The organism is Paraburkholderia gardini, from assembly GCF_907164545.1.
Classification (GTDB): domain Bacteria; phylum Pseudomonadota; class Gammaproteobacteria; order Burkholderiales; family Burkholderiaceae; genus Paraburkholderia; species Paraburkholderia gardini.
The window spans coordinates 1-45,500 of record NZ_CAJQZB010000046.1 but is presented as its reverse complement, the minus strand read 5'-3'; the positions used below and the strand labels follow the sequence as shown (position 1 = coordinate 45,500).

At 62.7% G+C, this 45,500-nt stretch carries 46 protein-coding genes; 29 read left to right on the top strand and 17 right to left on the bottom strand.

Annotation, left to right across the window (positions count from 1 at the left end):
* The first annotated feature begins 194 nt into the window (after positions 1–194).
* The 5 genes from LPA37_RS24710 to LPA37_RS24690 all read left to right on the top strand — a co-directional run bounded on the left by LPA37_RS24710 (position 195) and on the right by LPA37_RS24690 (position 4,902).
* Positions 195–1,133, top strand: coding sequence for an ABC transporter permease (locus LPA37_RS24710; protein WP_228982735.1), 939 nt, complete (start codon positions 195–197; stop codon positions 1,131–1,133).
* The gene (locus LPA37_RS24705; protein ID WP_228982737.1) at positions 1,130–1,939 is read left to right on the top strand and encodes an ABC transporter permease; all 810 of its coding nucleotides are present in this window, start codon (positions 1,130–1,132) and stop codon (positions 1,937–1,939) included. The genes LPA37_RS24710 and LPA37_RS24705 overlap by 4 nt, the downstream gene beginning before the upstream one ends.
* An 18-nt stretch (positions 1,940–1,957) precedes the next feature.
* On the top strand, positions 1,958–3,025 hold the full coding sequence (locus LPA37_RS24700; RefSeq protein ID WP_229013960.1) for an ABC transporter ATP-binding protein: 1,068 nt from the start codon (positions 1,958–1,960) through the stop codon (positions 3,023–3,025).
* Between the two features lie 92 nt (positions 3,026–3,117).
* A complete protein-coding gene (locus LPA37_RS24695; protein WP_228982741.1) occupies positions 3,118–4,335 on the top strand; it encodes a sensor histidine kinase in 1,218 nt (405 codons plus the stop codon).
* Positions 4,336–4,497: 162 nt separating this feature from the next.
* Positions 4,498–4,902, top strand: a complete 405-nt coding sequence (locus tag LPA37_RS24690; RefSeq protein ID WP_229013959.1) for a transposase — start codon at positions 4,498–4,500, stop codon at positions 4,900–4,902.
* Positions 4,903–5,034: 132 nt separating this feature from the next.
* Here LPA37_RS24690 and LPA37_RS24685 read toward each other — a convergent pair whose 3' ends face one another.
* From LPA37_RS24685 to LPA37_RS24660, 6 genes are all read right to left on the bottom strand, one after another.
* Entirely contained in the window at positions 5,035–5,643 is a 609-nt protein-coding gene (locus LPA37_RS24685) for a copper-binding protein (RefSeq protein WP_228982747.1), read from the bottom strand.
* A gap of 107 nt (positions 5,644–5,750) precedes the next feature.
* A complete protein-coding gene (locus LPA37_RS24680) occupies positions 5,751–6,734 on the bottom strand; it encodes a SphA family protein (RefSeq protein WP_229013958.1) in 984 nt (327 codons plus the stop codon).
* A gap of 261 nt (positions 6,735–6,995) precedes the next feature.
* On the bottom strand, positions 6,996–8,336 hold the full coding sequence (locus LPA37_RS24675; protein WP_229013957.1) for a DUF1254 domain-containing protein: 1,341 nt from the start codon (positions 8,334–8,336) through the stop codon (positions 6,996–6,998).
* A gap of 124 nt (positions 8,337–8,460) precedes the next feature.
* Positions 8,461–9,222 carry a hypothetical protein gene (locus LPA37_RS24670; protein ID WP_228982754.1) on the bottom strand — a complete coding sequence of 254 codons (762 nt, stop codon included), beginning with the start codon at positions 9,220–9,222 and terminating at the stop codon, positions 8,461–8,463.
* Between the two features lie 579 nt (positions 9,223–9,801).
* A complete protein-coding gene (locus tag LPA37_RS24665; protein ID WP_228982755.1) occupies positions 9,802–9,930 on the bottom strand; it encodes an MFS transporter small subunit in 129 nt (42 codons plus the stop codon).
* Positions 9,931–9,940: 10 nt separating this feature from the next.
* Positions 9,941–11,338 (bottom strand): L-lactate MFS transporter, encoded by a 1,398-nt coding sequence (locus LPA37_RS24660; protein WP_228982756.1) that lies wholly within the window; start codon positions 11,336–11,338, stop codon positions 9,941–9,943.
* Between the two features lie 350 nt (positions 11,339–11,688).
* On the opposite strand from LPA37_RS24660, the gene LPA37_RS27845 reads away from it, so the two are divergent.
* The 6 genes from LPA37_RS27845 (at position 11,689) to LPA37_RS24625 (ending at position 17,850) form a co-directional block, all read left to right on the top strand.
* On the top strand, positions 11,689–13,254 hold the full coding sequence (locus tag LPA37_RS27845; protein WP_324251779.1) for a methyl-accepting chemotaxis protein: 1,566 nt from the start codon (positions 11,689–11,691) through the stop codon (positions 13,252–13,254).
* A gap of 309 nt (positions 13,255–13,563) precedes the next feature.
* Positions 13,564–13,779, top strand: coding sequence for a hypothetical protein (locus LPA37_RS24645; protein ID WP_228982757.1), 216 nt, complete (start codon positions 13,564–13,566; stop codon positions 13,777–13,779).
* Entirely contained in the window at positions 13,757–14,500 is a 744-nt protein-coding gene (locus LPA37_RS24640; protein ID WP_228982759.1) for a GntR family transcriptional regulator, read from the top strand. Before LPA37_RS24645 ends, LPA37_RS24640 begins: the two co-directional genes overlap by 23 nt.
* 440 nt (positions 14,501–14,940) lie before the next feature.
* Entirely contained in the window at positions 14,941–16,188 is a 1,248-nt protein-coding gene (frc, locus tag LPA37_RS24635) for a formyl-CoA transferase (protein WP_228982762.1), read from the top strand.
* 49 nt (positions 16,189–16,237) lie between these two features.
* A complete protein-coding gene (locus tag LPA37_RS24630; RefSeq protein WP_228982764.1) occupies positions 16,238–17,056 on the top strand; it encodes a fumarylacetoacetate hydrolase family protein in 819 nt (272 codons plus the stop codon).
* Between the two features lie 41 nt (positions 17,057–17,097).
* The gene (locus LPA37_RS24625; protein WP_228982765.1) at positions 17,098–17,850 is read left to right on the top strand and encodes an NAD(P)(+) transhydrogenase (Re/Si-specific) subunit beta; all 753 of its coding nucleotides are present in this window, start codon (positions 17,098–17,100) and stop codon (positions 17,848–17,850) included.
* Positions 17,851–17,908: 58 nt separating this feature from the next.
* Here the strand turns inward: LPA37_RS24625 and LPA37_RS24620 are convergent, their stop codons facing one another.
* Complete coding sequence (locus LPA37_RS24620; protein ID WP_229013962.1) at positions 17,909–18,217, bottom strand: HAD family hydrolase; 309 nt, start codon at positions 18,215–18,217, stop codon at positions 17,909–17,911.
* Between the two features lie 99 nt (positions 18,218–18,316).
* Complete coding sequence (locus LPA37_RS24615) at positions 18,317–19,264, bottom strand: LysR family transcriptional regulator (RefSeq protein WP_228982766.1); 948 nt, start codon at positions 19,262–19,264, stop codon at positions 18,317–18,319.
* Positions 19,265–19,622: 358 nt separating this feature from the next.
* On the opposite strand from LPA37_RS24615, the gene oxlT reads away from it, so the two are divergent.
* Genes oxlT through LPA37_RS24600 form a run of 3 tightly spaced genes read left to right on the top strand, consistent with a single transcriptional unit; the run spans position 19,623 to position 23,475 of the window.
* On the top strand, positions 19,623–20,951 hold the full coding sequence (gene oxlT, locus LPA37_RS24610) for an oxalate/formate MFS antiporter (protein WP_229013956.1): 1,329 nt from the start codon (positions 19,623–19,625) through the stop codon (positions 20,949–20,951).
* An 18-nt stretch (positions 20,952–20,969) separates the two neighbouring features.
* Positions 20,970–21,959: a LysR family transcriptional regulator gene (locus LPA37_RS24605; RefSeq protein WP_228982768.1), complete on the top strand. Its 990-nt coding sequence runs from the start codon at positions 20,970–20,972 to the stop codon at positions 21,957–21,959.
* 58 nt (positions 21,960–22,017) lie between these two features.
* On the top strand, positions 22,018–23,475 hold the full coding sequence (locus tag LPA37_RS24600; RefSeq protein WP_229013955.1) for an aldehyde dehydrogenase family protein: 1,458 nt from the start codon (positions 22,018–22,020) through the stop codon (positions 23,473–23,475).
* A 110-nt stretch (positions 23,476–23,585) separates the two neighbouring features.
* On the opposite strand, the gene LPA37_RS24595 is transcribed toward LPA37_RS24600, so the two are convergent.
* The 3 genes from LPA37_RS24595 to LPA37_RS24585 form a co-directional block, all read right to left on the bottom strand.
* On the bottom strand, positions 23,586–24,563 hold the full coding sequence (locus tag LPA37_RS24595) for a 2-dehydropantoate 2-reductase (RefSeq protein WP_229013954.1): 978 nt from the start codon (positions 24,561–24,563) through the stop codon (positions 23,586–23,588).
* 235 nt (positions 24,564–24,798) lie between these two features.
* Positions 24,799–25,419 carry a LysE family translocator gene (locus LPA37_RS24590; protein ID WP_229013953.1) on the bottom strand — a complete coding sequence of 207 codons (621 nt, stop codon included), beginning with the start codon at positions 25,417–25,419 and terminating at the stop codon, positions 24,799–24,801.
* Between the two features lie 133 nt (positions 25,420–25,552).
* Entirely contained in the window at positions 25,553–26,101 is a 549-nt protein-coding gene (locus tag LPA37_RS24585) for a hypothetical protein (protein ID WP_229013952.1), read from the bottom strand.
* 477 nt (positions 26,102–26,578) lie between these two features.
* Here LPA37_RS24585 and LPA37_RS24580 point away from each other — a divergent pair, with 477 nt between their 5' ends.
* A complete protein-coding gene (locus LPA37_RS24580) occupies positions 26,579–28,009 on the top strand; it encodes a DUF2252 domain-containing protein (RefSeq protein ID WP_228982777.1) in 1,431 nt (476 codons plus the stop codon).
* Between the two features lie 102 nt (positions 28,010–28,111).
* A complete protein-coding gene (locus tag LPA37_RS24575; protein ID WP_228982780.1) occupies positions 28,112–28,363 on the top strand; it encodes a GlsB/YeaQ/YmgE family stress response membrane protein in 252 nt (83 codons plus the stop codon).
* Between the two features lie 80 nt (positions 28,364–28,443).
* Here the strand turns inward: LPA37_RS24575 and LPA37_RS24570 are convergent, their stop codons facing one another.
* Positions 28,444–29,304, bottom strand: a complete 861-nt coding sequence (locus tag LPA37_RS24570) for a polysaccharide deacetylase family protein (protein WP_228982782.1) — start codon at positions 29,302–29,304, stop codon at positions 28,444–28,446.
* A gap of 376 nt (positions 29,305–29,680) precedes the next feature.
* On the opposite strand from LPA37_RS24570, the gene LPA37_RS24565 reads away from it, so the two are divergent.
* From LPA37_RS24565 to LPA37_RS24535, 7 genes are all read left to right on the top strand, one after another.
* Complete coding sequence (locus LPA37_RS24565) at positions 29,681–31,135, top strand: esterase-like activity of phytase family protein (protein WP_229013961.1); 1,455 nt, start codon at positions 29,681–29,683, stop codon at positions 31,133–31,135.
* Positions 31,136–31,356: 221 nt separating this feature from the next.
* Entirely contained in the window at positions 31,357–32,112 is a 756-nt protein-coding gene (locus LPA37_RS24560) for an SDR family oxidoreductase (protein WP_228982891.1), read from the top strand.
* A 109-nt stretch (positions 32,113–32,221) separates the two neighbouring features.
* Positions 32,222–32,458: an oxidoreductase-like domain-containing protein gene (locus LPA37_RS24555; RefSeq protein WP_229013951.1), complete on the top strand. Its 237-nt coding sequence runs from the start codon at positions 32,222–32,224 to the stop codon at positions 32,456–32,458.
* Complete coding sequence (locus LPA37_RS24550) at positions 32,455–33,330, top strand: NAD-dependent protein deacetylase (RefSeq protein ID WP_229013950.1); 876 nt, start codon at positions 32,455–32,457, stop codon at positions 33,328–33,330. Before LPA37_RS24555 ends, LPA37_RS24550 begins: the two co-directional genes overlap by 4 nt.
* A gap of 25 nt (positions 33,331–33,355) precedes the next feature.
* Positions 33,356–33,970 (top strand): DUF938 domain-containing protein, encoded by a 615-nt coding sequence (locus LPA37_RS24545; RefSeq protein WP_229013949.1) that lies wholly within the window; start codon positions 33,356–33,358, stop codon positions 33,968–33,970.
* 126 nt (positions 33,971–34,096) lie between these two features.
* Complete coding sequence (gene gndA, locus LPA37_RS24540) at positions 34,097–35,506, top strand: NADP-dependent phosphogluconate dehydrogenase (protein WP_228982791.1); 1,410 nt, start codon at positions 34,097–34,099, stop codon at positions 35,504–35,506.
* 255 nt (positions 35,507–35,761) lie between these two features.
* Positions 35,762–36,076: a DUF4148 domain-containing protein gene (locus LPA37_RS24535; protein WP_228982794.1), complete on the top strand. Its 315-nt coding sequence runs from the start codon at positions 35,762–35,764 to the stop codon at positions 36,074–36,076.
* Positions 36,077–36,196: 120 nt separating this feature from the next.
* Here the strand turns inward: LPA37_RS24535 and LPA37_RS24530 are convergent, their stop codons facing one another.
* Positions 36,197–36,517 carry a hypothetical protein gene (locus tag LPA37_RS24530; protein ID WP_228875993.1) on the bottom strand — a complete coding sequence of 107 codons (321 nt, stop codon included), beginning with the start codon at positions 36,515–36,517 and terminating at the stop codon, positions 36,197–36,199.
* 306 nt (positions 36,518–36,823) lie between these two features.
* On the opposite strand from LPA37_RS24530, the gene LPA37_RS24525 reads away from it, so the two are divergent.
* The 3 genes from LPA37_RS24525 to ltaE all read left to right on the top strand — a co-directional run bounded on the left by LPA37_RS24525 (position 36,824) and on the right by ltaE (position 39,060).
* A complete protein-coding gene (locus tag LPA37_RS24525) occupies positions 36,824–37,135 on the top strand; it encodes a cupin domain-containing protein (protein ID WP_229013948.1) in 312 nt (103 codons plus the stop codon).
* A 28-nt stretch (positions 37,136–37,163) separates the two neighbouring features.
* The gene (locus tag LPA37_RS24520) at positions 37,164–37,901 is read left to right on the top strand and encodes a peptidoglycan DD-metalloendopeptidase family protein (RefSeq protein ID WP_229013947.1); all 738 of its coding nucleotides are present in this window, start codon (positions 37,164–37,166) and stop codon (positions 37,899–37,901) included.
* 154 nt (positions 37,902–38,055) lie between these two features.
* Positions 38,056–39,060 carry a low-specificity L-threonine aldolase gene (gene ltaE, locus LPA37_RS24515; protein WP_229013946.1) on the top strand — a complete coding sequence of 335 codons (1,005 nt, stop codon included), beginning with the start codon at positions 38,056–38,058 and terminating at the stop codon, positions 39,058–39,060.
* A 308-nt stretch (positions 39,061–39,368) separates the two neighbouring features.
* Here ltaE and LPA37_RS24510 read toward each other — a convergent pair whose 3' ends face one another.
* Complete coding sequence (locus LPA37_RS24510; protein ID WP_228982803.1) at positions 39,369–39,596, bottom strand: hypothetical protein; 228 nt, start codon at positions 39,594–39,596, stop codon at positions 39,369–39,371.
* A gap of 313 nt (positions 39,597–39,909) precedes the next feature.
* Between LPA37_RS24510 and LPA37_RS24505 the strand changes: the two genes are divergently transcribed.
* Positions 39,910–42,363 (top strand): glycogen/starch/alpha-glucan phosphorylase, encoded by a 2,454-nt coding sequence (locus LPA37_RS24505; protein WP_228982804.1) that lies wholly within the window; start codon positions 39,910–39,912, stop codon positions 42,361–42,363.
* Between the two features lie 106 nt (positions 42,364–42,469).
* On the opposite strand, the gene LPA37_RS24500 is transcribed toward LPA37_RS24505, so the two are convergent.
* Both LPA37_RS24500 and LPA37_RS24495 read right to left on the bottom strand, forming a co-directional pair.
* Positions 42,470–43,531 carry a hypothetical protein gene (locus tag LPA37_RS24500; protein WP_229013945.1) on the bottom strand — a complete coding sequence of 354 codons (1,062 nt, stop codon included), beginning with the start codon at positions 43,529–43,531 and terminating at the stop codon, positions 42,470–42,472.
* Between the two features lie 120 nt (positions 43,532–43,651).
* A complete protein-coding gene (locus LPA37_RS24495) occupies positions 43,652–44,089 on the bottom strand; it encodes a DUF6232 family protein (RefSeq protein WP_229013944.1) in 438 nt (145 codons plus the stop codon).
* A gap of 131 nt (positions 44,090–44,220) precedes the next feature.
* Here LPA37_RS24495 and LPA37_RS24490 point away from each other — a divergent pair, with 131 nt between their 5' ends.
* Both LPA37_RS24490 and LPA37_RS24485 read left to right on the top strand, forming a co-directional pair.
* Positions 44,221–44,448, top strand: coding sequence for a toxin HicA (locus tag LPA37_RS24490; RefSeq protein ID WP_229013943.1), 228 nt, complete (start codon positions 44,221–44,223; stop codon positions 44,446–44,448).
* A gap of 112 nt (positions 44,449–44,560) precedes the next feature.
* Complete coding sequence (locus LPA37_RS24485) at positions 44,561–44,800, top strand: type II toxin-antitoxin system HicB family antitoxin (RefSeq protein WP_228982881.1); 240 nt, start codon at positions 44,561–44,563, stop codon at positions 44,798–44,800.
* Between the two features lie 191 nt (positions 44,801–44,991).
* On the opposite strand, the gene LPA37_RS24480 is transcribed toward LPA37_RS24485, so the two are convergent.
* The coding region (locus tag LPA37_RS24480; protein WP_229013942.1) for a porin at positions 44,992–45,500 on the bottom strand (509 nt) is incomplete at its 5' end.

The following is a 45,500-nucleotide window of genomic DNA, read 5'->3' as shown; positions in this document are numbered from 1 at the left end:
CCGGCGCACGCCCGTATTAACAGGGCCGACCGGCGATGAACCCGGCGGGCGGCGCGCGGGGCGCGCCGCCCATGCCGCGTCCGGGCTTCACGGCGCCGGTTGCGGCCGCAACCATCGCCGCCATCGCCGGCACGGCTACAGCCGCTACCTTCGCAATCCGTGTCCGGTCTCTTTGCCTGAGGGTTTTCTGACCTATGAGCAGTCCACCGAATGCAGGCGCTGTGCCGCCGGAGTTGCAGGCGCCTCTTGCATTGACGCCGACGCCGCCAGCAAAGGGCGCGGGCCAGTCCGCATCGTTATGGACCTGGATCGGCGTGTTGCCGTTCTTCGTCTTCGCGCTACTGTTCCTGATTTTGCCGACAGCCATTCTGGTGGTCGGTGCGTTTCAGGATCCGCAGGGTCATTTCACGCTCGCCAACTTTCGCGACCTCTTCTCGGAGGGCGTGATCGACGCGTACTGGATCAGCTTCAAGGTCAGCGCCGCATCGGCGTTCGGCGGCGCGCTCATCGGTTCGCTCCTTGCTTGGGCGGCAGTGCAGGGCCAGTTACCCGGCTGGATTCGCCCGACGCTGATGACGTTTTCCGGCGTCGCGTCGAACTTCGCCGGCGTGCCGCTGGCGTTTGCGTTCATCTGCACGCTGGGGCGCGTGGGGCTCGTCACGGTCCTGCTCAAGAAATACACGGGCCTGAATCTCTATTCGACGGGCTTCAGCATTCTGAGCTTCACCGGTTTGACGCTGACGTACCTGTATTTCCAGATTCCGTTGATGGTGCTGATCATCACGCCCGCGCTCGACGGTCTGAAGCGCGAATGGCGTGAAGCCTGTGATTGTCTTGGCGGCACCGCGTTCCAGTACTGGCGTTACGTCGCGTTGCCGGTATTGTGGCCGAGCGTGCTGGGCGCCGCGTTGCTGCTGTTTGCGAATGCATTCGGCGCAGTGGCGACCGCGTATGCGCTCACCGGCAGTTCGCTGAATATCGTGACGATCCTGCTGTACGCGCAGATTCGCGGTGACGTATTGCACAATCCGAATCTCGGTTACGCGCTCGCGCTTGGCATGATCCTGGTGACAGGCATCTCGAATGGCGGTTATATCTGGCTGCGTGCACGCGCTGAAAGGGGGCGTCGATGAATTCCCGGTCACGTGCGGGGGCGTGGGTTGCCATCGTCGTCGGTTCGCTGTATTTCCTGATTCCGCTGATCGCGACGTTCGAGTTCAGCCTGCGCATGAAGCGCGGTGTGTACAGCTTCGAAGCGTACAGGGTGGTGCTTGGCGATGCGCATTTTCAGGCGTCGTTTGGGTATTCGATCCTGATGGCGTTGCTGACGATCGTCGTCGGCATCCTGCTGGTGGTGCCGACGGCGTACTGGGTGCAGTTGCGTCTGCCGAAGCTGCGGCCGGTCGTCGAATTCATCACGCTGCTGCCGCTCGTGATTCCGGCGATCGTGATCGTCTTCGGCTATCTGCGCATGTACAACAGCAGTTCGATTTTGCCGCTGACCGGTAACGAACGCGCTACCGACCTGCTGCTTGTATTCGGATACGTGACGCTTTCGCTGCCGTATATGTACCGCGCGGTCGATGCCGGTTTGAGCGCGATCGACGTGCGCTCGCTGACCGAAGCCGCCGAATGTCTCGGCGCGAGCTGGCCGACGATCCTCTTCAAGGTGATCTTTCCGAATATCCGCTCCGGCATCCTGTCGGGCGCGTTCCTGACGTTTGCCGTGGTGATCGGCGAATTCACGATTGCGAGCCTGCTCGACCGGCCGGCGTTTGGCCCCTACCTGCAGTTGATCGGCGCGAATCGCGCATATGAACCTTCGGCGCTCGCGATCATCGCGTTCGCGATTACGTGGGCGTCGATGGGTCTGATCCAGGTGTTCGGCTCGGCCCGCAGAACGAGTCGTGCTCCTGCGCTCGCCGCACAGAAACCCTGATGAATGAAGGCGTCCGCCATGGCATTCCTTGAAATAGAAAACCTGCACAAGACCTTTGGATCGAACACCGCGCTGCATCGCTTCGACATGAAGATCGAGCGTGGCGAATTCGTCACGTTCCTCGGGCCGTCGGGTTGCGGCAAGACGACGGTGCTGCGCATGATCGCGGGCTTCGAAAGTCCGACGCGCGGCACGATCCGCCTCGATGGACGCGACGTCACGCATCTGCGCACACGTCAGCGCAAGGTCGGCATGGTGTTCCAGTCGTATGCGCTGTTTCCGAACATGACGGTGGCGGCCAACATCGGTTTTGGGCTGCGTGTCGCCGGGCGGCCGGACGCGGAAATCCGCAAGCGTGTCGATGAAATGCTGGCGCTGATCAAGCTGCCGGATCTCGGCGACCGTTACCCGTGGCAGATGTCAGGCGGACAGCAGCAGCGTGTCGCGCTGGCGCGCGCGCTTGCCGGCAAGCCGCAGGTGCTGCTGCTCGATGAACCGCTGTCGGCACTCGATGCGAAGATCCGTATTTCGCTGCGTCAGGACATTCGCATGCTGCAGCGTGAACTCGGCATCACGTCGATTTTCGTGACGCACGATCAGGAAGAAGCATTGTCGATCTCCGACAGGATCGTCGTGATGAACGAGGGGCGCGTCGAACAGGTCGGCACACCGTCGGAAATCTATAACTATCCGCGCACGCGTTTTGTGGCTTCGTTTGTCGGCACACTCAACATCCTGACGGGACATGTGGTGGACCCCTCCACGGGCAGGATGGCCGTCGAAGGACAGGAGCTGATCACGACCCAGACGCTTGCGCCGGACGACGCTGGCAGGAAGCGCATGCTTGCCTTGCGGCCGGAAGCGATCGTGCTGGAAGCGCCAGCGCCTGGCCGCAATACGCTGGCCGCAACGGTCGAGGACGTCAGTTTCCTGGGGGCTGTCGTGCGGATTCGCGCGCGCGTGCAGGAAGCGGTCATTTCGCTCGATATCTTCAACGACCCGAATCGCAGCCTGCCGGAGCGCGGCCAGCCAGTTGCGCTGGGTTTTTCCCACGAAAATCTGCTGGTGCTCCAAGAGGGCGCCTGATTTCGGGGTGGGCCGCTACTGCGCGCTTTCCTGCCGTTTTCTGTGTTCAAATGGAACCGCCGCCGTTGTCCACAGCCGGAGGTTCCCGTTTTATGTCTGCCCCGCAAGCAGGACCGTTGTGCGCCTTTGTCGCCATGCTTCGTGTAGAGCAGGCCAGTCTGACCGAGCGCTGGATGAAGGCGGTGTTCCGCGACGACGTTCTGAACGACAGCGACAAGCTCACTTACGAGCAGCTCGCCGACCATCTGCCGAATGTTTTCGACGAAATCGGCGTCGCGCTGGAAAACGAGGACCTCGACAAGGTCGAGCCCGCCATCGAGCGTAACGCGCGCCTGCACGGCAAGATGCGCTGGCGTCAGGGCTACCGGGTCGACGAACTGGTGCGCGAGCTCGAACTGTTCCGTCAGGTGCTGACGGGCGCGGTCATGCAGTTCGCCGAGGCCCATCCCGAGTTCACGCGGCGCAGCGAGGAACGCGCGCGCTACTATATCGACGAGGCACTCAGCTTCGTCACGCTGACGTCGATTCGCGAAGTCATGACCGAGCGCGACCGCAAGATCGACGAATACACTGGCCGGCTCGAACGCGCCAACCATGAGCTGCAACTGAAGCAGCATCTTGTCAGCGACCTGTATGAATCGCGCATGCAGATCACACGCAGCGTCGTGCACGATCTGCGTAACTTCCTGAACGTGTTTTCGATGGCGCTGCAACTGGCTGCCCGCACGCCGTCCAAGACGGAAACCGCGCTCGCGCTCGCCAACCGTCAGGCGGCCGACATGAAAGCGCTGGTCGACGAACTCGTCGAGTATGCGGTCGTGCTGCGCGACGCGGATACGGTCGCGATCGAGGTGTTTTCACTGCGTGAGCTGTTCGACGAACTGGTCGCGTCGTGCCGGCCTCCGGTCGAGGCGAAAGGCTTGCGGTTCGCGACGTCCTTCGACGGGCAGCTGGCGGTCGTGTCGTCGAACCGCCTCAAGCTGAAGCAGATCGCACTGAATCTGCTGACTAACGCCGCGAAGTACACGAAGACCGGCCAGATCGGCCTGACGATGACCGGAGACGGCGACGATCACTGGCGGCTGCGTGTGTCGGATACGGGTGTCGGTATCGGCCAGCACGATCGCGAACGCGTCTTCGAGGAGTTCGAGCGCATTGCGGGCGACGACGTGCCGGGCGTCGGGCTTGGCCTCGCGATCGTCAAGGAGCTGTGCCGCGTGCTGGATGGCGAGATTCACTTCGATTCGCGCGAAGGTCTCGGCACGACGTTCGAGATCCGCTTTCCCATGGTGTTAAAACTGAAGGATTGAACCGGCGGGCGTGCGTCGGGCGACGCCGGGCGCGCGCGAATGTTCGCTGGACCGCACATCGCGGGGTGGAATGCGTGCCAGAGCACAGTCACCGTATCTATCAGATGTCATGCTGGTGAAGCTACCAGTCTTGTGACCGAACTGTTCAGATACGGAGTTCAGATGGCACTGCATCGCGACCTCACCGATGCGCAATGGAGTAGCGTGGAAGGACTCTTTATCGCGTTTCGCGCCCGCAAGGATCCGCGCGGGCGGCCCACGCGCAACACGCGCATGGTACTGAACGGCGTGCTATGGGTGCTCACGAGCGGTGCCGCATGGGCCGCGCTGCCCACGCGCTACCCGGACTACCGCACGTGCCATCGGCGCTTCAAGGGATGGTTCGATTCAGGCGTTCTGCAGCGTGCGATGCACGACCTGTACGGCGAGACCGGCGACGCGATGTGCGAAGCCGTCATTGCGCGCATGCATCGTCCGCAGCCTGGGGATCGGGGCGCGTCGGGCGGTACACCGGCTTCGGGGCGCGGGCGGGATCGTGCACGACCCATGGCTCGCGCGGTCGATTGATCATCGCCGCGGGATTGTCGCCATCGACACGGGCAATGCGCCCAAACCGGCAAACAGATCCAGCAGGGGCGCGTGAGCCGCGCCCCTTTCCACGTGGTTCACTGTCCGGCGACGAAACGCCGGACCTCGCACTTACTTTACCGCGTTGCCTTCACGCGTGACTTCGGCTGCGGTAGCCGACACGAACACCGCGTGTACCGTATCGCCGACCTTCAGCTTGTCGATCGAAACGTCCGGCGCCACTTCGAGCGTTTGCGTGCGATTCGGGCCGCGCAGCGTCACGAGACGCTTCTTGCGGTCGATCTTCTGCACGGTGGCCAGCACTTCGACGCGGCGTGCCGATGCCACGACGCCTTCCGAAGCCGGTATCGCCGCGGTCGTCTCGACGCGTTCACGGATACCGCTCGCCTGCGTCTTGTCGACAGCCAGCAGGATCGCGTTTTTGTACGCGATGTCGACCTTGTCGCCGAGTTGCAGCTTCTTCACGTCACCGACCTGCGGGTCGACGTCGACCACCGCCGCGTTGCCGCGCGGCCCGCGCAGCGTGACGCTGTTCGTCACGGTGTCGATGCCGATGACGGTCGCCTGAACGTGTACGAGTGCGGCGCCGCCGATGGCTTTCTGTCCATCGGTCGAACCGGCGTTCTGTGCGAATGCCGGCCAGGACAGCGCCACCGACAACAGCATGGCTGCCTTGATCGCCGTCGTGCGTTTCAGGCCGGTTTTCAGGGGTGACTTCATGACTGCTCCTTTTGCGTTACTGCGTTGTGTTGCGAGAGATACGTAACGTGCGGGCCCGGGTGCGGTGTGCGGCAGTCCGCCGTGAAAACCATCTGCACCCGTAACGCCTACTGGAACGTGGCACTGACGGAAAGCAGGACCGCGTTGCCCTTCGGGCGTGCCTGCACTTCGAATTCATTGACCCAGCGCAGCGACGCCGAGACCGGCGTCTTGTCGATTGCGCCGGACCACGTCACGATCGGGCCGATACCGAGTGAATGGCCGCGCGCGCCGTCCGTCTGACTGGCGAGGCCGCCGGTGTCGTCGCCGAGCTGCTGGATCCAGCCGCCGACCACGCCGACGCCCCAGCCGCCCTTGAAGCGCTTGAGCGCGAGCAGGTCGAGCACGCTGAGCGGTGCGTTGTGATAGTTGGTGGCACTGTTGGTTGTGTAGAACTCGACGCCGTAGTTCGCCGACAACTCGATTTCCTGCGCGGGGAAGAGCTTCGTGTACGAGATGGTTGGCGTGAACGTCCACGTGTTCTGGCCCGCGTTCGCAAGACGGTTCGGGTTGTAGGCGCCCGTCGGCGCGTAGATCTGGACGCTTAACGCGACGTGATCGGTCTTCGTCAGGTGATAGCCCGCCACGACCGGCGTGAAGAAGATATCGGCAAACTGGGTGGCATGGTCGTCAGGCAGGATTCCGTGAAACGACGACGCATTCGTGTACTGCACCGGCACGCCGAACGACGAAGCGAAATTCCATCCGCCCGCGGTGATGCCCCACGTCTTGACCGCATTCGCGATGCTGTACACGATCTGGTAGTTCAGACCGGCTGTGATCGTGCCCGCAACCGGCAGCGTCTTGCTCGCGCCGAGCGAGCCCTGGTAGTAGATCGTCGAGAGCGACACGATCCAGTCCGAGGTGGGCGGCACCACGCCGGCGTATGGCATCACCTGCATGCCGGTGATCGGCCGGCCGACACCGCCTTCCGTTGCGTGAGCCTGCTGCGCGAAGCTCAGGCCCGCGATCCCCACAGCCAGCGTGACGTTAATGCCGGCGCGTCGTGCTTCGTGCATCGGGCGTCCGAAGTATCGAATGATATTTTTCATCCTGGCTTTACTCCCTGTAACTTTTCCGTGTTCGCATCGTGACTGAACTGTATCGCCGCGATCCTGCATGTGAGCCCTTCGCGGAAGAAACTCCGGACGGACGGTATTTCACCTGCGAGGAACGCCATCGTGTATGCGTTCGCGCCGTTTGGTGGCTCGCCCGATGCATCGTCGTCCAGATAAAAATAGCGTGTTTCGTTCGTCATGTTGATGAAAATATTCGACTGGGCCGTGCTCATGCGCCGCGCCGTCCATCTGACATCAGCCTTTTTTCGGCTCGGGAAATTTCCAGCCGCCATCGAACACGGCCTGCCCGGGGCCGTAAATGCGCATGATCACGGTGTAAGGGCCCTGCGGCGCGGGCAGCCAGTTCGCCTCTTTCGCTGCACCGGGAGAAGTGTGCTGGACGTAGATGTCGAGCGAGCCGTCGGCGTTGTATTTCAGGCCCTGGGTGCGGTCGCCAATCGAATACCGACTGATCGGATTGGGTACAAGATGGCGCGCCGGCAGGTCGTACATCGTCATTGACCAGAAGAACTTCGCCGGCGGCAGATCCGTTTTGTCGAAGTGAATCACATACGGCTGCGACCCGACCAGCTGCTGATGGTCGCCGTCCTGACGCGTGCCGACGTAGACGGCCTCTTCCTTCGTGTTGCCGTAGATTCCCATCGCCGCCGCGACGGCCCGCTTCATGTAGTCGCCCTTGAGCGCTTCGCGGGTGCCGAAGATATCGAACGAGCTGGTGGTGTGGTTCACGGCGTCCGCAAGCGCCGCCTTGCCATCGGCGACGCCGCCTTCGATCGCCGCGCGCGTGCCGGGCGGCAACGCCGCCGCGTTGAACGGCTTGCCCGGCGCGATGCCGATCTTCGCGAAGCGCTCAAGCAGTTCCGTTTCGGACGGCGCCGGCGGCTGCGTGAACGTCAGCAGGAAATTCAGGTACGCGATGAAATCGATCGATGTCGCCTTCGCTTCATCCCATTTCGGGAAGTCCGGCCGTGGCACGGCTGGCGGCGGCGCGGTGTGTTCGAATGCCGACAGCGGCGTCAGTTTGTAGCCTTTCTGGACGGCCTGCACGTTCTTCACATCGCCCGGGCCGTTGAGCGCGGTGCGCCCGAGTGCCAGGACGATATCGGTTTCCGGGCGCAATACCTGGTCGATCCCCCTGGGCGTTTCGCCTTTCCAGTCGGGACCGGCGAGCAGGTAATGACCCGCGCCGTTGCCGGTGGTGCGCGATCCGATATAGGCGAAGTTGTATGTGAAGAGATCGACCCACTGGAACACGTAGTAGCGGTTGTCCGGCACCTCGGGCACGGTTAGCACCCACGGCTCACGACGCAGGTCGAGCCACGCCCACGAATAGGGCGTGTCGTTGTTCGGCGTGACGATTTCCCTGTTCTCGGGACCGTAGGGCTGCGAGTAATTCCGGAACCGGCCGAAACCGCCCACGTACGACTTCGACGTCGGATCGACGGCCTGCTGGTACAGCGTCTTGTAGTTGAAGAGCATGGGGTACGCGTAGATGAACGCGTCCTTCGCGATGGCGCGCGCTTCGTCCGGCGAGACGGCGTTCTGCACCTGGGCGATTGCGGCGCCGCCGATCATGAGACTGGCTCCGAGCGCTGCGGCATGCATGAAATTCGACAGTTTCCTCACATCGATCACCTTGTCTGAAACGGTTTGCTGGCCGGGTGACGCGCTCGCGCTGCGCCACCCATATGCGTCGCACTTACTTGCCAAACGTCATGTTCAGCCCGGCGAAAATCGTAAACTGCGGCACGCCCGCACCTGAATGGGCGATGGAGTACTGCGGTTCGATGAAGGCGTTATAGATGGTGGATCCGCCTTTCCATGCCTTGCCGGCACCGAGGCCAACCGGGATGTAATAGCTGCCGTGCTGGAGGTCGAACGTCCATGTGCCGGTCGAGCGGATATACCAGCCGCCCGGCAGGTTGAAAATGCCGAAGGGCTGCGCGGTGAGCGACTGCGTGGTCGGCCGGCTGCTCTGGCCGGCGAACGAGTGTTGCCACTGGACCAGCGCGCCGAGCAGCCGCGCTTTCGTCGCGCTCACGGCGACCGCGGCGAGACCCGCCTGCCATTTGCCCGTGCCGAGGCTTGGGTCGGTTGCGGTGGGCATGGTGACGAGTGGTCCGACGCCGACCTGGAACTCACCCTGACTCAGCAGAAGGATATCGAACAGGTTGATGTCGCCGAGGCCGGTGTTGTAGCCGCCGCTCGGGTCAGGGCGCGTGCTGATGGGCACCGTGCCGCGGAAAATCTGTGGCACGCCGATCAGCCCCGGGCCTACCGGCACCGTGGGACGTAGCAGCAGATCGTTGGTATGAGCGCTCCCGCCAAACACGCTCGGCGTGTAGAAATTCTGGACGTTGAACGAGGCAGCGAGATTGAGCGGGTTGTTACTCTTGTTGGCGTCTTCCGCGGTCTGCGCGTGTGCGCCCTGAGCGATAAACAAGATTGAAAGTAGCGACACCCGGAAAAACCGGCGAGCAAGGTTCATGTTTTATATAGAAAATACGGACGCGCCGAACGCAGCTACCCATTTGCTTTCGCAAACCAGATTAAACAATACGCATATCAACTGGAGCGATAATCGGCCGCACAAGGACCGATTCCGCTGAGGTCGTGGCAGAATAAAATCTTTCAGTAACTGAAATGACTGTCTGCAGACCGGCTTTGCGGTCAGCCGGTTATGAAGGTGTAGGTAGAACCGTTCTCACGCACATATAGAGAGCCTCCTTGAGGGGTAGACAGTACCTGATGCGGCGAAAAAAATGGGTTCGCATGTCCCGACGGTTCGCAGATATTAGCAAACGTTCAAATACGTTACACGCATAATTTGTAACACGGCCGAAAATTTTAACGATCGAGAGGATTATTCCGACTTAGGTACCTTGAGTCAAGGCGATGATTGCACTGGCTTGATATTTCTCAGTGGACGTGAAGACGATGGGGTATTTAAGATTTTTCCAGCAGAACCGAATCGAAAATTCAAAATAAAAAAGCCGGGCATCAAGCCCGGCTTACTGTAAATAACTTAAAAGAAACGTATCTAGCTGAAGAGCTTCATTGCCTGAATCAGCGTGTTCACAACGCCCCACGCCAGGGGAATCAGCACATAGGCCCAGAAGACCACCAGTTTGCCTTTGCTGGTCGGGTGCACGGTGTTCGATGCGGTCATGTCGGTCTCCTTACTGGCCGGCGAGCTGTGTTTCGCTCATATGATGTTTGTCGTTCACGCGCTTGACGAGCAGGTTGCAGACAAAGCCCACTATCAGCAGCACGGTCATGATGTGCACGGTCATCGTGTACGCATCGGCCTTGGCCACGCCATGCGCAACCTGATAGGCGCGGATGTAGTTGACCAGCACCGGGCCCGCCACGCCAGCCGCCGCCCACGCTGTCAGCAGACGGCCGTGAATGCCGCCGACGAACGCGGTGCCGAACATGTCCGCGAGATACGCGGGAACCGTCGAGAAGCCGCCGCCATACATCGAGATAATCAGGCAGAACGCCAGCACGAAGAGCGCGATGTTGCCCGACGCGGCGAAGCCTGGCACCGAGTAGTACAGCACGGCGCCGAACACGAAGAAGACGTAGTACGTATTCTTGCGACCGATGAAGTCCGACGCCGACGCCCACACGAAACGGCCGCCCATGTTGAAGAGCGAGAGCAGCCCGACGAAGCCGGCAGCGGCGCCCGCTGTCACGGTGTTCTTGAAGCTCTCCTGGATCATCACCGAAGCCTGGCCGAGAATGCCGATGCCAGCCGTCACGTTCAGGAACAGCACCAGCCAGATCAGATAGAACTGCGGCGTCTTCAGCGCCTGATCGATGTGCACGTGGTTGCGCGTGATCATCTGGTGCGACGTTTCCGGCGGTGTCCAGCCGGCCGGCTTCCAGTCGTGCGCCGGAATGCGGATCGCAAGGGCACCGATCGTCATCGAGATGAAGTATGCGATGCCGAGCACCACGAACGTTTCGGCGACGCCGATGCTCGTTGCGCTCTTGAAGTGGTTCATCAGCGCCACCGACAGCGGCGCTGCGATCATCGCGCCGCCACCGAAGCCCATGATGGCGAGACCGGTCGCCATGCCGCGGCGGTCCGGGAACCAGCGGATCAGCGTCGAAACCGGCGACACATAACCGAGCCCAAGCCCGATGCCGCCAATCACGCCGTAGCCGAGATAGAGCAGCACGATCTGATGCAGCCACACGCCCACGGCAGAGATGATGAAACCGCCGCCGAAGCAGCATGCCGCCGTGATCATCGTGCGACGCGGCCCGACACGTTCGAGCCACTTGCCGGCGAATGCGGCGGACAGGCCGAGGAACACGATGGCGAGCGAGAAGATCCAGCCAAGGGTCGTGAGCGTCCAGTCGTCCGGTGCGGATTGCGTGATGCCGATCACTTTCGTGAGCGGGCCGTTGAAGACGGAGAACGCGTAGGCCTGGCCGATACACAGATGCACGGCGAGCGCGGCGGGTGGAACCATCCAGCGGGAAAAGCCTGGCTTTGCGACGGTAGCCTGTTTGGAAAAGAAGCCGGACGAGCCCGGGCTCTCCGGGTGGTCGGTCATGCTGCTCATGGTCGGTCTCCGTTAAGGGGTAACTGATTGATACTTATCGGCTCTGTTGCGCTTTTTCTTTAGCGCCGGTCTTCGAGTCCTGTGCGTTGCGCGCTCCACAATATGAGGAGCGGCCCGGGTTGGCAATATGAGACGCGAATGCATAACGGGTTTGCCCGAAGGAACCCACAGATGAATCGAAACCTTGCGGACAGCGCGCCACACGACGTTTTTGCGACCCACATAGTGTGATTTGCGTTCTGTTTTCAGGGGTGGATTCAGATACCGGGACGCTTAGGGTTTTGGAGCATGCAGATTGCCGGGCGCGTGTCGCTAGCAAGACGTGCAAGACCAAACCAGTGAGGAAGCGCATGATCAGAAAACTGTCTATCCGGGCGACGTTGACCGCCGTTATTGGCGTGTTGTCGCTCATGTCGATCGCGATCGGTGCGATGGGCATTGCGGGGACGCGCATGAGCAATGTCGCGCTGCAAAAAATGTACAGCGATGACACGGGCGCACTGGTCGCCCTGCATCAAAGTTCGGAAGAAGTATTGCGTGCGCGTTTGCTGATGAACAGCTATTACGCGCTCTATGGTCTTGGCGAGCCGGACCCGGCGCTCCTCGATGAGTCGCATCGCGCGGTCACTGTCGCCGATGCGGCGTACAAGCGCTTCGACGGCATCGCCAGACAGGACGACAATCTGCGTGCCGACGTGGAGAGTCTCGCCGTCACGCGCACGAAGCTTGTTTCGCAGGCGTTGCTGCCGGCGTTCAAGGCGCTCGATACCAATGACTTCATCTCGTTCAAGCAACTCCAGGGCAAGGAGACCGAAGCGATCGCCGGCCAGTACGCGCGCGCCGTCGCCTCGCTCGAAGCACGTTTGATGCAGCGTCAGGAGGGGCGTTTCCTGAAGGCGCAAAGCCGCTTCATGCTGACCGTGCAGGTGCTGGTCGGCGTGACCGTGCTGCTGCTCGCCGTGAGCATCGCCGGTCGCATGACGTTGATGCGCGCGATCATCCGTCCGGTCGAACGTGCGATCGCACAGTTTCGCCTGATCGCGGGCGGCGATCTGTCGGGCGAAATTCCCAACGAACGCAACAATGAAATGGGCGCGTTGCTGGGCGCGCTCAGCCAGATGCAGGACGGCCTGCGCCGTACGGTGGTGACGGTGCGCGGTAGCACGGATGTGATCCATACGGGCGCGCAGGAAATCGCGCTTGGCAATACCGATCTGTCGTCGCGCACGGAACAGCAGGCGGCGGCGCTCGAGAAGGCCGCCGTCGGCATGGAAGAGCTGACGATCACCGTGCGCCAGAACGCCGACAACGCGAAGCAGGCCAACGAGCTGGCGCAGAAGGCGTCGGAAACGGCCGTCGCGGGCGGCGGCGTGGTGCACGAAGCGGTCAGCACGATGCGCGACATTTCGCGCGACTCGCAGCGGATCGCCGAGATCATCGGCGTCATCGACGGCATCGCGTTCCAGACGAATATCCTCGCGCTCAACGCAGCCGTCGAATCGGCGCGTGCGGGCGAGCAGGGAAGAGGCTTCGCCGTCGTGGCCGCCGAAGTGCGCAGTCTCGCGCAACGCACGGCAGCGGCGGCGAAGGAAATCGCTTCGCTGATCGGCAGTTCCGTTGAGCGGATCCGCTCCGGCGAAGCGCTCGTGGAGCGCGCGGGTGTCACGATGAGCGACGTCGTCGCTTCCGTGCAACGTGTGACGCTCATCATGTCGGAAATCTCGAGCGCCGCGGAACAGCAGCATCACGGCCTCGAGCAGATCAACGTCACGGTCACGCAGATGGACCAGTCGACACAACAGAACGCCGCGCTCGTCGAACAGGCCGCGGCGGCGGCGGAATCTCTGCGGGCCCAGTCGAAGCTGCTGAAAGAAGCGGTCTCCGTGTTCCGCCTGGAGACGGTCGCGATCGTCTGACGCGGGCGACTTCTGCGGTGCGCGTGGTTTCGCGCGCGCCGGGCCGGTTCTCCCCACTGCTTGTGCCTCGCCGGGCGCCCGCACGCAACCTCGCTGCGTTGGCCTGCGCATGTTGCGACCCCATCGCGCGTCGGATCGCATGTCAGCATGCCAGTCAGCGCGCACCGCGAGCGCGCATCCTTCCTACCCGTGCTACCGTGTGCCTGTGTTCTAGAAGCAACAGTCTGTGATATATCACATACGAAATATTGATTTTTGCGGCAATGCAGCATATGATTGAGTCATTCACTCACTCATTCGGAGCTTCAAATGGATTTTGTTTCTCTGTCGCTGCTTGCCATCGGTGTGGTTGGTCTGGGTTCCGCTGCCACTGTTTTGCTGACAAAATGGATTCCGCAGCCGGTTGCTGAACTTGCCGCGCTGCACGGCCGTTATGTCGGCCTCGGTGAAGCGGCCTCTGCCGCGAAACCGCATCGTGAGCGTGTTCAACAAGAGGCGATGAATGTCGTCAGAACTTCAAACTGAAATAGTGGCTACACCCGCCGTTGCACTTCCGGTCGCATCGCTGACGCTGGCACTCCAGCCGATCAATGCGACCGCCAGCCTGCGCGACCAGGCTTACGCCATGCTGCGCCAGGCCATTGCGGACGCGGATATTTACCAGTCGCGCGAGGAAATCCGCCTCGACGAACGCGTGCTGAGCGAAACGCTCGGCGTGAGCCGTACACCCGTTCGCGAAGCGATGACGCTGCTGGAGCAGGAGGGCTTTTTGCGCATGGTGCCGCGTCGCGGGATCTATATCGTGCGCAAGAGCAAGCGTGAAATCGTCGAAATGATCCAGATGTGGGCCGCGCTCGAAAGCATGGCCGCGCGCCTCGCCACCCAAAACGCGACGGACGCGGAAATCGCGCATCTGCGCCACATGTTCGATCATTTCCGCGATGCCACGCCGGCCGAGCACATCGCTGAATACTCGGACGCGAATATCGCGTTCCACCAGGCGATTGTGGAACTGTCGAAGTCGCAGATCATCCTCGAAACGATCAAGAACATCTTCATCCACGTGCGCGCAATCCGCCGCATGACGATTTCGCAGAGCGACCGCGCGTCACGTTCCATCGTCGATCATCTGCGGATCATCGAGGCGCTCGAGCAGCGCGATACCGAACTGGCCGAGCGTCTGACGCGCCAGCATTCGCTGGATCTCGCCACGTTTGTCGAGGCGAACTGCGATTTTCTCGACTGATCGGTTCACTGAAGATCAGCTTCAAGGCAACAGGGCCAGCGGTGGCGTCACCGCTGGCCCTGTTGCTGTTTACGCCCCGTAAATGTGGCTGCCGGCTTCATCTCATACCACGCACGATCCGGTAAACGCCGGGAAAGCCCTCCCTTGACGCCTCATGAAATCTGGTATGTGATATATCACAACGAATCGTGAATGAATGCGGCTCGGTATTTTCCCCTGGTCAAGACATGGAGACGTGACGTGCATCCGGCCGGAAACCCAGGCCAGACGGCGCCAGAGCGGATATTTGACCAGAAAGGCAGCAGCGAAAATACGCTTGAATGAATGTGATATATCACATACCGTGTCGGTCAGGGCAGGTCGATCTTGCCGCGGATCGCAGTCATGCACGACGGACCGGTGTACACACAGAACGCATACATCATTGAAGGAGACATGACATGGGTAAAGCGCTCGACGGCGTGAGGATTCTCGACTTCACACATGTGCAGTCGGGTCCGACGTGCACGCAGTTGCTGGCATGGTTCGGCGCCGACGTGATCAAGGTGGAGCGGGCCGGTGCAGGCGACATCACACGTGAGCAGTTGCGCGATATTCCGGACGTCGACAGCCTGTATTTCACGATGCTCAACCACAACAAGCGCTCGGTCACGATCGACACGAAGAACCCGGAAGGCAAGCTGGTTCTCGAAGCGCTGATCCAGAAATGCGACGTGCTGGTCGAGAATTTCGCGCCGGGCGCGCTCGATCGGATGGGCTTCACCTGGGAGCGCATCCAGGAACTCAATCCGAAGATGATCGTCGCGTCCGTGAAGGGCTTCGGCCCCGGTCCCTACGAAGACTGCAAGGTTTACGAGAACGTCGCGCAATGCGTGGGCGGCTCGGCGTCGACAACCGGTTTCGACGACGGTCCGCCGGTCGTCACCGGCGCGCAGATCGGCGATAGCGGCACGGGGCTGCATCTCGCGCTCGGCATCGTCACGGCGCTCTATCAGCGCACGATGACGGGGCGCGGCCAGAAGGTGCTGGCGGCGATGCAGGACGGCGTGCTGAACCTGTGCCGCGTGAAGCTGCGCGACCAGCAGCGGCTCGAACGTACCGGCGTCATGAAGGAATATCCGCAGTACCCGAACGGCACGTTCGGCGAAGCGGTGCCGCGCGCGGGCAATGCGTCGGGTGGCGGCCAGCCGGGCTGGATCCTGAAGTGCAAGGGTTGGGAAGCGGATCCGAACGCGTACATCTACTTCATCACGCAGGCGCCGGTGTGGGCGAAGATCTGCAACGTGATCGGCAAGGAAGAATGGGCCACCGATCCCGACTACGCGACACCGGCGGCGCGTCTGCCGCGTCTGAAGGAAATCTTCGCCGAGATCGAACGCTGGACGATGAGCAAGACCAAGTTCGAGGCCATGGAAATCCTCAACGGGCACGACATTCCGTGCGGCCCGATCCTGTCGATGAAGGAAATCGCGGAAGAGCCGTCGCTGCGCAAGACCGGCACGATCGTCGAAGTCGATCATCCGACGCGCGGCAAGTATCTGACGGTCGGCAATCCGATCAAGCTGTCGGACAGTCCCACTGAAGTGACACGCTCGCCGCTGCTCGGCGAACACACCGACGAGGTGATGGCTGAACTCGGCTACTCGCTGGAGCAGATCAGCGCGCTGCGTGTGGCCGGCGCCATCTGACGCTTTCGTTCATGCGGGAAGATCGAACTTCACTCACAGGGAATTGATCGTGGAAACCTGGATGCGCTTCAAGTCGAATGGCGGCAACATCGTCTTCGGCCGTGTTGAAAACGGCTATCTGCACGAATACGCAGGTCTTCATCATCCGGTGCCGACGGGCGCCGTGCTATCGACGCGCGCGCTCACGCAGATCGCGCCCTGCGCGCCCGGCAAGGTCGTCGCGCTGTGGAACAACTTCCATGCGCTCGCCGCAAAACTCGACAAGCCGGTGCCGTCGCATCCGCTCTTTCTGATCAAGCCGGCGGAATCGGTGATCGGGTCCGGCGATCCGATCCGGCGCCCGGTCAGCTACGCGGGCAAGATCGCCTACGAAGGCGAACTCGGCATCGTGATCGGCAAGCGCTGCCGCAACGCGAGCATCGAGGAGGCCGCGGCGTCGATCTTCGGCTACACGATCGTCAACGACGTGACGGCGGCCGAACTGCTCAACGAGAATCCGCACTTTCCGCAATGGTGCCGCGCGAAGGGCTTCGATACGTTTTGCTGTGTCGGTCCGGCGATCGTGTCGGGTCTCGACTGGCATGCGTGTCACGTCGTGACGATGGTCGACGGCGTGGAGAGGCAGAACTATCCGTTGTCGGACATGGTGTTTTCGCCGGCGGAGCAGGTCAGCATGATTTCTCACGACCTGACACTGGAACCGGGCGACGTAATCGCCTGCGGAACGTCGATTGGCGTCGGGTCGATCAAGGATGGCGCGACCGTTACGGTTTCGATCGAAGGCATTGGTACGTTGAGCAATATCCTCGCCTTGACGGGCAAGGGCACAGAACAGGCCGCTATCACGGCCGCGAGTATTTCCGTCTGATCTGGGCGACGCCGTACCACGGCGTCGCGGGAGGAGGAGACATGCCGGAAGAATCAGGCAATGCCATCTATGCAATTGTCGGCGTTCTGTTGATTGTTGCAGGTGCAACGTTTTGCGCGCGGACGGTTCGCCACCGCGACCTGCTGCACAGGCCGGGTTTCCTGACACTGCTTGGCAGCGGTGTCGGGCTGATGGTGACCGGCGCGGGCTTCGCGCGCTATCTGCTTGCCACGATGCCGGTGGGCATCGAACGCGTCGAATCATGCGTCGCGGTGTTTATCGGCGGACTCGTGTTTGCCGGCTGCGCGATTGCGTTCTTCAAGCTACACGGCCTGCTCGTGGATCGTAACGCTGCGTTTCCCGGCTACAAGATCGTCAACATCGTCGCGCTGCTGCTGTGTGCGTGGCTCGGCTACGCGTTCGTGACGGAAGACACCCATAACTTCGACGTGGCCGCGCTCTTCGCGATGAGTCTGCTTGCCGCCGCGCTCGGCGCGCACATGATGACCGCCGCCGATCACGAACCCCATGCGCCCGCGTTCGCGATACCCGGTGCGCGTGTTCATGCGCGCTGCGGCGTCATGCACCGGCGCGGCATCCTGGAGCGCATCGAATGGCGCGGTGACCCTTCACACGTTGTACCCGGCGACGATTTCTCGACGCCTTGCTGGTCGCTGCGCGACGAATGCGGCGTCCAGCGCGCGGGCGCGTACCGGCGCGACGTCGAATGGCGGTATCGCGGCAGGCAGCGTTATCGCGCGATGCGTCACCCGGTGGGTGCGCCGCCGAAGTGAGCAGGAATGAGAATGCACGCGCACTGCATGAGGCGCGTGCAGGCAGGGTTGTATCGAATCACGCGCCGCGTGCCGGCGTGAAGGCATCGAAGTACTGGCTCTTCGTCTGCAGGATCAGCCGGGCCAGAAAGTCGGCGTCGTAGGCCTTGTGCAGATGGGCGTGAAACCGCTCGATATACGCGGTAATACGCGCGAGTTCGCAGTTGAACTCGTTGAGCGCATCGAGCGTGTCGCGGTCCCAGCGGAACCGCAAGCCGAGGTCGCTGAATGCCGCGTTCCATGCGCTTAAGTGCGCATCGTCAGGACTGTCCGCAATGACGCGGCCAGCACGCGAGGTGGTATGAGACTGAACCGAAGCGTGGTTGATCATCATCGGGCTCCCAGGCGGTCGAGTGAAATGACTCGACTCAAGCATAGGCATGCGCACCGATCGGCAATAGTTAAAGTTTTATTGGAAAACCATACGCTATCGCTTATACACGCCCGAATCCTTCAGGTTGGTGATCTGTTCGATGAGGTTCGCGCCTTCTTCCATCAGGAAGCGCTTGAACGCTTCGGCGACGGGCGGCAGGCGCTTGTTCTTGCGATGCACCACGTACCAGTTGAGCATGACCGGGAAGCCTTCCACGTCCAGCACGGCGAGATTGCCGACCTGCAGTTCGAGGCTGATCGTATGCGCGGACAGAAACGCGATGCCCATGCCCGCGATGACCGCCTGCTTGATCGTTTCCGTGCTCTTGATCTCCATCGCGATCTTCAGATTCGTGAGCCGGCCGGCGAAGCCTTCTTCCATCGAATTCCAGGTGTCGGAGCCGCGCTCGCGCACGATGAACGCCTCGTTCGCCAGCTGGCTCAACCTGATGTTGCTCTTTCTTGTGAGCGGATGGCTGGGCGGCGCGACGATGACGTAAGGGTGCGGCGCGAACGGCTCGTTGACCGAATCCATTTCGTGCGGCGGACGAACCATCACCGCGAGATCTGTCTGGTTGGTCGACAGCTGGTGCAGCAGTTCCTCGCGGTTGTGTACCGCAAGATTGAGCGTCACGCCCGAGTAGCGGCGCGTGAATTCGGCCAGCAGGCGCGGAAAGAAGTAGTCGCCGGCGCTGATCACCGCCACGTTCAACGTGCCGCCCGAGACGCCTTTAAGCCGGCCCATCGCTTCGTCGACTTCGTGGAACTGCTGGATGATCGCGCGGCTGTAGTGAAGCATCTCCGTGCCGGCGGGCGTCAGGTAAATCTTCTTGCCGAGCTGCTCGAAAAGAGGGAGCCCGGCGTGATCCTCAAGCTGACGGACCTGGGTGGAAACGGCCGGCTGCGTGAGATGCAGTTCCTCTGCCGCGCGCGAAAAACTGAGGTGCCGCGCGACCGTTTCGAAGACCTTCAACTGGCGAAGTGTTGCGTTTCTCATCGTCATTGGCCGATGTATAAGCAAAGGTGAATCTACATAATAACAAACTTTAATTATTAGTTATTGAGCAATGACCCTAGCATGGTTCTGTAAGACGACGGTCTTTCATGCGTGGTACGCCGGGTTAACGCGTAGGGGTCCGAGCATATGCAGTAAGGGTTTGATCCGGTTAAAGCAGGATAAACAAAGTCCGTTCTTTCAGTCCGATGATTTTCGCATTGCTTTTTATAAGGAATTATATTTGGGCAATGCAGGTGTCGAATATTCCCGATGGAGTTAATTTTCGGGTCTTAACTATAAGGTGGCATGGATGCAACATGGCGATCAGGCCCGTTGCACTGAATAGATAGCGGAGACAAGACACATGAACGTTCTTACCCAGCAACCGCCGGCCCCTTCTTTTATAGGGAACCGGTGGACTCAACTCGTCATTGGCATGGTGTGCATGGCACTCGTCGCCAATCTTCAATACGCATGGACGCTGTTCGTCGGGCCGATGAACGCGCGGCACCACTGGGGGCAGGCATCGATCCAGCTGGCCTTTTCGATTTTCATCCTGACCGAGACGTGGCTCGTGCCGGTTGAGGGCTGGCTGGTCGACAAGTTCGGTCCACGACCGGTGGTCGCCGTCGGCGCGCTGTGCGCGGGCGTCGCGTGGATCATGAATTCGTATGCAACGACCTTGCCTGAGTTGTACGCGGCCGCGGTGATCGCGGGTCTCGGCGCGGGCGGCGTGTATGGCACGTGCGTCGGCAATGCGCTGAAACTGTTTCCGGACCGGCGCGGGCTCGCGGCCGGACTGACAGCGGCGGGTTTTGGCGCCGGCGCCGCGGTCACGGTGATTCCGATCGCCAACATGATCACGCGCACGGGCTACGAACATACGTTCCTGTTCTTCGGTATTTTGCAGGGCGTATGCATCTTCGTGCTGGCGCTGCTGCTGCACAAGCCGGCGCCGCGTCCGGCGTCCACCGCGAAGCGGAAGTTCGCGATGAGCAAGATCGATTACACGCCGGGCCAGATGATCAAGACACCGGTGTTCTGGGTGATCTACGCATCGTTCGTCGCGGTGGCCGCGGGCGGCCTGATGGCCACCGCGCAGATCGGCCCGATCGCGAAGGACTGGGGCCTCGCCAAACTGCCGATGAACTTCTTCGGCATGACGCTGCCGCTGCTCACGATGACGCTCTCGGTCGACAACATCTGCAACGGCTTCACGCGTCCTTTCTGCGGTTTCATCTCCGACAAGATCGGCCGCGAGAACACGATGTTTTTCATCTTCATCGGTGAGGGGCTCGCGCTGCTCGGCCTGATGCAGTACGGCAGCAACCCGTATGCGTTCATGACGTTCGCCGCATTGATCTTCCTGTTCTGGGGCGAGATCTTCTCGATCTTCCCGGCGATCTGCGCGGACACGTTCGGCAGCAAATATGCGGCGGCCAACGCGGGCACGCTGTATACCGCGAAGGGCACGGCATCCTTGATCGTGCCGATCGCCTCGGTGCTCTCGGCGACGGGCGGCTGGAACCTCGTGTTTATCGTCTCGGCGGTCATCACGATCGCGGCCGGCATCTCGGCGAAGTTCATTCTCGCGCCGATGCGCTCGCGCTGGGTGGATGCGAGCGAAAACCCGGTCGTGCAGACCAAAAGCGCCTCCCGACTGAGCCACTGGCCGGAGCAGACGGGTGAATAAACCACGGCCTTTAGCGTCATGAATATCTCGCTTCATCAACTGAGAGTGTTCGTTGCGGTCGCGCGCCAGCGGAGCTTTACCCGCGCGGCGCGCGAATTCGATCTCACGCAGTCGGCGGTCAGCCGCTGCGTGAGAGAGCTCGAGGAAGCGATCGAGCTGCGGCTCTTCGACCGCACGACGCGTCAGGTCGAACTGACGACGGCCGGCGCCAGTCTCGAACGCCGTATCGGCCGTCTGCTCGACGAAATCGACATCACGCTGCGCGAGGGCCGTGCCGCGCACGAGAGCCATACGGGCGTCGTGGTGATCGCGAGCAATCCGGTGCTGTCGTCGAGCTGGCTGCCCGGCGGCCTTGCACGCTGCGCGGCCGCTTTCCCCGATCTGATCATCTCCGTCAAGGACGTCCCGCAGGCGGCCGTGCTGGCAGGCGTCGAGCATGGCGAAGTCGACTTTGGCGTCGTCTCCGATTTCGATCCCGCTGCATACACCGGCATGCACGCGCAGGTGCTGTTTTCCACGCCGCTGTGCGCGGTATTACCCGAAGCTCATCCGCTCGCACTGCGTTCCACGCTCGCGTGGAACGCACTCGACGACGTGCCGCTCGTCACGCTGAACGCGGATGCCGGCAGTCGCGCGAGCGTCGACCGCGCGCTTGGCGCGTTGCGCCCGCGTGCGCGTCCGGTTCAGGAACTGGGGCACGTGGCCGCTGTTCTGCGCATGATCGAACTCGGGCTCGGCGTCGGGGTTCTGCCTGTCGACGCACACTGGCCCGCGCATTCGGGTCGTACCGTCACCCGGCCGCTACTTCCGGAAGTCTCGCTTGTGACGATGCTCGTCCGCCGCAAGAACCGCTCGCTCCGGCCGAACGCGGAAGCGGTCTGGTCGCAGTTCTTCAAGGAAGCACACCCTCAGGGCCAGGTCGATGGCGCGGCCCCGATGTGGCCGGGCGTCGGTCCGCGCACGCTCGCGGCGATACCCGGCAATGGCACGGCGTTACGAACGCCGTAGCCCGCGCGGTCCTGTGCTTTTGGACGCGCAATGAATGACTTTTGCAAGGAGCACGAAAATGGACACTCGAACGAACGCGGACCTCAAACGCCATGACCTGCTGATCGACGGCAAGCGCGTGCCGCCTGGCAGCGGTGAATACTCCGTCGATGTGAATCCCGCTACCGAAGAACCGATCGCGCTCGTCGCCCAGGGCAGCGCGGCGGACGTCGACAAAGCGGTCGCGGCCGCGCGCGCCGCGCTCAAGGTGTGGAACGCACTGCGCGCCGCGGAACGCGGACGCATCCTCAACCGCTTCGCCGAACTTCTGCGCACCCATCAGGATGAAATCGCCGCGCTCGAAAGCCTCGACGCGGGCAAGCCGATTGCCTCGGTGATGCGCCAGGACGTGCCTGCCGCAATCGACACGCTCGCGTACTACGCCGGCTGGTGCGACAAGATCAACGGCCAGGTGGTGCCGGTGCGCCCCGACGCGCTGACGTACACGCTGCGCGAGCCGGTCGGCGTGGTCGCCGCAATCGTGCCGTGGAATTTTCCGTTGATGATCGGCATGTGGAAGATCGCGCCGGCACTCGCATGCGGCTGCACGATGATCGTGAAGCCCGCTGAAATCACGCCGCTGTCGGCATTGCGCATCGGCGAACTCGCACTCGAAGCGGGCGTGCCGCCGGGCGTGCTGAACATCGTGACCGGCAAGGGGCGCGTGGTGGGCGACGCGCTCGTCGCGCATCCGGGCGTCGACAAGGTTACGTTCACGGGATCGCCTTCGGTGGGCCGCGGCATCCTGCAGGGCGCCGCGGGCAACTTCAAGCGCGTGACACTCGAACTCGGCGGCAAGTCGGCGAACGTGATCTTCGACGATGCGAACGTGGATAACGCCGTGCGTGCCGCCGCGTCGGGGATTTTCTTCAACACCGGGCAGGTGTGTTCGGCAGGCTCGCGCATTCTCGCGCATCGCGACGTGTACGATGAAGTGGTCGAGCGGCTTGCGGCGCGGGCAAAAGCGATCCGTGTCGGCGACCCGACTTCGCGCGAAACGGCGATGGGCCCGCTCGTTTCCGCGACGCAGATGAAGACGGTGCTCGATTACGTCGATATCGGCCGGAACGAGGGCGCTTCGCTCGTGACTGGCGGCGCGCGGATCGGCGAGCGCGGCTTCTTCGTCGAGCCGACGGTGTTCGCCAACGTCGAGCACGAGATGCGTATCTCGCAGGAGGAAATCTTCGGCCCGGTGGCGAGCGTGATTCGCTTCAACGACGAAGCCGACGCGATCCGCATCGCGAACGGCACGCTTTATAGCCTCGCGGCCGGCGTGTGGAGCAGGGACATTGGCCGCGTGCATCGCGTCGCGCGTGAACTGCGAGCGGGCACTGTGTGGATCAACACGTACGGCTATACCGATGTGCGTCTGCCGTGGGGCGGCTCGGGCGACTCGGGCTTCGGGCGCGAGCATGGCGATGTCGCGATCGAAAACTTCACGGAGCCGAAGGCCGTGTGGCTGTCGCTCGATCATTGAGCGACATGCTGCGTTGATGGGTTGATGCGCTGTCGGATTGGGACCGAAAGCGAAGGGGACCGGATGCCACGCATCCGGTCCCCTTCGTCGTTCAGGCCATGCCGTGAAAATCAGTCGCCCTGCAGCGCCATCTTTTCGCGCTGCTTGACGAGCGCGAGCACGACATCGATGGTCGGCGTGGGCATGTCGACGAGGCGTCCCATCTCCTGCACGACGGTCAGGAGCGGATCGATTTCCATCGGCCGTTTGTGCAGCAGGTCGACCAGCATCGACGTTCTGTGCGCGCCGACCGCGCCCGCGCCATCGATCCGTTTCTCGACGTCGACGCGAAAGTGCACGCCGAACTGTTCGGCAATCTGCTTGCCCTCGATCATCATCGCGCGCGACAGCGCACGCGTGCCAGGATCGCTCGTGATGATGTCGAGCGTCGCGTGCGTGAGCGCGCTGATCGGGTTGAAGCAGAGATTGCCCCACAGCTTGAGCCAGATTTCGTCGCGGATGTTCTCGCGGATCGGCGCGTCGAAACCGGCGGCCTGCATGATCTCGTGAAACTGCTGGATCCGCGGCGTGCGTTCGCCGCCCGGTTCGCCAATCGGGAATTTCTTGCCATACACGTGCTTGATGACGCCAGGCTCCGCGATCTCGGCAGCGGGATACAGCACACAGCCAATCGCGCGTTCAGGGCCCAGCCGCGACCATTGCGAGCCGTCCGGATCGACGCTCGCGAGGCGCGTGCCCGCGAACTTGCCGCCGTGTTGATAGAAGTACCAGTAAGGGATGCCGTTCGTGCCCGTGATAATGGCCGTGTGCTTGCCGAACAGCGGCTGCATCGACTCGACGACGCCTGGCAGTGAATGCGCCTTGAGCGTGATGATCACGTAGTCCTGCACGCCCAGTTCTCGCGGATCGGACGTACAACGCACCCTGGCGGAGACTTCCTCGCCATCCATCTGCAGCCGCACGCCGTGTTCACGCATGGCGGCGAGGTGCGGGCCGCGCGCGACGAAGCTCACGTCGGCCCCCGCACGCGCCAGTTGCACACCCATCAGCCCGCCTATTGCACCCGCTCCGAAGACACAAATCTTCATGGTTTGCCCCAGTGACAATTGAAAGCCGTCTGCCCGTTACCGCAAGTCCAGCGCCTGCGCGTGAGAGGTGCCGTTACGTCGGCATTGCGCGTGTCATGCGGCCAGTTCGGGCGATGTTTCGAGAATAAGTGGATGCATCGATTGATGATAGTTAAAGTTATTGACTGAATGCATTAGCAATAACTTATGGTTCGTGCAGTTCGTGTATCCGGCGCGCTGCTGCGCGGTATGGCGCTCAGACGTGACGCGCCAGCAGGAAGCTGAGGCCGATCGCACCCAGAAACGTCCCGCAGCAGCGATTGAACCAGCGGCGCACATCGGCACGCGTGAGCCAGCGACCGAGCCACATGCCTGCGGCGCAATACAGCACGATCGCAACCGATTCGAGGACGAGAAAGCTCGCGCTGAGCACGGTGAACTGCGGCAGCACCGGTTGCGTGATGTCGACGAATTGCGGCAGGAACGCTGTGAACACCAGAATCGCTTTCGGGTTGCCGGCGGCAACGAGACATTCGCGTCGTGCGAGACGCCAGAGCGACGCGTCCTCGTGTTTCGCTGATTCGAAGCTGGTGGCCTTGCTGCGCCACAACTGGACCGCGAGCCAGATCAGATAGCCCGCGCCGGCGAGCTTGATGCCGAGAAACACCCAGGCCGACGCGTGCAGCACGGCGGCAAGCCCCGTGGCGGTCAACGCGAGCATCGCGGCGAACGCGACGAGGCGGCCCGCGCCTGCGATGCCGGCCATCCAGAAGCCATGACGCGCCGCGGCATTGATCGACAGCAGGTTGTTGGGCCCAGGCGCCATGTTGAGCGCAAAACAGGCGGGCAGGAAGAACAGCCAGGCGGTAAAGGACATGAGCGACTCGCGGGATGAGCACCGTTGTTCGAGCGGTCAGCGCAACCGACCCGGCAACGGGCGACAGGGCAGGTCTTGACGATTGTACCGAACTGGCGAAGCCGCGCCCTTCCAATGTTCGATCAACGTTCGGTCAATGCAGCACGCGCACGAAATCAGGATCGTCGAGTAGTACGGACACGTTGGCTGCCACGGTGTCCTCGAGCGCGATCGTGTTGTTGGTGAACGTATGGAACCGACGTCGCACGATTTTCGTCGATGCGTAGAGTTCGCGTTTCGAGTCGGTCTCGATCAGCACGTAATGCATCTTCAACGTCCACCATGCGGGCGAGCGCTCGTCTTCCACCGAGAACGCCTCGATGCGCGCGCTCAGGGTGCGCGCGGTGTCGGCGGTGTCGACGCCGGCGCGCGTGAGCGTTTTCGCAACCGCGTCGCGTACGCTCGCATCGATGTTCTTCTTGAGCGTGATGCTCGACGAAGCCGTGTTCTGGATGCGGTTCGGCGACAGCCGGCCGCCCTCCGCGGGCACATAGGCGAAACTGGACGCGGGTGCGACGGTGAGAGAGCCCGTGGTGGCGGGGAGGGTATCGCTCTTGTGCCGGTGGCCCGGGAAGAAGCAGCACGCCGACAGCAGCATCGCGCTGCCGAGCACGCCGTAGCGGGCGAAGGGGGAAAGGTTCACGTCGTCAGAGGCTCGCCGGTTCGATGGATGCGGACGTGGTGCGATGCGCCACGTCCGGGCATTTCCTGTGAAAGGACGAAAGTGTTGGGCAAGATGACGTGCCGTCGAAATGGGATGTATCCGAAAAGGCAAAGAGTGCTCTCATGAGTCTGGGTCTGTCCTGTTCGGTGAATTTTGTCTCCGTCTGGTGTCGATTCTAAACAATCGAAAAAAACATATCGATCTTTGTGATGAGGCGGATGCCCGGAAGGTCCAATTGTCATAAAGTGAGGCGCCGTGGTCCGGCCCCTTGCGCTGGCGTCCGCCGCGGGATTTAATACCCGCAGGCGATGCTGCTCCTCAAGGCCGGAGGGGCGCTACCGGCGATGGTGCGAACCGCGGGACATATCTTCCAGGCTGGTCAGGCAATTCAGGTCACAGCGGGTAAGCGGTCGCCGCATGCCAGTCCATGACAATTCGAAGAAACCGGAGAAATGCATGACGTCGAATACGATCGTTGAACGGGAAGCGGCCGGTCGCGCCGCGCGCGAACATAGCAAACGCTCAAGCCATCGTGCGACTGGCGATCTCGACCGCGATCCCATCGCGCTGCTACGCAAGAGCAGCGAAGGGCGCGTGTCGCGTCTTGTGCCATTGCGGTATGGGCGCATGGCGGTGTCGCCGTTCACGTTCTTTCGCGGTACCGCGATCATTCAGGCGCACGATCTCAGCAAGGTGCAGGACACGGGCATCGTCATGCCGATCTGTGGCGACGGCCATCTGATGAACTTCGGCGGCTTTGCGACACCCGAGCGGCAACTGGCGTTCGATCTGAACGATTTCGACGAAGTCGCATACGGCCCGTGGGAATGGGATCTGAAGCGGCTGACAGCGAGCTTCGTCGTCGCGGCAAGACATATGCGGCTAAGCCGCGGCACGGCCGAAGGGCTCGTGATGACGGTCGCCACGACGTACCGTGACTGGATGCGGACATACTCGGAGTACGGCACGCTCGAACTCTGGTACGACCGCATCACGTTCGAGCGGATGATCGAGACGGCGGTCTCGCCAGAGGCGCGCCGCGCCCTCAAACGCGGCATGGAAAAAGCGGCATCGCGCACGCACGAAAGCATGCTTGAGAAGATGGCTGAACGCGTCGACGATACATGGCACATACGTGATGCGCCGCCGGGTCTTTTTCACGTGCACGGCAACAACACGCTGTTCGCACCGGAGGACGACTGGCTCACGATGGGCGACTGGCGTCCGCTTGTCGGCGGCATGTACGAGGACTACCTGAAGACGCTCGCGCACGACCGGCGCAACCTGCTTCGTCACTTCGAGCCGCAGGATCTGGTGTTCAAGGTCGTGGGTGTGGGTAGCGTCGGCACGCGCTGCCTCGTGATGCTCAACACCGATCATCTCGACAAGCCGCTCTTCCTGCAGATCAAGGAAGCGAGCCAGTCGGTCATCGGGCAGTACTTCAAGCCGCCACAGCATTTCCGGACCGAAGCGGGCATCCGGCATCACGGCGAGCGCGTCGTGCGCGGGCAACGTGCGCTGCAGGCCGTCAGCGATATTTTCCTCGGCTGGACAACCGGCCCATCGGGGCGCAACTTCTATGTTCGCCAGTTGCGCGACATGAAGCTGTCCGCCAACATCGAACTGTTCGACAACACCCTGCTGGAAGGGTACGCGCGCATATGCGGCTGGATCATGGCCCGCGCGCATGCCAAGGCGAGCGGTCGGGCCATCGAGATCAGCGCATACATCGGCCGCGGCGACCAGTTCGCGGAAGCGCTGACCGGCTATGCTTCCGCCTACGCGGATCAGGTCGAAAAAGACTATGACGTATTCATCAAGGCGTGTCGCAACGGTGATCTCGAAGCACGCACCGACGAGGACATGGCCGCCGATTTTCGTGTGTAGTGTGGCTGGTCGCGGAATACGCTTCGCGCATCGACAGGCTCACGCGATGTGTTCCCGGCCGGCAAAATTCGTGTGCAACAACTTGTTCAACGGGAGAGTTATATGTTTGCGCTCATCGGTACGCTGATTGTGGGTCTGGTCGTAGGACTGATCGCACGGGCACTCAAACCCGGCGACGACAACATGGGCATCATCATGACGATGGCCGTGGGTATTGTCGGGTCGCTGATCGCGGGTTACGTGGGCCGCGCGCTCGGCTGGTATCAACCCGGTCAGGCGGCGGGCTGGATCGCGTCCGTGGTCGGGGCGATCGTGCTGCTGGTGATCGTCGGTTTCGTCAAGCGCCGGATGTAGCGTCTGAACCCGCGCGGATGGGACCGCCGCCGCTCAGGGGGCGGTTTCGTCCGCGTGCGTCACGTGGGTTTCATTCAGTTTCATGCAACCTTGCGCGCTTCGCGCAACGTGACGAAGCGCAGGTCCTGACGCCGTGCCGCTTCGATCACGCGTGGCAACACGGCGAGCACCAGCGGTTCGCCGTCCTCCGTGGCGGCGGCGTTGCCGTCGTGCAGGAGCAGGATGTCGCGGGCGGCGAGTCCGTCGAGCAACCGGTGCGCAACGATTTCCGGATCGCGCTCGCGCGTGTCGAAGCCGCGCCGCGTCCATGCCGCGAGGCGCAGATCGAGTTTCCCCAGAACCGGTTCGAGAAAGACATTGCGCAGCCCGGCGGGCGCGCGGAAAAAATACGGGCGCTCGCCGGTCAGCGTCTCGAAGGTCTGCTGCGCGGCTTCGATCTCACGCCTGAGCGCGCCGGGCGGCGTGACCGAAAACGTGTGAACGTGAACCTGCGAGTGGTTTTCCACGGCATGCCCGCGCGCGACGATTTCGCGTGTCAACGCGGCATGACGCTGTGCGTTGGCGCCGATGCAGAAGAACGTCGCACGCACGCCGTAGCGGTCGAGCAGGTCGAGCACCTGTGGCGTGACAACCGGGTCCGGGCCGTCGTCGATGGTGAGCGCGATGGCATCGGCGTTGCCTGCATGAGCAGGCAGACGCGTCCAGTTCGGACCCAGCAGCGACGAGCGCGGCCATAACCCGGCGATGGTCACCATCGCATGATTGAGCATCACGAACGCGAGCCACCAGGGCCATGCGCGGGGCGTGCTCAGGAAGCCGGCAAGCGCGAGCGCGTGCCAGGCGATGGTGGCCTTCAGCATGGGCGGAAAGCCTTCGTAGCGCCAGCGGCGCGCGGAGGGAGTGCGAGGCCCGTGCTGCGGGGCCGGACTTGATTCGATCATGATGCTTTCTGTCCACCTTCCTCGTGCGAGAAAGGGCTGCGGGTGCGCGCGAATCCGCGCCTGAACGGTCAAAGATACCATTTGCGCGCGTCCGGGCTCGCCGTCATATTTTCGCCATACGCATCGCGTACTTTCCTTCAGTCGGCTTTCTGTCGTTCCGCTGTTTTTCCCTGCCTCGTCGAATCCACGCTGTTCCCGCGGTTCCCCTGTTTCTTCATGGTCCGGCCTTGTTCTGCCATCCGGCCCGCTGGCGCTTTTCGTCGGGTCCCGCCGGTCCCGTCAGTTCGCCAGTCCTGATCACCCGTTTTTAACACCAGGAGACGTTACCGTGTTCCAGTCGAAACTGTTATCCGCGGCCATTGCGTCGCTGCTCGCGATGCCCGCCGCGTATGCCGCGCCCGACCTCGTCGCCACCGGTAGTCTGGATGGACATCTGGCCGACCGCTCGACCGAAACGGCCGCGCCGCTCGAAAACGGCGTCGCGGGCAACCTGCTCGGCGGTCTGGGTTCGGGCATCGCGTACGCCGGCTGTCAGACGTTTCTTGCCGTGCCGGACCGTGGTCCGAATGCAGTGTCGTTCAACGCGGCAGTCGACGATACCGCGTCGTACATCAACCGCTTCCAGACGCTGCGCATGCGTCTCACGCCTTCGGCGAAGGGCGCGGCACTGCCGCTCACGCTCACGCCCACGCTCGTCGCGACGACGCTCCTGCATAGCGACGATCGTCTCGTCTATGGTTCGGGCAGCGCGGCGGGTCTGCCGAACGGCGCGCCGGCGCTCAACGCGCGGCGCCACACCCACTATTTCACGGGCCGTTCCGACAATTTCGACGTGACGCATCTGTCGACCTGGCCGCGCGACGCCCGCTTCGATCCGGAAAGCATCCGCGTGAGCAACGATGGCGCAAGCGTCTTCATTTCGGACGAATACGGCCCGTACATCTATCGTTTCGATCGCCGCACCGGCGAACGCACGGGCGTGGTCAAGGTGCCCGACGCCTTCGCGGTGACGACGTTGAGCGCGCCCGGCGCTCAGGAAATCAGCCAGAACACGTCGGGGCGCGTCGCCAACAAGGGCATGGAAGGACTCGCGATATCGCCGGACGGCCGCACGCTGTTCGGCGCGATGCAAAGTCCGCTGCTGCAGGACAACGGTACGGACGGCGGCTACACGCGAATCCTGAAGATCGATATTGCGACGGGCGCAACGACGCAATATGCGTATCCGTTGACCAACATCGGCACCGCGAAGAAGCCGAAGTACCCGACGATCAGCGACGTGGTGGCGATCAACGATCACGAACTGCTCGTCGACGAACGCGACGGCAAGGGTCTCGGCGACGATTCGACGGCCGCGTTCAAACAGCTCTCGCGCATCGATCTGACCGGCGCGCAGGACGTGACGCATGCGGTCAGCGAAAGCGGGCTTGCGCCGTTCGCGGTTCCGAAGACGCTCTTCATCGATGTGGTGGCGGTATTGACCGCGCACGGTTTCAGTCCGGCCGACATTCCGGCGAAGCTCGAAGGCACGGCGTTCGGGCCGGATGTGATCGTGAACGGCGTGAAGAAGCACACGCTGTTTCTTGCCAACGACAACGATTTTCTCGCGACTGTGACGGACACGAACCATCCGGCCGGCATCGACAATCCGAACCGCTTCTTCGTGTTCGCTTTCGACGCGAGCGATCTGCCGTCATACGTGCCGCAACGGCTCGGTCAGCGCAACTGCGGGCGTGATGGCTTTTGCGGCTTCGACGATCACGGCGGTCACGACGGTTCGCATGGCCGCGATGGCGGTTTCGAGCCGCCGTTCGGACGCTGCGACGACTGATCGATGCGGCGTGACAAAGCGGGCGATGGCGTGCAGCCATCGCCCGCTTTTGCATTGCGGCGACGCTCGGGGTACTGGAACGTTAGCGATAGCGGCACGCCGTGACGCACCGTGCGGCGCGAACCTCGACATTTGTGATTGACGATCCGCTGCTGTATGGTGCGAGGGCGAAGAAAGCGAACCAGAACGAACACAAAGGAACAGACGTGGTGAGTACCGATATGAAGCAGGGCAAGGTTGCGTTGATCACGGGTGCGGGTAGCGGTATTGGCCGCGCGAGTGCGGAGCGCCTGTTGCAGCATGGTTATCGCGTCGTGCTGGCGGGCCGCCGCCAGGCGCCGCTCGATGCCGTCGCCGAAGCCGCCGCGCAGCGCGGTGAAGACGCACTCGCCGTTTCGTGCGACGTCACGGATGAAGCCAGCGTGGCCGCGCTGTTCGACGCGATCCGCACGCGTTATGGCCGCCTCGACGTGCTGTTCAACAACGCGGGCCGCAATGCGCCGCCGGTCGATATCGACGAAATCAGCATCGATGACTGGCGCTCGGTCGTCGACACGAATCTGACCGGCGTGTTTCTGTGCACGCGCGCGGCGTTCGGCATGATGAAGACGCAGTCGCCGCGCGGCGGGCGCATCATCAATAACGGTTCGATCTCGGCGCATGCCCCGCGTCCGTGGAGCATTGCCTATACGGCCACGAAGCACGCGATTACCGGTCTCACGAAATCCGTGTCGCTCGACGGACGTCGGCACGACATCGTCTGCGGACAGATCGACATCGGCAATGCCGGGACGGAAATGGCCGCGCGGATGGCGCGCGGCGTGCCGCAGGCGAACGGCGAAACGGCGATCGAACCGTTGATGGATGTGGGGCTCGTCGCCGATGCCGTGCTGCACATGGCGAGCCTGCCGCTTTCCGCGAACGTGCAGTTCATGACGATCATGGCGAGCAAGATGCCGTTCGTCGGTCGGGGTTAGGCCAGGCGTACCGCGTCATGTGACGGGGTGCGACGGGATGTGGCGCCGGCAGCGCGCCGCGTGGGTTCCCCCTATACTGTTCAATCCCTGTCATTACCCGGATACCGTCGTGCCGCAACCCTCGACTGAGGACGACCCGATGCCGGTGCCTCCCACGCGGCCAGAACTCGAGGAGTGTTGCGGCACCGGGTGCGATCCGTGCATCTTCGATATTTACGAAGCCGCGTTTGAACGCTATCGTGCCGCGCTCGCCGCGTGGGAAGAGCGGCATCGTGCGAAGCGTGCCCCGCGCGCCGGCGATGCACGTGCCGCGCGCGAAAAGAAACCCCGCCGTACCCGTTCATGAACGAACCTCTGTTACCTGCTGCTCCCGCTACCGAACCGCATGCGCTGTCCGCGCTGCACGATTTCGTGCGGCGCCATCCACGGCTTTTCGTGTTGACGGGCGCGGGTATCAGCACCGGCTCCGGCATCCCTGGCTATCGCGACGAGAACGGCGAGTGGAAGCGCTCGCCGCCGATTACGCTCCAGGAATTCCTCGGCACCGAACATTCCCGCAAGCGCTACTGGGCGCGCAGCATGATCGGCTGGCCGGTGGTCGCCGATGCCGCGCCGAACGCCGCGCATCGCGCACTTGCTCAACTCGAAGCCGCCGGCCACGTTGAAACGCTCGTGACGCAGAACGTCGACGGTCTGCATCAACGCGCCGGCAGTTCGGGCGTGATCGAACTGCACGGTAGCATCGGCGGCGTGACGTGTCTGGACTGCGGTGCGCAGCACACGCGCGCCACGATCCAGCACACGCTCGTCGCTGAAAATCCCGCGCTCCTCGAAGCAAGCGCCGAACCCGCCGCCGATGGCGACGCGCATCTCGAATGGCAAGATCTCGGCGCATTCCGCGTGCCGCCATGTCCGGCGTGCGGTGGTTTGCTGAAACCGTCGGTGGTGTTTTTCGGCGAGAACGTGCCGCGCGAGCGTGTCGAGTCGGCCGGGCGTGCGCTCGAGGAAGCGGATGCGGTGCTGGTGGTCGGCTCTTCGCTGATGGTGTATTCGGGCTATCGCTTTTGCGTCTGGGCCGAAAAGGCCGGCAAGCCGGTTGCGGCGATCAACCTCGGCAGAACGCGCGCCGATCCGTTGCTGGCGCTGAAAGTGGTCGCGCCCTGTGCGGACGCGTTGACCGCGCTCGCCGCGCAACTGGCATCCCGGGCGAACACATGACCCGGCTCACACTCTTCCCGAATCGATGAACACACCGAACCCGAACCTGCGACAGCGCTCGCCGTCCGCCGAACGCAATCGCGATCCGATTTTCACCGTGCTACGACAGGTGCTGCCCCAGAGCGGCCTCGTGCTCGAAATCGCGAGCGGCACGGGTCAGCACGTGACGCATTTTGCATCCGCGCTGCCGGCGCTCACGTGGCAGCCGAGCGATCCGGATGCAGAAGCGCGCGCGTCGGTTGCCGGGTGGACCGCGCATGCCGGGCTCGTGAACGTGCGCGCGCCGCTCGCGCTCGATGTGCGCCGCACGCCGTGGGGCATCGACGCCGCGAACGCGGTGATCTGCATCAACATGGTCCACATTTCGCCGTGGGCCGCGACCGAAGCGCTCTTCGCCGGTGCCGGGCGCATACTGGAGCGCGGCGGCGTGCTCTTTCTGTATGGGCCGTACCGCCGCAACGGCGCGCATACCGCAGGGAGCAATGCAGCATTCGATCAGCAGTTGCGCAGTCGCGATCCCGAATGGGGCGTGCGCGATATGGAAGCCGTCGTGGAACTGGCCGCTGCCGCGGCGTTCGAAGGGGAAGAGCCGGTAGCGATGCCCGCGAACAACTTCAGTCTCGTGTTCCGCAAGCGCTAGCGTGTGCCGGATGAGTCGCAGACAAGCGGCATCCGGTCATTTCTTTTATCCTTTCACCCTCGACGCCGCGCGGGCAGGCAATCAGGTGCGGCATCCCGTTTTTCTGGACTCTGGAGAATTCATATCATGGGCAAGCAGGCAATCGGCGTGGTAGGGCTGGCGGTCATGGGCCGCAATCTGGCGCTCAACATCGAGAGCCGCGGTCACGCGGTTTCCGTCTACAACCGGAGCCGCGAGAAAACCGATGAGCTGATCAAGGACTGTCCGGATCGCAAGCTCGTGCCGGCTTACACGCTGGAAGAATTCGTCGACTCGCTGGAAAAACCGCGCCGCATCCTGATGATGGTCAAGGCCGGTGTGCCGACCGACGACACGATCGCCTCGCTCAAGCCGCTGCTGGACAAGGGCGACATCCTGATCGATGGCGGCAATACGCATTTCACCGACACGATCCGCCGCAACCAGGAACTCGCGAAAGCGGGGCTCCATTTCATCGGCACGGGTGTGTCGGGTGGCGAAGAGGGCGCGCTGAAGGGGCCGTCGATCATGCCGGGCGGCCCGCGCGACGCCTACGATCTGGTCGCCCCGATCCTCACCGAGATTGCCGCGAAGGCGCCGGACGGCGAGCCGTGCGTCGCGTACATGGGACCGGACGGCGCGGGCCACTTCGTGAAGATGGTGCACAACGGTATCGAATACGGCGACATGCAGCTGATCGCCGAAAGCTACTGGGTGCTCAAGCAGGTGCTGGGCCTGTCGAACGAAGAACTCGGCAAGGTCTACACCGAATGGAACAAAGGTGAACTCGACAGCTATCTGATCGAGATCACCTCGAAGATCTTCGGCAAGAAAGATGACGAAACGGGCAAGGACCTGGTCGACGTGATCCTCGATCGCGCCGCGCAGAAAGGCACCGGCAAGTGGACGAGCCAGAACGCGCTCGACCTCGGCATCCCGCTGCCGCTGATCACCGAAGCCGTTTTCGCACGCGTGCTGTCTTCGCTGAAGGATCAGCGCGTGGCCGCGAGCAAGGTCATCACGGGCCCGGAGAAGAAAGCGTTCAGCGGCGATCGCGCGGCCTTCATCGAGTCGGTGCGTCGCGCGCTGTACTTCAGCAAGGTGATTTCGTATGCGCAGGGCTTCGCCCAGCTGCGCGCGGCTTCCGATGAATACAAGTGGGACCTCGATTACGGCACGATCGCGAAGATTTTCCGCGCCGGCTGCATCATTCGCGCCCGCTTTCTGCAGAAGATCACCGACGCCTATTCGAAAGAGAAAGGAATCGCGAACCTGCTGCTCGATCCGTACTTCAACGATATCGCGTCGAAGTACCAGGGCGCGCTGCGCGACGTGGTCGTCGCCGCGGTGCAGGCCGGTGTCGCCGTGCCGGCGTTCGCTTCGGCGATTGCCTACTTCGACGGCTATCGCTCGGAGCGTCTGCCCGCGAACCTCGTGCAGTCGCAACGCGACTTCTTCGGTGCGCATACGTTCGAACGCATCGACAAGCCGGGCAGCTTCCACGCGAACTGGTCCTGATCGATGTAGGGCACCGGCAACGTGACATGGGTGGGCGTGACCGCGGGCACGTCCTTCCTGCTCCGTTGACTGTTGCTAAACATAACAGGACAGTTTCGGTAATCGGGTTGTCAGAACGGCAATTGTTGCAATTTCGACAATAGAGTTTAACTGGATTAGTGGTTTCCCCTGGTTGGTGGCTTCACTAGACTTGCGCTTAAGCGCTGCAGGACATGATTCCGCGGCGATTCAAAAACAAGTCCGGAGGTAGTTACCATGAAAGCACTGATCAAAGCAGCCGTTGTCGCAGCCGTTCTCGCCGCTCCTGTCGTGTCGTTCGCCCAGTCGAACGAGCCGGTCACGCGCGCCCAGGTTCGCGAAGAACTCGTACAGCTCCAGAAGGCCGGCTACAGCCCGCTCGATGACCGTAACAGCTATCCGGTTCACATCCAGGAAGCCGAGGCCCGCATCGCGGCGCAAAACGGCACCTCGCCGGTGAACAACAGCTACGGCTCGACGATGAAGGGTTCGTCGCAAGCCGGCACGCGCGCTGGGCAGACGGGTCCGCAATCGGTTTTCTTCGGCAACTGAGCCTGGAGTGACTGAGGCAGGGCGACCGCCGCGCAGCGTGCGATATCGTGCGGTTGGCAGCCAGGATCGCAGGCAATGAAAAAACGCTGGCCGGAGTCATCCGGCCAGCGTTTTTTTGCGTCAGTGCAGCGTGCGATGACGGCGGGCGATGTCGTCGAACAGTTCGCGACTCGGCTCCAGCGCAAGCAGCCAGGTTTCGTCGTAGCCGCTCAGCGTGTCGAGCGCTTCACGCAGACGTTCGATCGCGACCGCGGGTAGCTCGACGGTCGCCTCCACGCCGCTCGACAGGCGCGCGATGCTGGCGAGCTGAACCAGGGCGTCGGCCGCTTCGGCGACATCGGTGGCAAAGACAAGGTGTGTGTTCAGCAGCTCCGCCAGCCCGGGCGACGTCGCGACATCCTCGACATTGAGCTGCAGGGCCAGAAACGTGGCTTTGTTCATCCTCGAACTCCTCGCGGACAGGACATCGCGGTAATCGGCAATCGGTTCACCCGCGTGGGCTCGCGGCAGACAGTAAAGGGCAGTATAGGCCAGGGCCCGGGGTAATCAATGCAGGTCCCGGAGCGCCAATTCCGTTTCAAATGCCGCCAGTCTGCCCTGACACGGCCTGCTGCAGGCCTGCGAGCCATATAATGATCCGGCACCTTCTCCCGACCAGCAGGCTGGCCGTCCGTCATTTGCCCCAGCCCGCCCAGGCCGGCCGGGTTTGCGTGATCGGGGGACGAACCGGAAACGCATGGCACGATCATGAAAATCATCCGTACGAGGAATTTCACGGCGAGCCGCCCGTGGGGCGCGCTCGACATCGCGAACATGGGCGGCATCACCACCCGCCTGCACTGGACCGACCAGCCCTACAAATGGCACGTCAACGACGGCGAGGAAGTGTTCGCCGTCCTCGATGGCCGCGTCGAGATGCGCTATCGCGTCGACGGCGACGAACATGCGGCCATTCTGGAAACTGGCGACGTGTTTTACGCGTCTATGGGTACAGAGCATGTCGCTTATCCACTCGGCGAGGCGCGCATTCTGGTAGTTGAAACCGGAGGCAGTGTCTGACGCAGTGCAACACCAGCGAGGACGAACAATGACCGCAGCGTGGTCGCGCCGCACGGCGCAGGTTCTACTTTCCATGGGCGTGGCGATATCGATGGGCGCCTGCACGATTGTCCCGTGGAGCGATACGACGCACCCCAGTACCTCTGCCCAGGCGTATCAATCCTCTTCGGGCGGCGTGCCGGCGGGTTACTACCGCGTGAACCCAGGCGATTCGCTGCTTTCGGTGGCGACGGCCTTCGGCCAGCGTGCCGAAGATGTCGCGAGCTGGAATCATCTGGCGCCGAACGCGCCTGTCACCGCCGGGCAGATCCTGCGCGTCGCGCCACCTGCGGCGATCGTGACAGGGCCCGGCGGCGTCGTTCCGCCTGCTGGCGGCACGCCCGCGCCGGAGGTATCGATGGTCAGGCTGGAGTGGCCCGTGCACGGCCCGGTCCTGTCGACGTTCAGCGCCGCCCGGAAGGGCATCGTGATCGGCGGCAAGCCGGGTGAACCGGTCAAGGCAGCGGCGACCGGACGCGTGGTCTACGCGGGAACCGGCATGGAGGCGTACGGGCCGCTCATCATCATCAAGCACGACGCGACGATCATCACCGCGTACGGCCACAACCGCGTGCTGCTCGTGAAGGAAGGCGACGCCGTCACGCAGGGCCAGACGATCGCGGAAATGGGCGCCGCCGCGAACGGTTCTGGTTCGTTGCAGTTCGAAGTGCGCAGCAACGGCAAGCCAGTCGATCCGTTGACCTTGTTGCCGAAGGCTGGCGGCTGATCCGTCCGTTCAGGTGAAGCGGCCCACGCCGACGTGCGCACGGTTCTCAGCGCATCCATATTTGCATACACTGTCAGGTTCCATCTGCCGCGCCGCTGCGATTGTCTCGTTTCGCGGCGCCGCGCGGCACCGACCGCCAGTACAGGACCTACACATGATCGATTTGCGCAGCGATACCGTTACCCGTCCCACCGCGCCGATGCTGGCCGCCATGACGTCGGCCGAAGTGGGCGACGACGTCTGGGGTGACGATCCGACCGTCCTGCGTCTGCAGGCGACGGTTGCGGAACGCACCGGCAAGGAAGCCGGGCTCTTCTTCCCGAGCGGCACGCAAAGCAACCTTGCCGCGTTGATGGCGCATTGCGCTCGCGGCGACGAATACATCGTCGGTCAGCTCGCGCACACGTACAAATACGAAGGTGGCGGCGCGGCGGTTCTGGGCAGCATCCAGCCGCAGCCGCTCGAAAACGCCGCCGACGGCACACTGGCGCTCGACAAGGTCGCGGCCGCGATCAAGCCGGTCGACGATCACTTCGCGCGTACACGTCTCTTCGCGCTCGAAAACACGATCGGCGGCAGGGTGCTGCCGGCGGGTTACGTCGCCGAAGCGGTGGCGTTCGTGCGCCAGCATGGCCTTGCCACTCACCTCGACGGCGCGCGGGTCTGCAACGCGGCGGTCGGTTCGGGCCAGCCGGTCAAATCGCTGTGCGACCCGTTCGATTCGGTGTCGATCTGTTTTTCGAAGGGACTGGGCGCGCCGGTTGGCTCGGTGCTGGTGGGCAGCAAGGCGCTGATCGACAGCGCGCATCGCTGGCGCAAGGTGCTGGGCGGCGGCATGCGGCAATCGGGCGTGCTGGCGGCGGCGTGCCTGTATGCGTTCGATCACAACGTCGAGCGTCTCGCCGACGATCACGCGAACGCGGCGCACCTCGCGGCCGGGCTCGGGCAGATCGATCAGGTGAACGTGCAGTCGGTGGCGACCAACATGGTGTTCGCGCAGTTTCCGCAGGCGCACTGCGCGCCGCTCGAAGCGTGGCTCAAGGAGCGCGGCATCCTCACGCAGATGTTGTATGCATCGCGTTTCGTGACGCACATGGATGTGTCGCGCGCCGACATCGACACCTTCCTCGCGGCAGTGAAGGCGTATTTCGCGCGCTGAGCAACGATCGGCCCGACCGCGACGCTGCACCGGCGTCGCGGGACGGCCAGAGCGTGCCGTTTTGTTTCTTCAAAAACGCAACTAACGGTCAAGCTCAAACGCCGTCATCGGACACATATGCACGTGACACAAACCAGGCGGACACTGGCGTTCAGGCCAGCAGAAGGGCGCCGTGAGCCTGCCACGGCTTTGCTGACGCAGGGTGCGCCGCGGGCACAAAGCACATCGCTCAGGCCCGCGGACGTCGCATGGCGGGCCATGCCGCCTGTCCGACACTCGCGTGCGCCCGGGCGGCAGGCACGCATGCCTCAGGAAAACGAGGCGAGCAGGATCGACAGCTTGCGGATATGCGCCTTGAATGCTTCGGCCGTTTCACGATCGTGCGATGAAACCAGATGTGGCGCCTCCGCCAGTTCGGCCTGCGCCTGGAACTCATCGGCGATCCTGCGTCGCGCGTCAGGCGGCATTGAGCGCACTACCGAAACGAGGAACAGCTCCTGGGCATGGAACATGCCGAGCATTGTCTGTACGTTCATGGCGCTTTCTCCGGGGACCCGGCTGTGACGATCGCGTACGCGTCGTTCGCGGCCTTCGGCGCTGTGTGCGCGCCATTTCATGTTAGTGCACCGGACTGTGCGTATCGTGCCCTGATGCACCGGATGCGTGCGGAAACGGGCAATAACCGTTCATTCGGGAGACGGGCCGTGCGGGTCGCGGGTTTGGCGCTGCCCATGACGCGAAGCCGCAAATGTCCTACTCTGCTTATTTAACCGCCTGACCGGCACGCGCCATTTTGCCCGCCGACCGCGCGGCCGGCGCGCGCCAGACAGGCACAACCCGGAGGCTTCGATGACAACCGTCGATCTGGAATTCGACCAGCTCAACAGTACCGTCGACGCGTTACGGCGCTCCATTTCCAATCGCCTGATGTACGGCGTCGGCAAGGATGCCATAACGGCGCGTCCGCAGGACTGGTTGCATGCGGCGGCGCTCGCCGTGCGTGACCGGCTCGTTGCGCGCTGGATGAAGACCACGCGTCTGCAATACGAACAGGACGTCAAGCGCGTCTACTACCTGTCGATGGAATTCCTGATCGGCCGCACGTTCACGAACGCGCTGCTCGCGCTCGGCATCCACGACCAGATGAAGGAAGCGCTGCACGATCTGGGCGTCGACATGGAAACACTGACCGATCTCGAACCCGATGCGGCGCTCGGCAACGGCGGTCTTGGGCGGCTGGCCGCATGCTTTCTCGATTCGATGGCGACGCTGGGCATTCCTGGCTTCGGTTACGGCATTCGTTACGAATACGGGATGTTCCGTCAGCAGATCGTCGATGGCGAGCAGGTCGAGACGCCGGATTACTGGTTGCGCGCGGGCAATCCATGGGAATTTCCGCGACCGGAAGTGCAGTACCTCGTGCACTTCGGTGGGCGCACCGTGGAGCGCGACGGCCATATCGAGTGGATCGATACCGAGCACGTCAACGCGATGGCGTATGACACCGTGATCCCCGGTTATGCGACGAGCGCGACCAACACGCTACGACTGTGGTCCGCGCGCGCGACGGAGGAGCTCGATCTCACGGCGTTCAATCGCGGCGACTACCGGCGCGCGGTCGAAGCGAAAGAGACCTCTGAAAACGTCTCGCGCCTGCTGTATCCGGACGACTCGACGCCGGCGGGTCGCGAACTGCGCCTGCGCCAGGAATACTTCTTCGTGTCGGCGACGATGCAGGACCTGATCCGCCGGTATCAGCGCACGCACAGCACGTTCGGACGTTTCGCGGAAAAGGTCGCGGTGCATCTGAACGACACGCATCCGGTGCTGGCGATTCCGGAACTGATGCGGCTGCTCGTCGACGTGCATCACGTGCCGTGGGACAAGGCGTGGAAGCACATCGAGCAGATGTTCTCGTACACGAACCACACGCTGATGCCCGAGGCGCTCGAAACGTGGGACGTCGAAATGCTGGCGCGTCTGCTGCCGCGCCACCTCGAAATCATCTTCGAGATCAACGCGGAATTTCTGAAGCACGTCAGTGAAAGGTCGGGCCACGATGCCGAAATGATCCGGCGCATTTCGCTCGTCGACGAATACGGACAGCGGCGCGTGCGCATGGCGCACCTCGCGATCGTCGCGAGCCACAAGGTGAACGGCGTGTCGAAGCTGCACTCGCAGCTGATGACCAGACACATCTTCGCCGACTTCGCTCACATGTTCCCCGAGCGCTTCACGAACGTGACGAACGGCATCACGCCGCGCCGCTGGCTCGCGCAGGCGAGCCCGTCGATGTCGTCGCTGATTGACCAGCAGATCGGCACGCGCTGGCGGCGCGATCTTTTCGAGCTCGCGAAGCTGCGCGAACTGCGCAACGACGACGCGTTCGTCGCCGCATTCCATGAGGCGAAGCGGCAGAACAAGCTGCGCCTCGCGCATCGTCTGTCGCAGGCGACCGGTGTGTCGTTCGATCCCGAGGCGCTGTTCGATCTGCAGGTCAAACGTATTCACGAATACAAGCGGCAGTTGCTGAACGTGCTGCACGTGATCGTTCGCTATAACCAGATTCGCGCCCATCCGGAGCGCGACTGGGTGCCGCGCGTCGTGATGTTCGCGGGCAAGTCGGCATCTGCCTACCGGATGGCGAAGACGATCATCAAGCTCATCAACGACGTCGGCGCGAAGGTGAACAGCGACCCCGTGATCGGCGACCGGCTGAAGGTTGTGTTCGTACCGAACTACGGCGTGAGCGTGGCCGAACTCATCATTCCGGCAGCCGATCTGTCCGAGCAGATTTCGATGGCGGGCACCGAAGCGTCGGGCACCGGCAACATGAAGCTGGCGTTGAACGGGGCGTTGACCATCGGCACGATGGACGGCGCGAACATCGAAATCTGCGATGCGGTGGGCCGCGAGAATATCTTCATCTTCGGTCATACCGCCGACGAAGTCGACGATCTGCGTGCGAAAGGATACCGCCCGCGCCAGCTGTACGAAGAGAACCCGGAACTGCGCACCGCGCTCGACCAGATCCGTACCGGCTTCTTCTCACCGGAGGACCCGCTGCGCTTCTCGGATATTTTTCACACGCTCGTCGACTGGGGCGATCACTACATGGTGCTCGCCGATTTCGTCGCGTTTGCCGAAGCGCAGAAAGCCGTCGATGAACGCTTCCGCGATACGCGCGCGTGGACGGAAAGCGCGCTTGAAAACGTCGCGGGCATGGGGCAGTTTTCGTCGGATCGAACGATCACCGAGTACGCGCAGGGCATCTGGCATGTCAAATCACTCGACCTTGGATGACGACGCGGTTCAGGCGATGTTGCCGATGCCGCCGAAGTGACGACGAATGCGGTGAGGCGGGATTCACCGGCCTCGCCGCATTGTTTTTTGAGCGGCTGGCTGACGTTTAGCCGCCGAGCGCTTCGGTCGGTTTTTTCGCCCGCAAGCCGATCTGGCCGCTCGCGAAATCGAACAGCACGTCGATGTTCTGCATCGCCATCAGGCCGATGACGATGCGGTTCTGTCCGCGGCGTGTCTTCGCGACTGTGACCTGCGCGGCATCGAAGCGATGCACCCACGACCCGACGCCTAACGCGGTGTTGAAGTTGCCCTGTTTGAGCACCTTGCCTTCACTGTCGTCATCGAGCCAGTTGGGGGTCGTGTCGGTCTCGATGCGGATCATGTCCATTCCGCCCGTCGAAAACACCACGGGTGCGCAGAAGCTCATTTTGTCGGCGACCTGCACGCATCCTGCCGGCCATTTTCTTACGCCGTCGCTGCCTGTCCGCATCGGAAACATCGTGAACTCGCTGCTCAATGCCTTCGATGGCGTCAGCAGAAGATACGGCCGCGCGAGGTTCGCGTGAACGATATAGCGCAACCCGATGTTGCCGGGCAGCGCGCGTAACGGTTGCGTGCAGCACGTGTCGTCCGGCTGCTCCGCGCCGACGCCGAAAAGGCCCGAAAACGCCCAGCCGAATTCACCGGTATAACCGTCCATCGCGACGCAGCGTTTCGCGCCTGGCTGGCAGCGGACGTCGTCGACGGATTGTGCGGTGACGTCGAACGGCCTGGCTCCGACAAAACCGACCGGCAGTTTGACGAGCGGCCCCGATACCTGCGCATCGTTCGCGAACACCATCGACGTTCTGCCGCCCACTGCCGGATAGTCCTTTCGCGGCAACACCGAGGAGAGCACGCGAACCCCCTGCGTGCCGGTGTCGAGCATCATGTAGACCGCCTTGCCGTCGATCTGGATGGGCAGGCCGAGGCGTGACTGGCCTCGATCGCTGCGCTCGACGTTGAGCGCGATCACTACGCCATCCCGGCCGCCGTTCAGAAGGCTCGCGGCGGGCGGCGGCGGTGCCGGTGTGACGATGGGCGTCGAGCAGCTGCTCAGCGCGCAGCTCAGGACGCTGGTCGACAGAAGAACGACGGCCAGCCGGCCGCGCAGAAAGGACTTGGGCATGAGGACCTGTTTCGCAGTGAGCGCGCAATAACGGGGCGCTCACTGTACGCGGCTGGTTCGCCGCATTTGAAACAATGTGTCAAGGCCGCGGATCAGCTCTGTCGCTGCACGGGCGTTACGTTACGCCTGCGGATTTTCCCGGGTGGCGGCGATGGCTGCTGCGCCTGCCGTTATTGCGGCCTGCTGCTGCGCGGTTTTGGCCTGCATCACGGTCTGCTCGACACGCTCGACGAAGTCACGATCGACGCTGGACAGCGCTTCGCGTTCGCCATCGTGCGTTTCGACGATCAGGCGATGGGTGACGTCCTGCGTGAGCCACGCCAGCGCGCCGACCACGGTCATCATCACGCCGCAGACAAGACCTGCCGGCGAGGAGAGCACCCCGCCGACGATAGCGCCCGCCAGACCCGCGAGCGAAATCACGAGCGGCACGACCCGGTTTTTCTGCACGGTGACGACGCGCGTTTGCTGGATTTCGCGTAATGCGAAGACCTGGCCGGCTGTCGAAAGGGAGTTGCGCGTGACCGACACGCCGCGCTCATTGAAAGGAATTTCCATCGATTCGAAGTGATGGGGGGGAAAGGCCGCAGAGTAACAGAAGCGACGATGGAGTTGCGCGGGTGCGTGCAAAAGGACCGGGGAAGCAGCGCTGCCATCAGCAGCTCGGGGTTTGACAAATGGTTCCAATAATGGAACCATTCATAAATGATAGAAAAACCCTCGAACAGATGCGCCGTCAACCCGCCGGCGTCCGGTTCCTGGCGCTGTTCAACGTATGCGAAGCGTATTTTGGCAAACCGCGCCAGGCCGGCAGCAGTCACGCTGTCTTTAAAACGCCGTGGCCGGGTGATCCCCGTGTCAACATCCAGAACGATAAAGGCAACGCCAAAGCGTACCAGGTACGTCAGGTCCTCTAAGCCATTGATAAACTGAAAGAGAGCCAGCACGCCCACTGATCACTATACCTACCGCGTAACCTGGTCGCCTGAGGACAACGAGCACGTTGGCCTTTGCGCCGAATTTCCCTCGTTGTCGTGGCTCGCGCGCTCGCCCGATGCGGCGTTGAAAGGCATCCGCTCGCTCGTCGCGCAGACGGTTGCCGACCTGCGCGAGAACGGCGAACCGGTACCGGAACCGCTCGCGGAAAAGCGCTATAGCGGTGAATTCCGCGTCCGGATTCCGCCGGAGCAGCACCGCGCGCTGGCCATGCAGGCCGCGGAGCAGGGCGTCAGTCTGAATCGCCTCGTCAGCATGAAACTGGCTGCCTGAGCGTCGCTGCGTGTAACCGGGACGCGCCCGAATAAATATGGTCTGGGAACCTGCTGACGCGCGCAGGCCAGTCGTCAAAGCATCAAAGACAAAAATGCCGTTCAGCTGAACACTGAACGGCATTTTTTCTGCTTCTTCCGACGGGCTTTTAAATCTGCTCAAGCCTCGTCGGCGTCTTCACGCTATTGCGATCAGAACTTGTGACGCAGGCCCACGCGAGCAGCCAGCTGCGTGTTCGCACCAGCCGTACCGAAGTAGCTTGTGCTCGAACCGATCTGTGCCTGCACGTCGCCGGTTGCCGCGTTGTGACCCGACGCCTGCTGGTAGATGCCGAGCACGTACACGTCGGTGCGCTTGCTCAGTGCATAGTCGACGCTGGCGTCGAACTGGTTCCAGTGGCCCGAGTTCGCGTCCGACAGGTGCATGTACGTGTAGCCGAGGCCACCCGTCAGCGCCGGCGTGACTGCGTACTTCACGCCCGCTTCATAGGCTGCGAACGTCGTCGATCCGCCGGTGAGCGGTTCAAGACGCGTGTTCGTGTACAACGCCCACAGCGTAGCCGGTCCGAAGACGTAGCGGCTGCCCACGCCAAACGTGCGCAGGTCGCGGACGGTTCCCGGATTGACGTTCGAGATGTTCGTCGTGAATGCCGGAGTCGACTGGTTCGGATAATGGATGTCCGTGTACGCCGCGCCGATGC

Bases quoted from the DNA above. Each gene is read 5' to 3' on its own strand.
- LPA37_RS24530 (WP_228875993.1), bottom strand. From the start codon at position 36,517: ATGAACAAAGCCACGTTTCTGGCCCTGCAGCTCAATGTCGAGGATGTC.
- LPA37_RS24675 (WP_229013957.1), bottom strand. From the start codon at position 8,336: ATGATCGGCGGCGCCGCAATCGCCCAGGTGCAGAACGCCGTCTCGCCG.
- LPA37_RS24570 (WP_228982782.1), bottom strand. From the start codon at position 29,304: ATGATCGAATCAAGTCCGGCCCCGCAGCACGGGCCTCGCACTCCCTCC.
- LPA37_RS24700 (WP_229013960.1), top strand. From the start codon at position 1,958: ATGGCATTCCTTGAAATAGAAAACCTGCACAAGACCTTTGGATCGAAC.
- LPA37_RS24595 (WP_229013954.1), bottom strand. From the start codon at position 24,563: ATGAAGATTTGTGTCTTCGGAGCGGGTGCAATAGGCGGGCTGATGGGT.
- LPA37_RS24510 (WP_228982803.1), bottom strand. From the start codon at position 39,596: ATGAACGTACAGACAATGCTCGGCATGTTCCATGCCCAGGAGCTGTTC.
- LPA37_RS24645 (WP_228982757.1), top strand. From the start codon at position 13,564: ATGGATTTTGTTTCTCTGTCGCTGCTTGCCATCGGTGTGGTTGGTCTG.
- ltaE (WP_229013946.1), top strand. From the start codon at position 38,056: ATGATCGATTTGCGCAGCGATACCGTTACCCGTCCCACCGCGCCGATG.
- LPA37_RS27845 (WP_324251779.1), top strand. From the start codon at position 11,689: ATGATCAGAAAACTGTCTATCCGGGCGACGTTGACCGCCGTTATTGGC.
- LPA37_RS24685 (WP_228982747.1), bottom strand. From the start codon at position 5,643: ATGAAGTCACCCCTGAAAACCGGCCTGAAACGCACGACGGCGATCAAG.
- LPA37_RS24695 (WP_228982741.1), top strand. From the start codon at position 3,118: ATGTCTGCCCCGCAAGCAGGACCGTTGTGCGCCTTTGTCGCCATGCTT.
- LPA37_RS24710 (WP_228982735.1), top strand. From the start codon at position 195: ATGAGCAGTCCACCGAATGCAGGCGCTGTGCCGCCGGAGTTGCAGGCG.
- LPA37_RS24580 (WP_228982777.1), top strand. From the start codon at position 26,579: ATGACGTCGAATACGATCGTTGAACGGGAAGCGGCCGGTCGCGCCGCG.
- LPA37_RS24605 (WP_228982768.1), top strand. From the start codon at position 20,970: ATGAATATCTCGCTTCATCAACTGAGAGTGTTCGTTGCGGTCGCGCGC.
- LPA37_RS24545 (WP_229013949.1), top strand. From the start codon at position 33,356: ATGAACACACCGAACCCGAACCTGCGACAGCGCTCGCCGTCCGCCGAA.
- LPA37_RS24590 (WP_229013953.1), bottom strand. From the start codon at position 25,419: ATGTCCTTTACCGCCTGGCTGTTCTTCCTGCCCGCCTGTTTTGCGCTC.
- frc (WP_228982762.1), top strand. From the start codon at position 14,941: ATGGGTAAAGCGCTCGACGGCGTGAGGATTCTCGACTTCACACATGTG.
- LPA37_RS24525 (WP_229013948.1), top strand. From the start codon at position 36,824: ATGAAAATCATCCGTACGAGGAATTTCACGGCGAGCCGCCCGTGGGGC.
- LPA37_RS24690 (WP_229013959.1), top strand. From the start codon at position 4,498: ATGGCACTGCATCGCGACCTCACCGATGCGCAATGGAGTAGCGTGGAA.
- LPA37_RS24535 (WP_228982794.1), top strand. From the start codon at position 35,762: ATGAAAGCACTGATCAAAGCAGCCGTTGTCGCAGCCGTTCTCGCCGCT.
- LPA37_RS24625 (WP_228982765.1), top strand. From the start codon at position 17,098: ATGCCGGAAGAATCAGGCAATGCCATCTATGCAATTGTCGGCGTTCTG.
- LPA37_RS24565 (WP_229013961.1), top strand. From the start codon at position 29,681: ATGCCCGCCGCGTATGCCGCGCCCGACCTCGTCGCCACCGGTAGTCTG.
- LPA37_RS24660 (WP_228982756.1), bottom strand. From the start codon at position 11,338: ATGAGCAGCATGACCGACCACCCGGAGAGCCCGGGCTCGTCCGGCTTC.
- gndA (WP_228982791.1), top strand. From the start codon at position 34,097: ATGGGCAAGCAGGCAATCGGCGTGGTAGGGCTGGCGGTCATGGGCCGC.
- LPA37_RS24495 (WP_229013944.1), bottom strand. From the start codon at position 44,089: ATGGAAATTCCTTTCAATGAGCGCGGCGTGTCGGTCACGCGCAACTCC.
- LPA37_RS24680 (WP_229013958.1), bottom strand. From the start codon at position 6,734: ATGAAAAATATCATTCGATACTTCGGACGCCCGATGCACGAAGCACGA.
- LPA37_RS24550 (WP_229013950.1), top strand. From the start codon at position 32,455: ATGAACGAACCTCTGTTACCTGCTGCTCCCGCTACCGAACCGCATGCG.
- LPA37_RS24665 (WP_228982755.1), bottom strand. From the start codon at position 9,930: ATGACCGCATCGAACACCGTGCACCCGACCAGCAAAGGCAAACTGGTG.
- LPA37_RS24705 (WP_228982737.1), top strand. From the start codon at position 1,130: ATGAATTCCCGGTCACGTGCGGGGGCGTGGGTTGCCATCGTCGTCGGT.
- LPA37_RS24600 (WP_229013955.1), top strand. From the start codon at position 22,018: ATGGACACTCGAACGAACGCGGACCTCAAACGCCATGACCTGCTGATC.
- LPA37_RS24615 (WP_228982766.1), bottom strand. From the start codon at position 19,264: ATGACGATGAGAAACGCAACACTTCGCCAGTTGAAGGTCTTCGAAACG.
- LPA37_RS24490 (WP_229013943.1), top strand. From the start codon at position 44,221: ATGGAACCATTCATAAATGATAGAAAAACCCTCGAACAGATGCGCCGT.
- LPA37_RS24640 (WP_228982759.1), top strand. From the start codon at position 13,757: ATGTCGTCAGAACTTCAAACTGAAATAGTGGCTACACCCGCCGTTGCA.
- LPA37_RS24500 (WP_229013945.1), bottom strand. From the start codon at position 43,531: ATGCCCAAGTCCTTTCTGCGCGGCCGGCTGGCCGTCGTTCTTCTGTCG.
- oxlT (WP_229013956.1), top strand. From the start codon at position 19,623: ATGAACGTTCTTACCCAGCAACCGCCGGCCCCTTCTTTTATAGGGAAC.
- LPA37_RS24505 (WP_228982804.1), top strand. From the start codon at position 39,910: ATGACAACCGTCGATCTGGAATTCGACCAGCTCAACAGTACCGTCGAC.
- LPA37_RS24560 (WP_228982891.1), top strand. From the start codon at position 31,357: ATGAAGCAGGGCAAGGTTGCGTTGATCACGGGTGCGGGTAGCGGTATT.
- LPA37_RS24520 (WP_229013947.1), top strand. From the start codon at position 37,164: ATGACCGCAGCGTGGTCGCGCCGCACGGCGCAGGTTCTACTTTCCATG.
- LPA37_RS24575 (WP_228982780.1), top strand. From the start codon at position 28,112: ATGTTTGCGCTCATCGGTACGCTGATTGTGGGTCTGGTCGTAGGACTG.